The organism is Mycobacterium sp. (assembly GCF_032161845.1).
Classification (GTDB): Bacteria; Actinomycetota; Actinomycetes; order Mycobacteriales; family Mycobacteriaceae; genus Mycobacterium.
On record NZ_JAVRQA010000363.1, the window covers coordinates 1 to 48980 of the forward strand.

At 66.8% G+C, this 48980-nt stretch carries 57 protein-coding genes; 32 read left to right on the top strand and 25 right to left on the bottom strand.

The window, feature by feature from the left end; all coding sequences use genetic code 11:
• Positions 1–131 precede the first annotated feature (131 nt).
• The 3 genes from QOD90_RS19535 to QOD90_RS19545 all read left to right on the top strand — a co-directional run bounded on the left by QOD90_RS19535 (position 132) and on the right by QOD90_RS19545 (position 3273).
• Positions 132–917: a class I SAM-dependent methyltransferase gene (locus QOD90_RS19535; RefSeq protein WP_526352482.1), complete on the top strand. Its 786-nt coding sequence runs from the start codon at positions 132–134 to the stop codon at positions 915–917.
• A gap of 296 nt (positions 918–1213) precedes the next feature.
• Positions 1214–1960, top strand: coding sequence for a class I SAM-dependent methyltransferase (locus QOD90_RS19540; protein WP_526352483.1), 747 nt, complete (start codon positions 1214–1216; stop codon positions 1958–1960).
• Between the two features lie 83 nt (positions 1961–2043).
• Entirely contained in the window at positions 2044–3273 is a 1230-nt protein-coding gene (locus QOD90_RS19545; protein ID WP_526352484.1) for an alanine racemase, read from the top strand.
• Between the two features lie 142 nt (positions 3274–3415).
• Here QOD90_RS19545 and QOD90_RS19550 read toward each other — a convergent pair whose 3' ends face one another.
• The gene (locus QOD90_RS19550; protein WP_526352485.1) at positions 3416–3676 is read right to left on the bottom strand and encodes a hypothetical protein; all 261 of its coding nucleotides are present in this window, start codon (positions 3674–3676) and stop codon (positions 3416–3418) included.
• A gap of 182 nt (positions 3677–3858) precedes the next feature.
• On the opposite strand from QOD90_RS19550, the gene QOD90_RS19555 reads away from it, so the two are divergent.
• From QOD90_RS19555 to QOD90_RS19565, 3 genes are read left to right on the top strand one after another with little or no spacing between them, the layout of a single operon-like run.
• Complete coding sequence (locus tag QOD90_RS19555; RefSeq protein ID WP_526352486.1) at positions 3859–4101, top strand: hypothetical protein; 243 nt, start codon at positions 3859–3861, stop codon at positions 4099–4101.
• Positions 4102–4129: 28 nt separating this feature from the next.
• The gene (locus tag QOD90_RS19560; protein ID WP_526352487.1) at positions 4130–4450 is read left to right on the top strand and encodes an ArsR/SmtB family transcription factor; all 321 of its coding nucleotides are present in this window, start codon (positions 4130–4132) and stop codon (positions 4448–4450) included.
• A gap of 2 nt (positions 4451–4452) precedes the next feature.
• Positions 4453–5166 carry a cation efflux transmembrane domain-containing protein gene (locus QOD90_RS19565; protein ID WP_526352533.1) on the top strand — a complete coding sequence of 238 codons (714 nt, stop codon included), beginning with the start codon at positions 4453–4455 and terminating at the stop codon, positions 5164–5166.
• Here the strand turns inward: QOD90_RS19565 and QOD90_RS19570 are convergent.
• Positions 5087–5344, bottom strand: a complete 258-nt coding sequence (locus QOD90_RS19570; RefSeq protein WP_526352488.1) for a hypothetical protein — start codon at positions 5342–5344, stop codon at positions 5087–5089. The two genes, QOD90_RS19565 and QOD90_RS19570, sit on opposite strands and share 80 nt — an antisense overlap.
• Before the next feature lie 29 nt (positions 5345–5373).
• Positions 5374–6066: a guanylate cyclase gene (locus QOD90_RS19575; RefSeq protein ID WP_526352489.1), complete on the bottom strand. Its 693-nt coding sequence runs from the start codon at positions 6064–6066 to the stop codon at positions 5374–5376.
• 26 nt (positions 6067–6092) lie between these two features.
• Here QOD90_RS19575 and QOD90_RS19580 point away from each other — a divergent pair, with 26 nt between their 5' ends.
• Positions 6093–6254, top strand: coding sequence for a hypothetical protein (locus QOD90_RS19580; protein ID WP_526352490.1), 162 nt, complete (start codon positions 6093–6095; stop codon positions 6252–6254).
• 4 nt (positions 6255–6258) lie between these two features.
• On the opposite strand, the gene QOD90_RS19585 is transcribed toward QOD90_RS19580, so the two are convergent.
• The 3 genes from QOD90_RS19585 to QOD90_RS19595 form a co-directional block, all read right to left on the bottom strand.
• Positions 6259–7023, bottom strand: a complete 765-nt coding sequence (locus QOD90_RS19585) for an adenylate/guanylate cyclase domain-containing protein (protein WP_526352534.1) — start codon at positions 7021–7023, stop codon at positions 6259–6261.
• A 67-nt stretch (positions 7024–7090) separates the two neighbouring features.
• Positions 7091–9991, bottom strand: a complete 2901-nt coding sequence (locus QOD90_RS19590) for an aminotransferase (RefSeq protein ID WP_526352491.1) — start codon at positions 9989–9991, stop codon at positions 7091–7093.
• Positions 9988–10857 (bottom strand): alpha/beta fold hydrolase, encoded by an 870-nt coding sequence (locus QOD90_RS19595; protein ID WP_526352492.1) that lies wholly within the window; start codon positions 10855–10857, stop codon positions 9988–9990. Before QOD90_RS19595 ends, QOD90_RS19590 begins: the two co-directional genes overlap by 4 nt.
• A gap of 117 nt (positions 10858–10974) precedes the next feature.
• Between QOD90_RS19595 and QOD90_RS19600 the strand changes: the two genes are divergently transcribed.
• The 4 genes from QOD90_RS19600 to QOD90_RS19615 all read left to right on the top strand — a co-directional run bounded on the left by QOD90_RS19600 (position 10975) and on the right by QOD90_RS19615 (position 13746).
• Positions 10975–11448 carry a VOC family protein gene (locus tag QOD90_RS19600; RefSeq protein ID WP_526352493.1) on the top strand — a complete coding sequence of 158 codons (474 nt, stop codon included), beginning with the start codon at positions 10975–10977 and terminating at the stop codon, positions 11446–11448.
• A gap of 126 nt (positions 11449–11574) precedes the next feature.
• Positions 11575–12219, top strand: a complete 645-nt coding sequence (locus QOD90_RS19605; RefSeq protein WP_526352494.1) for an Rv1363c family protein — start codon at positions 11575–11577, stop codon at positions 12217–12219.
• A complete protein-coding gene (locus QOD90_RS19610; RefSeq protein WP_526352495.1) occupies positions 12216–12833 on the top strand; it encodes a hypothetical protein in 618 nt (205 codons plus the stop codon). The genes QOD90_RS19605 and QOD90_RS19610 overlap by 4 nt, the downstream gene beginning before the upstream one ends.
• A 10-nt stretch (positions 12834–12843) precedes the next feature.
• Positions 12844–13746, top strand: coding sequence for an alpha/beta fold hydrolase (locus QOD90_RS19615; protein WP_526352496.1), 903 nt, complete (start codon positions 12844–12846; stop codon positions 13744–13746).
• Here QOD90_RS19615 and QOD90_RS19620 read toward each other — a convergent pair.
• Complete coding sequence (locus tag QOD90_RS19620; protein WP_526352497.1) at positions 13743–14546, bottom strand: SDR family NAD(P)-dependent oxidoreductase; 804 nt, start codon at positions 14544–14546, stop codon at positions 13743–13745. The genes QOD90_RS19615 and QOD90_RS19620 overlap by 4 nt on opposite strands.
• 23 nt (positions 14547–14569) lie before the next feature.
• Here QOD90_RS19620 and QOD90_RS19625 point away from each other — a divergent pair, with 23 nt between their 5' ends.
• Positions 14570–15868: a DUF1298 domain-containing protein gene (locus QOD90_RS19625; RefSeq protein ID WP_526352498.1), complete on the top strand. Its 1299-nt coding sequence runs from the start codon at positions 14570–14572 to the stop codon at positions 15866–15868.
• On the opposite strand, the gene QOD90_RS19630 is transcribed toward QOD90_RS19625, so the two are convergent.
• Together QOD90_RS19630 and QOD90_RS19635 are read right to left on the bottom strand one after the other, a co-directional pair.
• Positions 15808–16140 carry an antibiotic biosynthesis monooxygenase family protein gene (locus tag QOD90_RS19630; protein ID WP_526352499.1) on the bottom strand — a complete coding sequence of 111 codons (333 nt, stop codon included), beginning with the start codon at positions 16138–16140 and terminating at the stop codon, positions 15808–15810. The two genes, QOD90_RS19625 and QOD90_RS19630, sit on opposite strands and share 61 nt — an antisense overlap.
• Positions 16137–16787: an NADPH-dependent F420 reductase gene (locus QOD90_RS19635; protein WP_526352500.1), complete on the bottom strand. Its 651-nt coding sequence runs from the start codon at positions 16785–16787 to the stop codon at positions 16137–16139. Before QOD90_RS19635 ends, QOD90_RS19630 begins: the two co-directional genes overlap by 4 nt.
• A 39-nt stretch (positions 16788–16826) precedes the next feature.
• Between QOD90_RS19635 and QOD90_RS19640 the strand changes: the two genes are divergently transcribed.
• Entirely contained in the window at positions 16827–17171 is a 345-nt protein-coding gene (locus QOD90_RS19640) for a winged helix-turn-helix transcriptional regulator (RefSeq protein WP_526352501.1), read from the top strand.
• On the opposite strand, the gene QOD90_RS19645 is transcribed toward QOD90_RS19640, so the two are convergent.
• On the bottom strand, positions 17168–17764 hold the full coding sequence (locus tag QOD90_RS19645; protein WP_526352502.1) for a TetR/AcrR family transcriptional regulator: 597 nt from the start codon (positions 17762–17764) through the stop codon (positions 17168–17170). The two genes, QOD90_RS19640 and QOD90_RS19645, sit on opposite strands and share 4 nt — an antisense overlap.
• A gap of 24 nt (positions 17765–17788) precedes the next feature.
• On the opposite strand from QOD90_RS19645, the gene QOD90_RS19650 reads away from it, so the two are divergent.
• The 3 genes from QOD90_RS19650 (at position 17789) to QOD90_RS19660 (ending at position 20968) form a co-directional block, all read left to right on the top strand.
• Entirely contained in the window at positions 17789–18553 is a 765-nt protein-coding gene (locus QOD90_RS19650; protein ID WP_526352503.1) for an SDR family NAD(P)-dependent oxidoreductase, read from the top strand.
• Between the two features lie 22 nt (positions 18554–18575).
• The gene (locus QOD90_RS19655; RefSeq protein WP_526352504.1) at positions 18576–19097 is read left to right on the top strand and encodes a DoxX family protein; all 522 of its coding nucleotides are present in this window, start codon (positions 18576–18578) and stop codon (positions 19095–19097) included.
• 131 nt (positions 19098–19228) lie between these two features.
• Positions 19229–20968, top strand: coding sequence for a DUF3556 domain-containing protein (locus tag QOD90_RS19660; RefSeq protein WP_526352505.1), 1740 nt, complete (start codon positions 19229–19231; stop codon positions 20966–20968).
• On the opposite strand, the gene QOD90_RS19665 is transcribed toward QOD90_RS19660, so the two are convergent.
• Positions 20958–21755, bottom strand: coding sequence for a FadR/GntR family transcriptional regulator (locus QOD90_RS19665; protein ID WP_526352506.1), 798 nt, complete (start codon positions 21753–21755; stop codon positions 20958–20960). The two genes, QOD90_RS19660 and QOD90_RS19665, sit on opposite strands and share 11 nt — an antisense overlap.
• A gap of 216 nt (positions 21756–21971) precedes the next feature.
• Here QOD90_RS19665 and QOD90_RS19670 point away from each other — a divergent pair, with 216 nt between their 5' ends.
• From QOD90_RS19670 to QOD90_RS19680, 3 genes are read left to right on the top strand one after another with little or no spacing between them, the layout of a single operon-like run.
• Positions 21972–23117, top strand: coding sequence for a thiolase family protein (locus tag QOD90_RS19670; protein ID WP_526352507.1), 1146 nt, complete (start codon positions 21972–21974; stop codon positions 23115–23117).
• Positions 23114–23920 carry an enoyl-CoA hydratase/isomerase family protein gene (locus QOD90_RS19675; RefSeq protein ID WP_526352508.1) on the top strand — a complete coding sequence of 269 codons (807 nt, stop codon included), beginning with the start codon at positions 23114–23116 and terminating at the stop codon, positions 23918–23920. Before QOD90_RS19670 ends, QOD90_RS19675 begins: the two co-directional genes overlap by 4 nt.
• Before the next feature lie 10 nt (positions 23921–23930).
• Positions 23931–25073, top strand: coding sequence for an acyl-CoA dehydrogenase family protein (locus QOD90_RS19680; RefSeq protein WP_526352509.1), 1143 nt, complete (start codon positions 23931–23933; stop codon positions 25071–25073).
• A gap of 58 nt (positions 25074–25131) precedes the next feature.
• Here the strand turns inward: QOD90_RS19680 and QOD90_RS19685 are convergent, their stop codons facing one another.
• Together QOD90_RS19685 and QOD90_RS19690 are read right to left on the bottom strand one after the other, a co-directional pair.
• Positions 25132–25848 carry a fasciclin domain-containing protein gene (locus tag QOD90_RS19685; protein ID WP_526352510.1) on the bottom strand — a complete coding sequence of 239 codons (717 nt, stop codon included), beginning with the start codon at positions 25846–25848 and terminating at the stop codon, positions 25132–25134.
• Between the two features lie 81 nt (positions 25849–25929).
• Positions 25930–27279 (bottom strand): MFS transporter, encoded by a 1350-nt coding sequence (locus QOD90_RS19690; RefSeq protein WP_526352511.1) that lies wholly within the window; start codon positions 27277–27279, stop codon positions 25930–25932.
• 39 nt (positions 27280–27318) lie between these two features.
• Here QOD90_RS19690 and QOD90_RS19695 point away from each other — a divergent pair, with 39 nt between their 5' ends.
• Genes QOD90_RS19695 through QOD90_RS19710 form a run of 4 tightly spaced genes read left to right on the top strand, consistent with a single transcriptional unit; the run spans position 27319 to position 30698 of the window.
• Complete coding sequence (locus QOD90_RS19695; RefSeq protein ID WP_526352512.1) at positions 27319–28284, top strand: GlxA family transcriptional regulator; 966 nt, start codon at positions 27319–27321, stop codon at positions 28282–28284.
• Between the two features lie 24 nt (positions 28285–28308).
• Positions 28309–28833, top strand: coding sequence for a gamma carbonic anhydrase family protein (locus QOD90_RS19700; protein WP_526352513.1), 525 nt, complete (start codon positions 28309–28311; stop codon positions 28831–28833).
• 24 nt (positions 28834–28857) lie between these two features.
• Positions 28858–30003, top strand: coding sequence for an NAD(P)H-binding protein (locus QOD90_RS19705; RefSeq protein WP_526352514.1), 1146 nt, complete (start codon positions 28858–28860; stop codon positions 30001–30003).
• Positions 29946–30698 carry a CPBP family intramembrane glutamic endopeptidase gene (locus tag QOD90_RS19710; protein ID WP_526352515.1) on the top strand — a complete coding sequence of 251 codons (753 nt, stop codon included), beginning with the start codon at positions 29946–29948 and terminating at the stop codon, positions 30696–30698. The genes QOD90_RS19705 and QOD90_RS19710 overlap by 58 nt, the downstream gene beginning before the upstream one ends.
• A 4-nt stretch (positions 30699–30702) precedes the next feature.
• Here QOD90_RS19710 and tet(V) read toward each other — a convergent pair whose 3' ends face one another.
• From tet(V) to QOD90_RS19725, 3 genes are all read right to left on the bottom strand, one after another.
• Entirely contained in the window at positions 30703–31956 is a 1254-nt protein-coding gene (tet(V), locus tag QOD90_RS19715; RefSeq protein ID WP_526352535.1) for a tetracycline efflux MFS transporter Tet(V), read from the bottom strand.
• 80 nt (positions 31957–32036) lie between these two features.
• Positions 32037–32387, bottom strand: coding sequence for a type II toxin-antitoxin system HicB family antitoxin (locus QOD90_RS19720; protein ID WP_526352516.1), 351 nt, complete (start codon positions 32385–32387; stop codon positions 32037–32039).
• 168 nt (positions 32388–32555) lie between these two features.
• The gene (locus tag QOD90_RS19725) at positions 32556–33365 is read right to left on the bottom strand and encodes an enoyl-CoA hydratase/isomerase family protein (protein ID WP_526352517.1); all 810 of its coding nucleotides are present in this window, start codon (positions 33363–33365) and stop codon (positions 32556–32558) included.
• A 107-nt stretch (positions 33366–33472) separates the two neighbouring features.
• On the opposite strand from QOD90_RS19725, the gene QOD90_RS19730 reads away from it, so the two are divergent.
• Genes QOD90_RS19730 through QOD90_RS19740 form a run of 3 tightly spaced genes read left to right on the top strand, consistent with a single transcriptional unit; the run spans position 33473 to position 36374 of the window.
• Positions 33473–34576, top strand: a complete 1104-nt coding sequence (locus tag QOD90_RS19730; protein ID WP_526352518.1) for a CaiB/BaiF CoA transferase family protein — start codon at positions 33473–33475, stop codon at positions 34574–34576.
• A 44-nt stretch (positions 34577–34620) separates the two neighbouring features.
• On the top strand, positions 34621–35373 hold the full coding sequence (locus QOD90_RS19735; RefSeq protein WP_526352519.1) for a 3-hydroxyacyl-CoA dehydrogenase: 753 nt from the start codon (positions 34621–34623) through the stop codon (positions 35371–35373).
• An 11-nt stretch (positions 35374–35384) separates the two neighbouring features.
• A complete protein-coding gene (locus QOD90_RS19740; protein ID WP_526352520.1) occupies positions 35385–36374 on the top strand; it encodes an NAD(P)H-dependent flavin oxidoreductase in 990 nt (329 codons plus the stop codon).
• 104 nt (positions 36375–36478) lie between these two features.
• Here the strand turns inward: QOD90_RS19740 and QOD90_RS19745 are convergent, their stop codons facing one another.
• Positions 36479–36619 (bottom strand): hypothetical protein, encoded by a 141-nt coding sequence (locus tag QOD90_RS19745; RefSeq protein WP_526352538.1) that lies wholly within the window; start codon positions 36617–36619, stop codon positions 36479–36481.
• Positions 36620–36685: 66 nt separating this feature from the next.
• A complete protein-coding gene (locus tag QOD90_RS19750) occupies positions 36686–37234 on the bottom strand; it encodes a DoxX family protein (RefSeq protein ID WP_526352521.1) in 549 nt (182 codons plus the stop codon).
• A gap of 156 nt (positions 37235–37390) precedes the next feature.
• Between QOD90_RS19750 and QOD90_RS19755 the strand changes: the two genes are divergently transcribed.
• The 3 genes from QOD90_RS19755 to QOD90_RS19765 are packed head-to-tail and all read left to right on the top strand — an operon-like array spanning position 37391 to position 41014.
• Entirely contained in the window at positions 37391–39706 is a 2316-nt protein-coding gene (locus tag QOD90_RS19755; protein WP_526352522.1) for an MMPL family transporter, read from the top strand.
• A complete protein-coding gene (locus QOD90_RS19760) occupies positions 39703–40389 on the top strand; it encodes a TetR/AcrR family transcriptional regulator (protein ID WP_526352523.1) in 687 nt (228 codons plus the stop codon). The genes QOD90_RS19755 and QOD90_RS19760 overlap by 4 nt, the downstream gene beginning before the upstream one ends.
• The gene (locus QOD90_RS19765) at positions 40379–41014 is read left to right on the top strand and encodes a class I SAM-dependent methyltransferase (RefSeq protein WP_526352524.1); all 636 of its coding nucleotides are present in this window, start codon (positions 40379–40381) and stop codon (positions 41012–41014) included. Before QOD90_RS19760 ends, QOD90_RS19765 begins: the two co-directional genes overlap by 11 nt.
• Here the strand turns inward: QOD90_RS19765 and QOD90_RS19770 are convergent.
• On the bottom strand, positions 41011–41724 hold the full coding sequence (locus QOD90_RS19770; protein ID WP_526352525.1) for an SIR2 family NAD-dependent protein deacylase: 714 nt from the start codon (positions 41722–41724) through the stop codon (positions 41011–41013). The genes QOD90_RS19765 and QOD90_RS19770 overlap by 4 nt on opposite strands.
• Before the next feature lie 36 nt (positions 41725–41760).
• On the opposite strand from QOD90_RS19770, the gene QOD90_RS19775 reads away from it, so the two are divergent.
• Complete coding sequence (locus QOD90_RS19775) at positions 41761–42126, top strand: Rv1152 family transcriptional regulator (protein WP_526352526.1); 366 nt, start codon at positions 41761–41763, stop codon at positions 42124–42126.
• A gap of 22 nt (positions 42127–42148) precedes the next feature.
• On the opposite strand, the gene QOD90_RS19780 is transcribed toward QOD90_RS19775, so the two are convergent.
• On the bottom strand, positions 42149–42673 hold the full coding sequence (locus tag QOD90_RS19780) for a DUF1697 domain-containing protein (protein ID WP_526352527.1): 525 nt from the start codon (positions 42671–42673) through the stop codon (positions 42149–42151).
• Positions 42670–43521 carry a class I SAM-dependent methyltransferase gene (locus QOD90_RS19785; RefSeq protein ID WP_526352528.1) on the bottom strand — a complete coding sequence of 284 codons (852 nt, stop codon included), beginning with the start codon at positions 43519–43521 and terminating at the stop codon, positions 42670–42672. Before QOD90_RS19785 ends, QOD90_RS19780 begins: the two co-directional genes overlap by 4 nt.
• A gap of 68 nt (positions 43522–43589) precedes the next feature.
• Here QOD90_RS19785 and QOD90_RS19790 point away from each other — a divergent pair, with 68 nt between their 5' ends.
• Both QOD90_RS19790 and QOD90_RS19795 read left to right on the top strand, forming a co-directional pair.
• A complete protein-coding gene (locus QOD90_RS19790) occupies positions 43590–44033 on the top strand; it encodes a PPOX class F420-dependent oxidoreductase (protein WP_526352529.1) in 444 nt (147 codons plus the stop codon).
• 47 nt (positions 44034–44080) lie between these two features.
• Positions 44081–44251 carry a DUF5302 family protein gene (locus QOD90_RS19795; protein WP_526352530.1) on the top strand — a complete coding sequence of 57 codons (171 nt, stop codon included), beginning with the start codon at positions 44081–44083 and terminating at the stop codon, positions 44249–44251.
• Here the strand turns inward: QOD90_RS19795 and QOD90_RS19800 are convergent.
• The 4 genes from QOD90_RS19800 to QOD90_RS19815 form a co-directional block, all read right to left on the bottom strand.
• Complete coding sequence (locus QOD90_RS19800) at positions 44248–45378, bottom strand: MFS transporter (RefSeq protein WP_526352536.1); 1131 nt, start codon at positions 45376–45378, stop codon at positions 44248–44250. The genes QOD90_RS19795 and QOD90_RS19800 overlap by 4 nt on opposite strands.
• A 126-nt stretch (positions 45379–45504) precedes the next feature.
• A complete protein-coding gene (locus QOD90_RS19805; RefSeq protein WP_526352531.1) occupies positions 45505–47133 on the bottom strand; it encodes a monocarboxylic acid transporter in 1629 nt (542 codons plus the stop codon).
• Positions 47130–47420: a DUF485 domain-containing protein gene (locus QOD90_RS19810; RefSeq protein ID WP_526352537.1), complete on the bottom strand. Its 291-nt coding sequence runs from the start codon at positions 47418–47420 to the stop codon at positions 47130–47132. The genes QOD90_RS19805 and QOD90_RS19810 overlap by 4 nt, the downstream gene beginning before the upstream one ends.
• A 193-nt stretch (positions 47421–47613) precedes the next feature.
• The coding region (locus QOD90_RS19815; protein ID WP_526352532.1) for a sodium:solute symporter family transporter at positions 47614–48980 on the bottom strand (1367 nt) is incomplete at its 5' end.

Sequence of the window (48980 nt, forward strand, 5' to 3'; positions counted from 1 at the left end):
CTAGCGTGGTGACGTGGCGCCGACGGGGACGTGGTGGAGTTCCGCTTCAACGTCGTAGCCGACGAAGCAGTAGGGCCACACGTAGCTGCACAACCGCGCCGTCGAGCAGTGTCGTTTTGTAGCCTTCGGCAATGGCGCAACTCGAATTCGATGAGAATCTCGTCCAATCGATGGAGGTGCTCTACAACCGACGCGACGTGTTGCGGCGACGGCGCCTCGTGCATTCAGCGCTCGATGTGCAGCCAGGTGAACGGCTGCTCGACGTCGGATGTGGCCCGGGTTTCTACGTGACCGAGTTACTTGACCGCGTGGGTCCACGGGGACGCGTCACGGGCATAGACACTGCGTCGGCCATGCTCGCGGTCGCAGCGAAGCGGAGTGAAGGCCATCCCAATGCCACCTTTCGCCAGGCCGGTGCTGCTGAGATACCGGCCGAGGATGGTGAGTTCGATGCGGTCTTGTCGGTGCAAGTATTGGAGTACGTGCCCGACGTGACCAGTGCGCTTGCCGAAATCCATCGCGTCTTGCGACCGGGTGGCCGCGTGGTGATTTGGGATGTGGATTGGTCGACTGTGTCGTGGCGATCCAATGATGCCGACCGAATGCGTCGGATGCTCGCCGCCTGGGACAAGCACCTTACTCACGCGGCGCTGCCTCAGGGTCTTTCGAATCTATTGCGAGAGAATGGGTTTGAAAACATCACGATGGACGCCCATGCCTTCGCCTCCATCGAGCTGACTCCAGAGGCGTACGGAGGAGCGCTAGTTGACATCATCGCCGACTATGCGGTCAAACAGGGCGGAGTGGACCTCGCTGAGGCGCGAGCGTGGAAGTCCGAACAACGGGAGCTCAACGCCGCCGGTGAGTTCTACTTCGCCTGCGTTCAATGCTGCTTCGTTGCGCGAAAACCAGATTGAGGTCGCCATGCCGCGGCCGACGGTGACGTAGTGGAGTTCCGCTTCAACGTATAGGTCGGCTACGGGTGCGGTCCGCGTTCGCATGCGTCGAGCGTGGGGTACATGCACACGATTAGCACAGTTTTCGTGCGTAGGGCCCACTCTCGCCGAGAACCCGGCACCGAGTCATGACGTTGTTCGGCAACGGCATCCGGCGGACTTCCGGTTCAACGTGTAGGTGGACTGCGAGCGTTTCATCGAATTCCGACCAACGGCGATGTTCCTCCCTGGCACGGTCTACGACGTAGCATTGTCCGGTGAGTTTTGTCGTCCCGCCGGAGGCCTATGCGCGTTTCATGGGTCGGTATGCCGAGCCGCTTGCCGAGGTCTTCGTGGCATTCGCTGAGGTGGGCGCCGGCGCGAAGGTGCTCGACGTGGGCTGTGGGCCGGGCGCGCTGACGGCGCATTTGCTGTCCGTAGGTGCCGAGGTCGCGGCGATCGATCCTTCGCCGCCGTTCATCGAGGCGATCCGTGTGCGCTTCCCAGACGTCGACGTGCGTCGAGGTACGGCGGAGGAATTGCCTTACGACAGTGCCGCTTTCGATGCGGCTCTTGCGCAGTTGGTAGTGCACTTCATGACGGATCCAGTTCTCGGTCTCAGACAGATGGCCCGCGTGACTCGGCGTGGCGGTGTCGTCGCAGCATGCGTGTGGGACGGGCCGACCGGCGCGCTGGCGCCTTTCTGGGATGCGGTTCACCTGATCGACCCTGGGGCTGAGGATGAAGCGCTACTCTCCGGGGCGCACAGGGGACACCTGACGGAGCTATTCGCAGCTGCTGGCCTGCGCGATGTGGACGAGGATTCCATCGCGGTCGATGTCGTTCATCCGAGCTTTGAGGAGTGGTGGGAGCCGTACACCTACGGCGTCGGTCCGGCCGGCGACTACGTTCAGCGACTCGATGACGATGCGCGCGCACGCCTTGAATCAGTGGCTCGCGAACGCCTGGGTAGTGGGCCGCTCACCGTTACCGCTACCGCGTGGGCCGCCCGCGCGACGGTGTAATCGCAGGCTAGACCACGGGAGACCAGCACCGACAGGGCCGCGGCGTTCGCCACCGCCGTCAACACCGCGTCAGGAGCGTCGACATGACCGAGCCGCTAGGACCGCACCACAAATCCATTCCCCCCAGTGCGTGGGGGGCCACCGTCGAGGAGTTCCTGGCAGGCAAGCCGCGCTTGTCGTCGATGTCGACGCCCGTGCTGACGCTCGACCAACGCCGCCTCGGCCACAACATCGACGCCGTGGCGCAGTGGGTCGCCGACCGCGGAATGCTCTTGGCCCCGCACGGCAAGACCACCATGGCTCCGCAACTGTGGCAACGCCAGCTCGACGCCGGCGCGTGGGCCATCACCTTGGCCACGGGCTGGCAGGTGCAAGTGGCCCGGCGCCTCGGCGTCAAGCGCATCCTGATGGCCAACCCCATGGTCGCCGCGGGTGATCTGCGTTGGCTGGCAGCCGAACTGGCCGACGATCCGCAGTTCGAGTTCTACTGCTGGGTCGACTCGCAGGCCGCCGTCGAACACATCGCGGGACACCTCGACGAGCTCGACGAAACGGCCAGACCGATCAACGTCATGGTCGAACTCGGCGCCCCTGGCGGGCGTACCGGCGCCAGAGACATTGGCGAGGCCTTGCAAGTCGCCCGTGCCATCGTCGCCAGTCCGCACCTCGCGCTGGCAGGCGTCGGCGGCTACGAAGGCGCCCTCGGCCACGACCGGCACCCAGAAGCGCTGGGCCGCGTCAACGACTACCTCGCCTCGCTCGTCGACCTTCACCGGCAGGTGATTCCATTGGCCGAAACCGAGCCACTGCTGACCGCTGGGGGTAGCGCTTACCCCGACCTGGTCGCGAATCAGGTCGCCGGTCTGGTCGCGAACGGAGGTCGGGTGGTGCTGCGCTCGGGCGCCTACATCACCCACGACGATGGGTTCTATGCAGGCATCTCGCCTTTCTCCGACGCCGTGGACCCAGCCAATCCGGTGCACCTCGAATCCGCCATCCACGGGTGGGCCCGGGTCATCTCCACGCCCGAGCCGGACCTGGCGCTTCTGGATGCCGGAAAGCGCGATCTTCCCTACGACGAAGGGCTACCCGTCGTGCAGACTCCGCAGCGCGCGCGATCGACGGCGACCGTCACCGCAATGAACGACCAACACACGTTCGTCCGCGGGGCCGCCTTGAACGTGGGAGAAGTTGTGCGCCTGGGGCTCTCACATCCGTGCACGGCCTTCGACAAATGGCGCCTGATCCCGGTGTGCTCCGACGCCGATGAACCCGACCCGATCGTGGTCGACCTCATTCGCACCTATTTCTGATCAAGCGAAGGCATGGACTACTGATGGTCGACGGTGACCCGCATCGAAGAGCTCGGCCTCCAGCCGGCTCGATGGACCGCCGTGGTTGTGCAGTACGAGTGGTGCGCGGGTCACCCACCTCGAGGCAGGTGACCCCGGCGTATCAGAAGGGCAGATCCACTTGGCCGTTGGTCGTGTTCGCTTCGTCATGGTTGGAGTCGACGTAGCCGAGCACCGCTGGCACCTTTGGCTCGGTGCCGTAGGGCACTAGCGGGTCGGTTCCGGCGCCGCCGACCGGGGAACCGACGGCGCTCGCGACGGGGGCGGGAAGGGTAGCGGCGCTGGCGACGGGGGCGAGAGCGACGGCTCCGCAAATCGCGAGTGCGGCCAATCCCGATGTCACGTACTTGAACGCTGTCTTCATGATCGTCTCCTCGTGCGCCATTGTCCTTCTTGGACACTTCTGATCTTGGTCTTCGAGAACGGAGGTGTCGTCAGCGCTGACACCCATTCCCTTCTTCCTGCTAGCTGGAATCCGGGCATTAGTCGCCGAGGTGTGCCTCTCCCGTGACCCGCACGCAACCGCGACACAGCACGCTCGTCGTCATGGCCGCAGTCGAGGTGATCTATCTCGTGGCGGCGACCTCGTGGATCGGCGTCGTGTTGGCAGCGCTGGGCATTGGTATCCGCCTCGTCGTGAAGTTTCGCGCCAGGCGACGCCGGGTGAACCGGCTCCTCGACATCGTATGGAGACCCGTCCAGCTGTGCACTGGGCAAGGTCAGCGCCGCCGGCCCGCGCGCGGTTCGCGGCCGACCCGTCACCCCAATCATTGGTTCACTATTTTCTGAATCCAGATTCTGATGTACTGTTCTCGTCGTGCAGACATTGGTTGAGCGCGACGCGCTGGCGCGATTCGGGTACGCATTGTCGGATTCGACGCGGGCCCTAATTCTGCTGCGGCTGCGAGACGGCGGGCAGTATCCGTCCGATCTCGCCGATGACATCGGGGTGTCGCGACAGATCGTCTCGAATCACCTTGCCTGCCTTCGCGGTTGTGGCCTCGTCGTCGCCATGCCAGAGGGTCGACGGAGTCGCTACGAACTCGCCGACCCGCGCATCCGCCACGCGCTCGACGACCTCGTCGGACTGGTGCTCGCCGTCGACCCGGCCTGTTGCTCTGAGAATGGCTGCTGCTGATGGTGGCGTTGACGGCCGAACGCCGTCACGTCTTGTCCCGCCGCATCCGGTTGTTCGTCGCTGCGACGATCACCTACAACGTCATCGAAGCCGTCGTTGCCCTTGGCGAGGGAACGCGCGTGTCCTCGACGGCGCTGATCGGGTTCGGGTTGGACTCGGTGATCGAAGTGTCCTCCGCCGCCGCGGTGGCGTGGCAGTTCTCCGCGCGAGATCCGGAGGCGCGCGAGAAGGTTGCGCTTCGGATCATCGCGTTCTCGTTCTTCGGTCTCGCGGCGTTCGTGTCCATCGACTCGATGTGCTCGCTGGTTGGCCTCGGGGAGGCGAGCCACTCGACTGTCGGGATGGCCTTGGCAGCAGTCAGTTTGGCGATCATGCCCCTGCTGTCATGGGCGCAACGCCGAGCGGGCCGCGAACTGGGATCGGTGTCCGCGGTGGCCGACTCCAAGCAGACCCTGTTGTGCACCTACCTGTCGGCCGTGCTCTTGGTGGGACTGCTACTGAACAGTCTGTTCGGGTGGGCGTGGGCAGACTCCGTCGCAGGCTTGGTCATCGCCGCGATCGCCGTGCGAGAGGGGGTCAACGCCTGGCGTGGTGAAACATGCTGCGCCGTACCGGTTCCCACCGAGCGGGGAGGCGCTACTTCGCGTCGCCCACCGTCTTGTCCCGATTGCCGTCCTTCGCGCAGAACTCGACAGTGGCCGCCACCTGCGTCATGACGTCGGAGGTGGACGAGTTGAGCCCGTTGCGTGCCTTCAACATCCGCGCGACGGTCGCGCCCCGCTCGTCGCGGCTCATGCCGTTGAAGTCCTGGCACGTGGTGGATCCGTCACCGTTGGCGGTGCAGCCGGCGAGTGCGACCCCAATGGCGGCCAACACCGCGACGGTTTTGTACATGCCTCGACGCTACTGGAGGTCCCTGTGCCTCAGAGGACGACGGAGATCTCGTCGCTCAGCTGAAATCCGGGCGTTAGCGGGAGGGTGTCGCCGCTCCAGAACTTCCCAGGGTCGAACCAGTTTGCGTCCTTGTCTCCTGCCAGCAGACCCATCTCCTGATAGGTCACGGCGACGGTCTCGGCGCAGTACGCGGTCTCCAGCCCCACCTTGAGGCGTTCCGCGCGCTTGCGTCGTGTGGCCTTCTTGACTTGATCGTCGAGGACCGGGATGCCACGCGTCCAATCGGCGACCGTCGGCACCCGTCCGCGGAACCACCGCGCCGTCAGCTTGGCGGTGGTGGGAAATGCCGTGCCATCCATCCGCGCGATGACGCGCAGCAGGTCGTCCTCCTGCTTGCGGGTGGCGAACGGGGTCATCTGGCGCAACCAGCACCGCTGGCCGTAGGTGAGCATCCAGCGCTCGACCGCCTGGCGTAGGTCGTTGAGTTGGACACCGCGGTGATTGTTGCCGCTCCACATGCATTCCAGTTTGTCGCCGAGCTCGGCGTGCCAGATCAGGGGCGGCAGATCGTCGATCGCCACCGTCATGCCGACGTGGTTGACCGGGGCGTTGGTCATCGTCTGGATCGCCCGGTCCGGCCCCGAGTCGCCACGGAACAGCCAAATGTCGCCGGTCCGCGTTTCGGCCAGAGCGCGTTCGAGCGTCACGGTGTTCGCATTCACCAGGGCAGTTTAGGCAAACTAGGGCGATGCGAGGCATATGGAAGTGGATTGGGCTGGCCGGTGTCGCCGGAGTCGTGGCGGGCGGTGCGCTGGTTGCGCGCGATCAACGCAAGCGAAATGCGTACACCCCGGACGACATCCGGGCGAAGCTGCACGAACGACTCGCGGAGTCCGGCCCGGCCGAGTAGCGGGTCACGGCACCACCGTATACAGCCGGTGAGTCCCGCTGAACCCCTTCAGTTCGACGTCACGGCCGTCGTCGAAGGAGACGGCGTCACCGACGGCGTCGCGCACGGATTCGCTGACCAGAACTTCGCCGCCAGTGGCCGCGGCGGCGACGCGCGCCGCCATCGCGACATTGCGACCGAACAGGTCGTCGCCGCGTCGCACCGACTTGCCAGAGTGAATGCCGATCCGAACCCGAATCCCGTTGGGCCGCTTGGCGAGTTCGCGTTGGACGTCGACACTGCAGCCGACGGCCTGGTCGGGTTGTGCGAAGGCGATCATGAACCCGTCGCCTTGACTCTTGACGACGTAGCCGGAGTGGCGCTTGACGTGCCGACCGACCATCTTGTCGTGCCGGTCGATGAGTCGCACCCAGGCCCGGTCGCCGATGCGCTCGTTGAGCGCGGTCGACCCCTCGATGTCGGAGAACACGATCGTGACCCGTCCGTTGGGGGCCAATCGGGCCAGATCGGGACGCTCGACGGTGGCCCAGTCGGCGAGGTCTTCGATGTTGGATCGGACGGCTGCGCCCAGCCCCTCCTTGCGGAGGATGGTGGCGGTCTGCCAGACGGACTTGACGGCCTCGCGACCGCCCGAGAGCAGGTTGGCCCTGGTGTCGAGCCTGCGCTGGAGTTCATCCAGTTCCTCGTCGCGGCTCGCGACACGCCGCCACAGCACCAAGATGACGACGGCTTCGAGCACGGCGACGGCGATCAGGGCGTAGATCGCCATCGTGGTTACCGACACGGCTCAAGTATCGACGGTGCGACGCCGGGCGATGCGGCGGGAGAGGGGACGGTCACCAGCCCTCGGTGAGAACCCGATCGAGGGTCGCGACGTAGAAATCGGCGCCCGCCACGTCGAGACACAGCGGCGGCTTGGTCTTCAGGATGTTCTGGCGATCGCCGGTCGGCTGGATGACCACGCCAAGCTCGAGCATGCGGTTGCAGATGGCCGCGGTCTCCTCGGTGGCGGGCTCGAGGGTGTCTTGGTCGAGGATCATTTCGACGCCGAGGTACAGCCCCATCCCATGCACGGTGCCGATGATCGGGTGCTTCTCGCGCAGCGCCATCAACTCGGCCTTGAGATGGCTGCCCACCCGCGCCGCGTTGCCCTGCAGGTCCTCGTCCCGAAGCACGTCGAGCACCGTGATGCCGATCGCACACGACAGCGGACTGCCGCCGGTCGACGAGAAGAAGTACCCCTGCGAGCTGAACGCCTCGGCGATCGCACGGCTGGTGATGACGGCGCCGAGTGGGTAGCCGTTGCCCGTCGACTTGGCGATCGACACGATGTCGGGCACCACCTGCTGCTGATCGAATCCCCAGAACCACTCGCCGAGTCGTCCGTAGCCGACCTGCACCTCGTCGGCGATCGCGTAGCCGCCCGCCGCCCGCACGGCGGCGTAGACCTGCGGTAGGTACCCGTCGGGAAGGGCCATGCCGCCGGCGTTTCCATAGACCGACTCGCAGATGAACCCAGCGGGCGGCCGGCCCTCCGCGACGAGCTCGGATACCTTGGCCACCGCGTCGGGTGCGTACCGGTCGGCGTCGATCCCTCGGTAGCTGCCCCGAAAACTGTTGGGCGACTCCACCGTATGGATCCAGTCGGGGCGGGTGCTGAGTGCATTCGGATTGTCGGCCGTCGACGTCGATACCGCGTCGGTCGCATACGTCCACCCGTGATAGGCCTCGCCGACCGCGATTACGTCACGGCGACCCGACACCGCGATCGCCAACCGGAGCGCGAGATCGCTTGCCTCCGAACCAGAATTGACGAGGAACACGGTATCCAACGGGTCGGGCAGCATGGCGGCGAGACGTTCGCTGAACTCGACGACCGCCTCGTAGTTGAAGCGTGAGTTGGTGTTCAACCTGCGCAACTGGCGGGCGGCGGTGTCGGCTATCCGAGGATGCGCGTGCCCGAGAACCGTGACGTTGTTGACCATGTCGAGGTACACCCGACCTGCCGTCGACATCAAGTAGTGGCGCCGGCCGCGCTCGATCTGCGGAGGGTCCGCGTAGTAGTGCTCCTGCACCCTGGCGAAGCTTCCGTCACGGCGGGCCAACAGATCTCGCGCCGTGGTGGCCGGCAACTCGGGTAGGCCGAGCAACGGGCGCGGGTCACGCGTCAGCGCCAGCCAGCCCGGCGCCAGTTCGGCCGTCGTGAACGCGGGCGCCACCGGGGCACCCACCTGGCGAACGGTCACAGTGGCCCACTCGCCCGCGGCGACAGTCGTCAACGGCGCATCCGCCTCGACCCGGCCTTCGTCAGCGGCGCCAGTCACCGTCAACTCGTAATCGGTGCCACGCAAGGTGAATTCGTCGCCCGAGCGGATGACCTGGCCCGGCCACGGAGCCACCAACGTAAGAGGTTCGGCGGGCCACAGCGCGACTCCGGTGGCGACGACGTCGGGCGAGTCCTGGCTCAGCAGCGGTGCGCGGGTCAGGTTCGGCTCCCCGAATCGGGTCACGACGAGCGACGCGCCACCATCGATCGCCGACCGGGCCAACCCGTCCTGAAAGTCCGGCGCGCCAACACCTTCGACAGCGGTGTCGTAGACGTCGGAGACGGCAGATAGGTCGAGCGTTCGGACCGATGCGGGATTCAGGCCCGGGATGAGTACACCGCGCACCGGCTCGGTGGAGGTGGTGAACCCGAGGTGCGCACGGATCACGGCGGTCATCATGTCCAACGGCACCGACGTGGCCCGCTCGAACATGCGGACCTCGTCGTCGGACTGGTTGGTCAGGTACTCGTTGTCGGGGTCGAGGACGACCTGTTGGGCCCCGCTGACGATGAGCACGGCGGTCCGTAGCACCAGTAGCGGCCAGATCGCGTCGACCTCCGCGGTGCTCAACGGACGGATCGCGTGGAATGCCTTGACACCGGGCAGGATCGACGTGGGGTCGGCGCCCGGGTGCCCAAGCACCGACGACAGCGTGATGGCGACTTCGGAGACGGCCCACGTATCCGACAGGTCGCCGAAGTCGATGATCCCGTCCGTCCCGACGACGTTGGCATCCGTCAGGTCGAGATGGGTTGCCTGGCGGGGAAGTTCGTCCACCAGTGGAGAGATCCGTGCCCAGGCGTCCTTCGCCGCGGTGCTCAAACGCTCGCGATCGGTGGGATCGGGGACGTGCGAGACGAGCGCCTCGACGACGTCGTGTCCGAACCGGAGGTCCCACTGCAGCGCCCGGCCCAAACCCGGATGACGGAAGTCGGCGAGGGCCCGGCTGACCCGGCCCGCCAATTCGCCAAGGCCCGCGACCACGGCGGGGGCCAGATATCCCGCACCGACCAGTGTTCCGCCCGACAGGAACCGTAGTAACCGGACCCGAGCGGTGCCAACGAGGAGACCGGTGACCTCCGTGGCGACGTCGCCGGCGAGATTCGGTAGCGGCACCGCGACACGCAACGTCGGTTCCGCCAGGGCAATGGCCTCGGCCGCCGCGTCCTGGGCCGCGAGTTCGATTGCCGTGAACGCCGGATTGGCGATCTTCAGGACGCCGAGCTCCCGGTCTGCGGCGTCGTACACCAGGAAGTTCTTGTCCTGGTTGCTCCCAAGGGATTGCGCCCTTGCGGTGATGCCGTAGTGCGTCGACAACAGCTGCTCGGCCTGCGCTTCGCTCACCTGGGGAGCGGGCAGTTCCGGCTGCTCGAGGAAGTTGAAGCCCACGACGCCGTGCTCGTCGGTCACCGGTTGACGAACTCGACGACGACCTCACTGAACGCATCGTTGTCGTCGCCCGCCGCGGTGTGACCCGCTTCGAGCAGTTCCACGAACTCCGCGTGCGGCACCTTCGTCAGGAAGTCCTGCACGCCCTCGGCGCTCACCACGTCGGACAGCTTGCCGCGAATCAACAGGATCGGCACTTCGAGATTGATCGCGGCCTGCTCGAGCATGTCCATCCGGACGAACGGATCGTCCTCGGGTTTGGTGAGGAACGCCGGATCCCAATGCCAGTACCAACGGCCGTCGCGCAGGCGCAGGTTCTTCTTCAATCCCTCGGGGCTTCGCGGTTTGGCGCGGTGCGGCAGATAGGCCGCGACCGCGTCGGCGGCCTGTTCGAGTGAGTCGAAGCCGTCGATGCCACTGAACATGAAGTCACGGATGCGGGCGCTGCCATCCTTCTCGAACCGCGGCACGACGTCGACCAGCACCAGCTTGGTGACCAGCTCGGCACCTGCCTCGTGCGCGGCGAGGATGCCGGTGAGGCCGCCCATGCTGGCGCCGATTAGCACCGTCGGTCGGCCGATCTGGTACAGCACCTGCAGGGTGTCTGCACACAGCGACTCGACGGAGTAGTTCGCGGTGGGCGAGCGATCGCTGTCACCGTGTCCCCGACTGTCGAGCGCGATCACGTGGAATCCGCCGTCGGCAAGGATTTGGCCGGTGTTCTTCCACGAGTACCGGTTCTGCCCTCCGCCATGCAGCATGAGGATCGCGGGGCGCTCGGCAGCGGTCTCCGCATCGCGGTTCCACTCGTCGGCGACCAGTGCCAGGTCGTCCATGCCACGGAACTCAACGGTGGTCGATGCGCTGCTCGCCTGGCTACTGGACATTCCCGCACGTTACCCAGGCCTGCATCGCCGGCCGACGCGGGCCTCGGGCGAATGATGAGTTTCGCCGGGCCCGTCGGTCTACATCAATGAACACAACCGGACAGGAGGCTTACGCCCATGCCATCGATCACGCCGTCGCTGTGGTTCGACAACGATCTCGAAGAGGCCGCCGAGTTCTACACGGCGGTGTTCCCCAACTCGTCGATCGAAGGTTTCAATCGCTACACCGAGGCTGGCCCGGGAACGCCAGGCGAGGTGGTCTCCGGCACCTTCGTGCTCAATGGCCAACGATTCTTGGGCATCAACGGAGGCCCGCAGTTTCCGTTCAGCGAGGCCGTGTCGTTCGAAGTGCGCTGCGCCGACCAAGACGAGGTCGACTACTACTGGAGCCGGCTTCTGGACGGCGGCCTCGAATCGCAGTGCGGCTGGCTCAAGGACCGCTTCGGGTTGAGCTGGCAGATCGTGCCCGAGCGGCTGTTCGAGCTGATCAACGACAGCGATCCGGCCCGTGCCGCCGCCGCGACCAAGGCGATGCTTGGCATGCGCAAGATCGAGGTCGCCGATCTGGAGGCCGCCGTGCGCGACGCCTGACTTCGAGACGACGAAGGGCTCTGTTGCGGCCGCCGGACCTCTCCCAGCCGGTGGCACGTACCTTGGACCGGACGAGCACGCCCGCGGATGGGCCGACCAAGCTCGCAGTGCCCCAGAGGAGCAAACATGGCAGACGATGACGCTGCCCCCTCCGAGCCGCAGGAACCGGAGTCCACGGCCGTCGAAGTCCAGTCTGTTACCGATGCGGAAGTCGACGACGATGCGGACGACGCCGACGACCTGGACGTTGCCGCAGAACCCGCCGCTCAGGAGCCGGCGGCGGGTCCGTCGCACCTCCGGCTGGCGCTCATCGCCGGAATCGTCGCGGTGCTGGCGCTCGGTGGGCTCACCGGTTGGCTCGGATATCGGGCCCACGAGTCGAAGCAGATGGATCGGCAGCGGCAGACCTTCCTCGCGGTAGGGCGCCAAGGCGCGATCAACCTGACCACCCTGGACTACGAGCACATCGACGACGACGTGCAACGAATCCTCGACCTGGCGACGGGCACCTTCTACGACGACTTCCAGCAGCGCGCCCCGTCGTTCACCGACGTCGTCAGGCAGGTCAAGTCCAAGTCCGTCGGCACGGTGACGGAGGCGGCCATCGAGGCCGGTGACACCGCGACGCAGGCGGAGGTGCTGGTCGCCGTGACCGTCAAGTCGGTGATCGTGAATCAGCCCGAGCAACAACCCCGCGCCTGGCGCATGCGCATCCTGGTCCAGAAGATTCAGGGTGATACCAAGGTTTCGAACGTGGAGTTCGTGTCGTGACGGATTCCGATGAAGTGAAGACGCCAGCGAACATCGACGAACCCGACGAACCCGACGTGGTCGACGAACCCGACGTGGCCGAGGCGTCCGACGAGCCCGGCGTGGTGGACGACTCGCAGCGGCGATCGCGCGTCGACTGGACCAGGATTACGGCCTACGGCGTCCTGCCCGCCCTCGCGCTGATCCTCGCGATGGCCGCAGGCTTCCTGAAGTACGTGGACAATTCGGTGCGCGAGGATGCCCTAGCCCGTAGCCAATCCATGCAGGCGGCGACCGCAGGCACCATCGCGCTGCTCTCGTATACCCCGGACAAGGTCGATCGGCAGCTCAACGATGCGCGCGGTCTGCTCACCGGTGAGTTCCTCGATTCGTACACGTCGCTGATCAACGAGGTCGTGATCCCTGGCGCCAAGCAGCAGCAGATCTCAGCTGTCGCCACGGTTCCCAAGGCGGGTTCGGTATCCGCGGATCCTCGCCACGCCGTCGTCCTGCTGTTCGTGAACCAGGTGGTGGTGGTGGGGTCGGATGCACCGACCAACACGGCGTCGAGTGTCCGGGTCACGGTGGACAAGGTCGGCGGCAAGTGGCTGATCTCCGAGTTCACTCCGGTCTAGGCCGAATCCGGTGACGGATCCGCGCTGGCTCGACGTGCCCACCCCCGACGGGCAGCTGCGGGTGCTGTCGTGGGGACCCGACGATGCTCCGATTGCCCTGTGCCTGCACGGTTTTCCCGATACCGCGCACGGCTGGCGCAAGGTGGCACCCCAGCTCGTCGACGCGGGCTGGCGGGTCGTCGCACCGTTCATGCGGGGTTACGCCCCTTCGGCGACGTCGGCCGACGGTAGCTATCACGTCGGAGCCCTGATGGACGACGCGTTGCGCGTTCTCGAGGCCGCCGGTCCCACCGGTCGCGACGTTCTCATCGGGCATGACTGGGGCGCGATCGCGGGCGACGGTCTGGCGGCGATGCCCGACGGCCCGTTCGCGAAGGCCGTCATCATGTCGGTACCGCCCGCAGGCACCTTTCAGCGGTTGAGGCAGCTTCCCCACGTCGGGAAGCTGGTCGCTCAGTTGCCCCGCCAGCTGCTGCGGAGTTGGTACATCATGTACTTCCAATTGCCGCTGCTGCCAGAGCGTTCCGCAGCGTGGGTGGTGCCGCGACTGTGGCGTCAGTGGTCGCCGTCCTACGATGCCGGGGAGGACGTGGCGCTGGTCCTCGACGCGATCGGTGCGCCCGAGAACTGGCGTGCGGCACTCGGCTACTACCGGGCGACCATTCGGGGCAGCAAGCCGCCGCCGCGCTACGCGGAACTGCACCGGCATTGGCTGTCCGCCCTGGTGGTGCCGACGCTCTACCTGCATGGTGCCGACGACGGCTGTTTCTCAGCGGACTACACGCAGTGGGTCGAGCCTGCGCTACCGTCGGGCAGCCGAGCTGAGATCATCGAGGGCGCAGGACATTTCATGCAATTGGACCGTCCCGACGAGGTGGCGCGACTCATCGTCGAGTTCATCGGAGCGGGTTAGCCCTTCTTCAGGGCTGGATGGCTGCGGGCCAGGATCGGCAGCAACAGCCGACGCGGGAGGATCTTGTACGCGGCGGCGCCGACCTTGTTGAACGCCCCGGGAACGATCACCGACTTGCCCGCCGCAAGACCGTCGACTGCTGTCCTTGCGACGTCGGCGGCGCTGATCCACATTGCCCTTGGCAGGGCCGCCTCGGCGTCCTCATCCGAGATCCCTGCCGTCGCACCGAATCCGGTCTTCACCGGGCCAGGACACAGCGCCGACGCGACCACGCCGGTGCCGTTCAACTCCTGACCGAGCGACTGGGTGTAGGACAGCACGAAGGCCTTGGCCGCGCCGTAGGCGGCTTGTCCCGGCACCGGTCCGAAGGCTCCGACGGATGCGACGTTGAGGATGGCACCGCGACCGCGAGACACCATGCCGGGCACGAAGCGGCTGCACAGGTCGGCCACGGCGGCGACGTCGACCTCGATGAGGTTGAGTTCGGCGGCCGGATCCGACGCGGCCACCGGGCCGGAGGTGCTGAGTCCGGCGTTGTTGACCAGAACGTCGACGACGAGGCCGAGTTCGGCCACCCGACCCGGAAGGGCGGCGCGGTCGTCGGGTTTGGCGAGATCGGCCGCCAACACGTCGGTGGCCGGGCCGAGCGTTGCGGCCAGTGCCTGCAGCTTGTCGGCCCGCCGCGCGACCAGCACCACGTGGCGACCGCGCCTTGCGAACTCCTTCGCGATCTCCTCGCCGATGCCCGAGGACGCACCGGTGACGAGGACGGTTCCGTTGCCACTCGCCGCTGGAAGCATGCCCGCAGCCTAACCTTGGGCCCATGACGACACGGCGACTGACGCCGATCGATGCGCAGACGTTCTGGTTGGCAGACAAGATCCCGAACGACACCTTCCTGCTGTTCGGGTTCGCGGGCGTACCGGTCGACCTGGCAGAGGCGCTCGACGAGATCGAGTCCCGCGCCAGCAGCTGCCCCGACCTCTCGCTACGCGTCGACGATCACGGGGCATGGGGCTACCCGTCCTGGGCGCGCCGCGACGTCGACCGGTCACAGCTCGTGGTGCACGGCCTCGAGAACGGCACCTGGGCGGCGTGCCTGGCCGCGGTCTGCGCACTGATCGCCGAGCAGTTGGACGCCGGGCAAACGGCCTGGCGGTTGCACGTGTTCACCGATGTCGTCGGAATGCCCGGCGTCGACGGACCCGGCAGCGTTGCAGTGCTGCAGATTTCGCACGCATTGGGCGGCGGTGGCCGCACCTCGGCGCATGCGGCGTTGATGTTCGGCAGGGCCGGTGTCGAGGTGCCCGCGATTCATCCGCCGTCGACGAGTCCGATCACCCTGCCGTTGGCCGGCTTTCGCGCCGCCAGGGCCCACCGCAGGCTTCTCGCCGACGAGGCGGCGGGAGTCGTTCCCGCGCAGGCAGAACTTAGGCCGCTGTTGCGCACGAATGACCGACCGTCCGGACCGCCGAGCCTTCGCACCGTCGCTCGGCGACGCACCGACCTGGCGGGCGGGACGGTAACGGTGGCGGTGCTGTCCGCGGTGTCGACGGCACTTGCCGGTCGACTCACTGCGCTCGGCGACGACCCGTCGGCCCTCGGCGCCGAGGTCCCGATGGCCAAGCCGCCACCGCGCCTGGCCTACAACCACTTCGGGAACGTCGGCGTTGGCCTCTACCCCGACCTGGCGGCAGAGGCGCGCGCCGCCCGGATCGCCGACGACCTGGCGGCCAGACGGTTGCGTGCCGAACACCAGGCGATGCGCGCCGCCGACCTCGCCTTCGCCGCGACGCCTGCACGATTGTTGCGTTGGGGGATGGACAAATTCGATCCCGACGTCCGTCCCGCGGCGGTGACCGGCAACACCGTGGTCTCCAGTGTGAACTGTGGCGCAGCGGATTTCAGCTTCGGTGGAGCGCCCGTCGCGATGGCCGCGGCATTCGCCGGACTGTCGCCGATGATGGGCCTGACGCACGTCGTCGTTGGCGTCGGCGACATCGTCACGATCGGCGTGCACGCTGCCGAGTCGGCGCTCGGTGAGCCTGGCGGGATCGACGACTACGTCGACCGGCTCGAGGCGGCGTTGGGGCCCGAATCCAATCCCTCCACCACCTGGTAGTGCTGCATCTCCTCGATGTCGTTGACGTACGCCCGGATTGGCGGAAGAAACCGCCGAAACTGCTCGCTCGGCCGGAACCTATTGAGGTGGTCGCCGGTCGAGGTCCAGCGGATGCGCACAATGAACCGGGCGGGTTCCTCCTCGCACTGGGTGAGCTGGTAGCCGAGGCAGTACTCGCTGTCGTCGAGCGCGGTCGCCGCCTCGCGGTAGGCGGAGATGAAGGCCTCTCGGCGGGGTTCCTCGATCCGGTAGCGGATGTACTCGACCGTCACGCCGGTCCTCTCAGTAGGCCGAAGCCGAAACTCGTTCCCCAGCCGCGGCGGAGCGCCAGATGAATCCACAGCATTCCGAAAGGCTCGAGGAGTCGGGCCAGTGTCAGACCGCCCGCATCGACCGCCTCGAACCCCAACTCCGAGACGAGGGTGGCCACGGTCGCCTTGGCCCCCTCGTCGTCGCCGCAGACGAACATCACCGGCGGGGCAGGCAGATTCGGGTGATTCATCATCGGTGCACCGATCTGGTTCATCGCCTTGCACACGTGCGCACCCGCGCACCATGCGGCAATCTGCTCGGCGCCGGACGTGGTGTGCCCGACCTCCAGCGCGGTGACGTCGGGTGTCAGGGGGTTGGTGCAGTCGATGACGACCTTGCCACTCAGATCGCCGCACGCGCCGACCGCCTGCTGGGTGCCCTGCCATGGCGTGCACAGGACAACGACCTCGGCCGCCGCGGACGCGGCGGCATTCGTCGCGACGGGAGCGCCGAGATCGGCGTACTTGACGTCTTCTGGAGATCGGACGCCGTAGGTGACGTCGTGAGCCGAGGTCCATGCCCCGCCCAACGCCCGTCCGACGTTGCCCGCCCCGATGATTGCGATTCTGATGCGGGCTACGCTACGGCCGAGGTGTCGTAGCAGCAATGACGGACTTCGAAGTGGGTTACGGACCGGGAGGTAAGCGTGCAGGCCACGGACTCGGACCACCGGTGGGACGACCAATGTCCCGTCGAGATCACTCTCGCGGTCATCGGCGGCAAATGGAAGGCCGTGCTCGTCTTCTACATGAAGCGCGGCGGCGCGCACAGGTTCGCCGAGCTAAGGCGCAAGACGCACGGCATCAGTGAACGAGTGCTGACCCGACAGCTGCGGGAACTGGAGGCCGACGGCATCGTTCATCGTGAGGTCTTCGCGGAAGTGCCTGCGCGCGTTGAGTATTCCTTGACGAAGTACGGCGAGACGCTTGGCCCGGTGACCGAGGCGATGTGTCAGTGGGGAAAGGCGCACAGGGCGGGCGGCACCGACTAGAGCCGCAGCGCAGCGATGCCGACGTCGAGCGCGGCCTCCAGGTAGCTGATGTCGCCGGTGCTCATCAGGACCAGGACGCCACCCTGAATGCCTGCCAGCAACGCCGCCGCTGCCTGCGAGGGGTCCACGTTCGCGCCGATCTTCTGCTGCCGCTGCATGGCGAGCACCCCGGCCTCTATCTCGTTGCGCCACTGTTCGATCAACGTCGTCGTCACGGCCTGAGCGCCCGGCGTACGGCCGATCTCGGACATCACCGTCGACAGCGGACAGAGCTGACCCTGCTGGCGATACCGCTCGACGACGACGTCGCGCCACCGCTGCCACGCGGCCCACGACACCAGCTGGCTGAGGTGCGGCTGTTGATCACTGAGCACGCGCGCTGCCTCTTGTTCGGCTACCGCCAAGAGCAGCTGGTCCTTCCCGCGGGGAAAGTAGTGGAACAGCTGACTCTTCGACGTCTCGGTCCGCGCCATGACGTCCTCGAGCGTGGTGGCGACTGCGCCATTGACCCGGATCTCCGCGGCGGCGCCGTCGATGATCCGCTGGCGCGTCGCGGCGCCCTTCGGGGTTAGTTTCTGGACTTGCAGGTCCATTTTCATCTCACTACTAGTGGACTTATGAACCCAAACAGTACGCGGCTGCAGGGCCGCACAGCGCTCGTCACCGGATCGACCGGAGGCCTCGGCGTCGCGATCGCGCGGGCGCTCGCCGCCGATGGCGCGTTCGTCGTCGTCTCTGGCCGCGACGAGCGACGGGGAGACGACGTCGTCGCCGACATTCGGTCCAGCGGGGGAGCGGCTGCCTTCGTCGTCGCTGATCTGGCCGGCGGCGGTGGTGCCGCGCGCGATCTCGCCGAACGAGCCACCCGGGCCGCGGGCGGTCGGCTAGACGTGCTGGTCAACAATGCCGCCACCCTGCTGATGCCCGCACCGACCGCCGAGGTCTCCGAACCCGAGATTCGAGAGACGTTCGGCGTCAACGTCTTCGCCCCCTTCCTACTGACGGGACTGCTCGCCCCGGCGATGGTCGAGCGGGGCGACGGCGTCATCGTCAACATCGGGTCCATCGCCGGCTTGCGCGGCTCCGCCGGCTCCGCACTGTATGCGGCACACAAAGCCGTCATCCACTCGTTCACGAAGTCCTGGGCGGACGAATACGGCCCGTCGGGGGTGCGGGTCAACGCGGTGGCGCCGGGCCCGATCTCCACGGCGCGCCAAGTCGAATTCGCCGAACACGTCGCACCGCTGCTCGCACGGGTTCCGTCGCGCCGCGCGAGCACGCCCGAGGAGGTGGCGGCCACGGTGGTGTTCCTGGCCTCCGACGACGCCGCCAACATCCACGGCGCGATTCTCAATATCGACGGCGGGTGGTCAGCCGTTTAACAGATCATCTACATTTTGTTACGTGACGACTGCCTACGACTTCGCCATCCTTCTGCTGCGCGTGGTGCTCGGCCTGACCATGGCCGCCCACGGCTACAACAAGTTCTTCGGCAAGGGCGGCCTGGCGGGCACGGCCGGCTGGTTCGACGGCATGGGGATGAAGCCGGGGATCTTCCACGCCCGCGTCGCCGCGACCACCGAGATGTCGGCGGGCATCGGGCTCGCGCTCGGGCTGCTTACCCCGGTGCCCGCGGCGGGCTTCGTCGCGCTGATGTTCGTGGCGGCATGGACCGTGCACCGGCACAACGGCTTCTTCATCGTCAAGGAGGGCTGGGAGTACAACCTGATCCTCGCGGTGTCGGCGGTCGCCATCGCAGGTCTCGGTGCAGGCAAGTTCAGCCTGGACTACGTCCTGTTTCATGGCAGCGCACTGTGGTGCTACGTGCAGGGCTGGGGCGGACTTCTGATCGCCGTCGTGCTCGGGCTGGCCGGCGGCATCGGTCAGCTGGCGATCTTCTACCGGCCGCCAGCGCCGAAGGACTAATCCCCTAGCGCAACCACCCTCGGCGAGCAGACGCAAAATGCCCTCATCCGCGCCATTTCAGGGCCCTTTGCGTCTGCTCGTGAAGGGGAAAGCGGCCCAGCGAAACAGGAACACGTTCTAGTCTGGCCCGCATGGGATTCCTCAAGCCCGACCTACCAGTGGTCGACTTCGCCGAATGGAGCAAGGGCAACCGTGCCGAGCGGATCCGACCGCTCGCCCGCCACTGGGCCGAGGTCGGGTTCGGCACACCGGTGGTGCTGCACCTGTTCTACGTCGTCAAGATTCTGCTGTACGTCCTCGGCGGCGCGGCAGTTGCCCTCGCCACCAAGGGCATTGACGGTTTCACCAGCGTGGCGTCCTGGTACGACGAGCCGATCGTGTTCCAGAAGGTCGTGCTGTACACGATGCTCTTCGAGGTCGTCGGCCTCGGGTGTGGCTTCGGGCCGCTCAACAACCGCTTCTTCCCGCCGATGGGGTCGATCCTCTACTGGTTGCGCCCGGGCACCATCCGGCTGCCACCGTGGCCAAGCCGCATCCCGCTGACCCGCGGGACGGCCCGCACGCCCTTGGACGCCCTGCTCTACGCGGCGTTGCTGGTGGTGCTGCTGGTCGCTCTCCTGTCCGATGGCACCGGGCCCATCGCCGCGCTCGGCACGACGGTCGGCATCCTGCCGATGTGGCAGATCTGGACGATTCTGGGACTGCTGGCCGTCGCGGGCCTTCGGGACAAGGTGATCTTCCTGGCCGCCCGCGGTGAGGTGTACGCGTCGTTCACGGTGGCGTTCCTCTTCGGTGGGGTCGACATGATCATCGCCGCGAAGCTGGTGTGTCTGGTCATCTGGATCGGCGCGGCCACCTCGAAGCTCAACAAGCACTTCCCGTTCGTCATCTCGACGATGATGTCGAACAGTCCGTTGGTGCGGACCCGCTCGTTCAAGCGGATGTTCTTCGAGAAGTTCCCCGACGACTTGCGGCCGGGTCGGGTGTCGCGGTTCGTCGCACACTTCAGCACCGCGATCGAGGGGCTGGTGCCGCTCGCGCTGTTCTTCTCGCATGGCGGCTGGCCGACGGCGATCGCCGCGTTCGTGATGCTGTGCTTCCACTTCGGCATCTTGTCGTCGATTCCGATGGGGGTGCCGCTGGAGTGGAACGTCTTCATGATGTTCAGCGTGCTCGCGCTGTTCGTCGGGCACGCGGGCATCGGCCTCGCCGATCTGACCAGCCCGCTGCCGATCCTTCTGTTCGCCGTCGTCGCGGGCACCGTGGTCTTCGGAAACCTGTTCCCGCGCAAGGTTTCCTTCCTCCCGGGCATGCGCTACTACGCGGGTAACTGGGACACCACCCAGTGGTGCATGAAGCCGTCGGCCGAGGCGAAGATCAACGCGGGCCTGGTGGCGATCGCGAGCATGCCGCAGTCGCAGGTCGAGCGCATCTACGGCAGCCCCGAGCAGGCACTCGTCATGCTGCATTCGGGCTACGCGTTCCGGGCGATGAACACCCACGGCCGAGCGCTGTTCACGCTGGTGCACCGCGCCATGGCGGACGGCAACGAAGCCGACTACGTCATCACCGAGGGGGAACGGCTGTGCAGCACCGCGATCGGCTGGAACTTCGGCGACGGCCACATGCACAACGAGCAGCTGATCGCCGCGATGCAGGAGCGGTGCCACTTCGAGCCCGGCGAGGTGCGGGTGGTGCTGCTCGACGCGCAGCCCATTCACAAACAGCAGCAGGAGTACCGGCTGGTCGACGCCGCCACCGGCGAGTTCGAGCGGGGATACGTGCGGGTTGCCGACATGGTCACGCGTCAGCCGTGGGCCGACGACGTTCCCGTCCACGTCACGTGGTCGGCGGACACCGCTACTGCATGACGTCGCGGACCTTGACGTCCTCGAGGCCCTTCAGCAGTAGGTCGCGCGCAGCGTCGAGATGCCTTCGCCAATGGGACTCGGCGGCGGCGCCGTCGCCCGCGCGCAGCAGCGTCAACAGCCGCCGGTAGGACCGCATCAGCTTGTCGTATTCGGCCTTGGACACTTCGCGGTGTTCCTTGATGGCGAATGCCGTGTGCCGCACCGTGATCTCGTGGAGCATGCCGGCAATGATCGTGAGGGTGGCGTTGCCGGAGGACTCCACTATTCGGCGGTGGAACTCGCCCGTCGCCTCGGCGAGGCGACCGGCTTCCCACCCGGCCGGAACGTCGTTGGCGAGGATCTCGTCCAGCTCGTCGAACTGTTCGGGCGTTCCCGACTCCGCCAAGACGCGAACCGCGATCGGTTCGACACCTGAGCGCGCCACCAGGACGTCGGCAATCGTCGCGCCGGACAGTTCGAGTAGCAGGCCTGCGGGCCGTGCGACGATCTCCGGGCCCGGCACCCGGACGCGTGCGCCCGTGCGCGAGCCGCGCCGGACCTCGACAAGCCGCTCGGACTCCAGCACTCGCACCGCTTCGCGCAGCGTCGGCCTGCTGACCCCGAAGTGCGTCATGAGCTCGGCCTCGTTGGGCAGGAAGTCGCCGTCGGTGAGCTGGCCGTCCACCACCATCCGACGAAGCGTTCCTGCGACGAGTTCAGCGGTCTTGGGAGAGCGGATCGCCGTACCGCCGCGTTGTGCGACGGCATCCGGCCCCATCATGGGTGCCAAAGGCGTGTTGCGAGCCAACGGAGTCTCCAGGGATTCGTGCGGCCGGCTGTCGCCGGTTGTGGTTGTACAACTCAGTAAACCATGTGGACGCTGCGGGAAGCGTCGCCGCTGAGGCGTGCCCTACCAACCAGTAAGTTGACCTAGTAAACCTACTCTTCTACGTTCGGGAGTAGCCACCATCGGAGTTGCTGGTTCGATCAGCGCCGATTCAACCCCACTCAGAGGAGATGTCCCATGGCTGAAGCCGTCATCGTAGAAGCGGTCCGATCACCTGTCGGCAAGCGCAACGGCGGTCTTTCCGGCGTTCACCCCGGTGAGTTGTCGGCGCAGGTGCTCAACGGCCTGGTCCAGCGGGCAGGGATCGATCCCGCGCTGGTCGACGACGTCATCTGGGGCTGTGTCATGCAGGCTGGCGAGCAGGCGCTGGACATCGCCCGTACCGCGGTGCTGGCGGCCGGCTGGCCGGAGAGCGTCCCAGGGGTGACCGTGGACCGGCAGTGCGGGTCGAGCCAGCAGTCAGTGCACTTCGCCGCGGCAGGCGTGGTGGCGGGCCACTACGACGTCGTCGTCGCCGGCGGCGTTGAGTCGATGTCACGCACCCCGATGGGCGCCTCGCTGGCCAACGGCGGGCATCCCTATCCAGAGGCCTTCCGTGCCCGCTACACGCAAACCCCCAACCAGGGCACGGGCGCGGAGATGATCGCCGAGCAGTGGGGCTTCGATCGCACCGCACTCGACCAGTTCTCCCTCGGCTCGCACGAGAAAGCCGCTGCCGCACAGGATGCCGGTGCATTCGACGATCAGATCGTCGGGATCAAGGACCAGGACGGCAACCCGGTGCTGAAGGACGAGGGCATCCGCCGCGGCGGAACGGTCGAGAAGATGGCGACCATCAAGCCGGCATTCAAGGAAGACGGCGTCATTCACGCGGGCAACGCGTCGCAGATCTCCGATGGCTCCGCCGCACTGCTGTTCATGTCGGCCGAGAAGGCGAAGTCCTTGGGACTCAAGCCACTTGCGCGCGTCCACTCGGTGGCACTGGCGGGTGCTGATCCCGTCATCATGCTCACCGCGCCGATCCCGGCCACCCAGAAGGTACTCAAGCGCTCGGGCCTGTCGGTCGACGAGATCGGTGTCTTCGAGGTGAACGAGGCGTTCGCGCCCGTACCGCTGGCCTGGCTCAAGGACATCGGTGCCGACGAGAAGAAGCTCAACCCCAACGGTGGCGCGATCGCGCTCGGTCACCCGCTCGGTGGCTCGGGTGCGCGAATCATGACGACGATGCTTTATCACATGCGGGACAAGGGGATTCAGTACGGTCTGCAGACCATGTGCGAAGGCGGCGGGCAGGCCAACGCCACCATCCTCGAGCTGCTGTGACAGCTGATCCCCAGACGGACGCGCCCGCCGTTCTCACCGAGCGGCGGGGCAACGTCCTCGTCATCACGCTGAACCGGCCGGCGGCACGCAACGCCGTCAACGCCGCGGTGAGCACCGGTCTTGGCCGGGCCATGGACCGGGCGCAGCAGGATCCTGACGTCCGCGTCGTCGTCATCACCGGCGCGGGCGACCGATCCTTCTGCGCAGGAGTCGATCTGAAGGCGCTGGCCAGGGGTGAGAACGTGATGGACCCCGAGCATCCCGAATGGGGCTTCGGCGGGTATGTCCAGCACTTCATCGACAAGCCGACCATTGCGGCGGTCAACGGCGCCGCGCTCGGCGGGGGAACCGAGCTGGCCCTCGCCAGCGATCTCGTCGTCGCCGGAGAGAGCGCGAAATTCGGTCTCCCAGAGGTGAAGCGCGGTCTGATCGCCGCCGCGGGCGGAGTGTTCCGCATCGTCGAGCAGCTGCCGCGCAAGGTGGCCCTTGAGCTGATGTTCACCGGTGAACCGATGACATCTGCCGACGCGCTGAGATGGGGCTTGATCAACGACGTCGTGCCTGACGGCACCGAACTCGACGCGGCGCTCGCACTCGCTGGGCGAATCACCGGCAATGCGCCGTTGGCGGTCCAGGCCAGCAAGCGGGTGGCCCACGGTGTCGACGACGGCGTCATCACGGGCGACGAGCCCGGCTGGAGACGGACCATGCGTGAGATCGGCGGAGTGTTGCGCTCCGAGGACGCCAAGGAGGGACCGCTGGCCTTCGCGGAGAAGCGTCAGCCCGTATGGAAGGCACGGTAGGAGAACGAACATGAAGCGACTGGTTTTCGAAGAAGAGCACGAACAGCTGCGGGCGACCGCGCGGCAGTTCCTGGAGAAGGAGTGCGCGCCGCACGCCGAGAAGTGGGAGAGCGAGCGCCTCGTCGACCGTGAATCCTACGTCGCCGCAGGCAAATACGGCCTGATCGGGTTCAACCTGCCGGAGAAGTTCGGTGGTGGCGGTGTCGACGACTTCCGGTTCAACGCCGTCATCGTCGAAGAGTTCTCGAAGTATGGGGCCGCCACGCCGGGGCTGAGCCTGCAGAACGACATCGTCGGCCCCTACTTCGTGAACCTGGCCAACTCCGAGCAGCAGGAGCGGTGGCTGCCCGGCTACATCACCGGCGAGCTGATCGGGGCCGTCGCGATGACCGAGCCCGGCGCAGGCAGCGACCTCGCGGGCATCAAGACCTCGGCCGTCCGTGACGGAGACGACTGGATCCTCAACGGCTCCAAGACCTTCATCTCCGCGGGTATCAACTCCGACCTCGTCGTGGTGGTGGCCCGCACCAACCCGGACGCCGGCCACAAGGGCTTCTCACTGCTCGTCGTCGAGCGCGGCATGGAGGGCTTCACCCGCGGCCGCAAGCTCGACAAGATGGGCCTGCACTCCGCCGATACCGCCGAGCTGCACTTCGAGAACGTTCGGGTGCCAGGGGCGAACCTGCTTGGCGAGGAGGGTAAGGGCTTCTATCACCTGATGACGAACCTGCCGTCCGAGCGCCTGTCCATCGCCGTGGCGGCCATCGCCGGCGCCCGCGCGACGTTCGGCGAAACGCTGCAATACGTCAAGGACCGCAAGGCCTTTGGGCAACCGATCGGCAGTTTCCAGCACAACCGGTTCGTGATGGCCGAGTTGGATACCGAGCTCGAGATCGGCGAGCAGTACATCGACCGGTGCCTGCGGGCCGTCGTCGACGGCGAGCTGACCGCCGTGCAGGCGTCCAAGGCGAAGTGGTGGTGCACCGAGCTGAACAAGCGGGTCGTCGATGCGTGCGTGCAGCTGCACGGCGGCTACGGCTACATGAACGAGTACAAGGTTGCCCGCGACTACGTAGACGTCCGCATCCAGACGATCTTCGGTGGCACGACCGAGATCATGAAGGAGATCATCGGCCGCGACTTGGGCCTATAACCAAGCGATTTCGGCGCGCTGATCTACAGAACCGCGCGCCGAAATCGTGAAGGTGAGATTAGCCGGCGGGGGCTGGCTCGGTCGTGGTGGTGGCGGCGCTGGTCGGGGCCAACGGCTTACCAGTGCCCGCGAACGACGTCGTCGGCGTGATCGGCGCCGGCGGCGAGTTGGGGTCGAGCACCGTGTCGATGATGTAGATCCGGGCGTTGGCAGCCTGGATGGCGCCGCAGATCACCTTGGCGGTGTCGTTGACCTTGATGTCGCCGTCCTTGCCGGACACCTTGATGTCCGCGCCCTGCTGCGTCGGGCGCTGGCCCGCCACGTCGCCGGGGCCCAGCAGGCCGAGGAAGACGTGGTAGTAGTCCAGCTTGCTCAGCGCCGCGGGATCCGACTTCAGCGTCTCCAGCTCGGCGGGATCCAGCTTGGCGAACGCATCGTTGTTCGGTGCGAACACCACGTACGGACCGTTCTCGAGAACGGGCAGGATGTTGACGGCGGGATCGAGACCACCGTTGATCGCGGCGGTGAACGTGCTCAGCGACGGAATCTTGGCGAGCACCTGCCCCACGGGCAGCGTGTTGAAGCTTGCCGTCGTGTTCGGTGCGATCTCGGCGCGCAACGGATCGCAGTTGCCCTGCGGGTCCGGCGGCGGCTTGACCGTGGCGGTCTCCGTCGGTGGTGGGTCTGCCTGGGCGGTGATCGCCAAGGGCAGCGACACGGCGATCGCGGCGATCGCGGCGGAAACTCCTATGGCTCGACTGGTGCGAGTCTTCACTTTCGGCTCCTCAACATGGGTGATCGCGCCGCCCAGAGCCCGACTCTCATGGCGACGCCTGTGGAAGCGTAAAGGCTCAGATCACGAATCGGCAAAGCCAAGGTTCTCCGCGACCGGTTCCTGACCGGCGCTGACCTGGCTTTTCCGCACGTTCAGACAGAGTATTGCCGCGACGGCACACAACCCCGAGGCGAGATAGAACGCCACGTCGTAGTTGCCCTGCAGGTCGCGCAACCAGCCGGCGCCTGCGGCGGCGACGGCGGCTCCGAGCTGATGCGAGGCGAACACCCAACCGAACACCACCGGCGTGCGGGCACCGAAGTAGCGACGGCACAGCACGATCGTCGGCGGCACGGTCGCTACCCAGTCCAGCCCGTAGAAGATGACGAACACCCAGGTGCTCGGTTCCGCCTGCGGAGAAAGCAGGGACGGCAGGAGCAGCAGCGAGATTCCGCGGCCCGTGTAGTAGACGACGAGCAGCAACCGCGGATCGACGCGGTCGGTCAACCACCCGGAGAAGATGGTCCCCGCGACGTCGAGGATGCCGATCGTCGCGAGCAGGCCGGCCGCCACGGTGGTGGGCATGCCGTGATCGTTGGCGGCGGGGATGAAGTGGGTTCCGATGAGTCCGTTGGTCGTCATTCCGCAGATCGCGAAGCTGCCCGCGAGCAGCCAGAACGCCGGCACCCGCGCACCGATCCGCAGGCCGTCGAAGGCCGCGCGGAAGCTGCCTGTAGGCACGACGGCGGGGGTGCTGGTGGTGGCTCCGTAGGCGGTGAGTCCCTTGTCCCGCGGGTCGTTGCGCATGAAGATCAGCACCAGCGGCACGACGCTCAGCGCGGCGGCCGCGACGATCAGCGAGGCCATCCGCCAACCGTGGCGGGTGGTGACCTCGGCGATGACGGGCAGGAAGATCAGCTGGCCCGTCGCGCTGGCCGCGGTAAGGACGCCGGTGACCAAACCGCGCCGCTCCTCGAACCAGCGGGTCGCGATCGTCGCCACGAAGCCCATCGAGATCGAACCCGTGCCGACGCCGACGAGCACGCCCCACAGCAGCACCAGCTGCCAACTGGTCGTCATCGTCACGGATAGGGCCGAGCCGGCCGAGATCAAGGCCAACGCCACCGTCAGCACCGGGCGCACCCCGAAGCGGTCCATGAGGGCGGCGGCGAAGGGTGCGGTGAGCCCGAACAGCGTCATGTTGACCGACATGGCCAGCCCGACCGTGCCGTGCGACCAGCCGAACTCGTGATGCAGCGGGTTCATCATCACGCCCGGGACCGAGCGGAAGCCCGCAGCACCGAGGATGGCGATGAAGCTCACCGCGGCGACCACCCAGGCCCAGTGCAGGCGGGGACGCGTCGTTTCGTCTTTGGCGGTAACCGTCACCGCATCACTGTGCTGGCCAGAGGACGTCGACGCCAGTGGCATGAATGCCACCAATCATCAAGAACGTGCCAAGATGGAACGATGGCTCCCGCACACCGCGTCGCCGTCCTGCTGCTGCCTCCGGTCGTGGGGTTCGACGCATCGATACCGCCGATGTTGTTCGGCGCCGCCGTGGACGACGAAGGTGCACCGCTCTACGACGTCGTGGTCTGCGGCCTCGACGATCAACCGGTGGCCACCACCAACGGTTACGCGATGCTGCCCGCCGCGGGCCCGGACGCGTTGGCCACCGCCGACACCGTCGTCATCCCCGGCACCCGCTACCCGTCGGCGCGCAACGACGGTGTGCTGACGCCACTCGCCCTTGGTGTGTTGGACCGGGTCCGCCCCGGGACGCGACTGGTGTCCATCTGCACCGGCGCGTTCGTCCTCGCCGCGGCGGGCTACCTCGACGGGCGTCGCGCGACCACGCACTGGAAGTTCGCGGACGACCTTCGCCGGCTGCATCCGCAGATCGACGTGGACGAGAACGTCCTCTTCGTCGATGACGGCGACGTGCTGACGTCCGCCGGTCTGGCCGCGGGAATCGACTTGTGTCTGCACGTCATTCGCTCCGACCACGGCTCGCAGGTCGCCAACGCGGTGGCGCGGTACTGCGTCGTGCCGCCGTGGCGGGAGGGCGGACAGGCGCAGTTCATCGACCGTCACCTGCCCGTGCAGGACGATGCCTCCACCGCGGCGACCCGAGCGTGGGCGCTTCGGCACCTCGACGGAGAACTGAGCGTCGGGAAGCTGGCCAGGCACGCCCACATGAGCCAGCGCACCTTCAATCGACGTTTCCGGGAGGAGACCGGTCAGGCCCCCGGCACGTGGATCCGAAACCGGCGAGTCGATCACGCCCGCGAGCTGCTGGAGTCGCGGGATCTCCCCGTCGACGAGGTGGCCCGACTCGCGGGGTTGGGCTCGGGCGCCAATCTGCGCCACCACCTGCGCCGCGGCGTCGGCATGTCACCGTCGAGTTATCGCAAGGTCTATCAAGGTGCTTGACCGGTTCCCGTTAGGATTTCGGCCATGCCAGAGCCGCTGATCCTGTCCATCAACGGTCGCGCGCCGCAGCTGCACGCGGAATCGTGGGTGGCGCCCAACGCCACCGTCATCGGCCCCGTGACGCTGGCCGCCAAGGCGAGCGTCTGGTACGGCGCGATCCTGCGGGCCGAGTTCGAACCGATCGAGATCGGCGAAGGTTCCAACCTCCAAGACAACGTGACGGTGCACGTCGATCCCGGCTTCCCGGCCAGCATCGGGGCGGGCGTCAGCGTCGGTCACAACGCAGTTCTGCATGGCTGCACCGTCGAGGACGGCTGCCTGATCGGGATGGGCGCGGTCATTCTCAACGGGGCCCACATCGGGGCCGGGTCGCTGGTCGCAGCGGGCGCCGTCGTGGCTCAGGGGGCGGTGATTCCGCCGGGCTCCTTGGTGGCGGGGGTGCCAGGCAAGGTCCGGCGCGAGCTGACCGCCGACGAGGTGGCAGGCAATCGCACCAACGCCCAGGTCTACGAGCACCTGAGTGACGTGCACCGCACTGCGATCGAATAGCGCCCGCGCGGGTACCTACCTACGGTGAACCACATGCGCACACTCGTCACCGGCGCGACCGGCTATGTCGGCTCGCGGCTGGTGGCCACCCTGCTCGGGGCGGGGCACCAGGTGACCGTGGCCAGTCGCAGCCCCGAGCGTCTCGGTGACTTCGGCTGGATCGACGACGTTCAACCCGTCATGCTCGACGCCGCCGATCCCGAGTCGGCGGCCAGTGCCTTTGGCGTCGCCGGCCCCATCGACGTCGTCTATTACCTCGTGCACGGCATCGGGCAGCCCGGGTACCGCGACGCCGACAACGCCGCGGCCGCCAACGTGGCGCGCGCCGCGAAGGAGGCAGGCGTCAAGCGCATCGTCTATCTGGGTGGTTTCGTGCCAGACGGTGACGACCTGTCCGAGCACCTGACCAGCCGCGCCGAGGTCGCCGAAGCGCTGACCATCGACGGGGGACCCGACGTGGTGTGGCTGGGCGCCGCCATCATCATCGGCGCGGGGTCGACGTCGTTCGAGATGCTGCGCGCCGTCGGCGATCGCTTCCTGCTGATTCCCATGCCGCCGTGGGCGGACAACCCGTTGGACCCGATCTCGATCAGCGACGTGCTCCACTACCTGTTGGCCGCCGCGGACGCGGAGCGCGTGCCCGCGGGGTCCTACGACATCCGCGGTCCCGAGACGACTACCTACGGCGACCTGCTGCGAACCTATGCGCGCGTGTCGGGCTTGTGGCGCAGTGGAGTGCCGGTGCCCGATCTGAACATGGGCTTGGTGTCGCAGGTGGCCGCGCTGTTCGTTCCGGTGCCGCGCGCTCTGGCAGCGGATCTCGTTGAGTCACTTGACTATCCGATGACTGCCTCCAATGACGGTTTGGAGGGGTTGGTGCCCGATCCGCCCGGCGGCCCGGTAAGTATCGACGATGCGATCAGGTTGTCTCTGTCGGGTCACCGACGGTTGCCCGTCGACCGACTGGCCGACCCGCACCACCTCGCCGACACCGACCCTTACTGGGCGGGTGGTGACGTCAGTCGAATCCGCAACCTGGCGTCGATGGTCACGCCGTCAATCGCCCATCCCGCGCTCGGCCTGCTCTGCGCCATCCCCGGTCCCGTCGCCGGATGGGTGCGGACGGGCCTGGACACGGTGATCGGACTGGCACCGAAGGGAATCTCGTGACGGGATTTCTCGCCGAGATCGGTTCGATCGCCGCAACCCCTGCCGCGCCTCACGACGAGCCGCCGGCACTGGTGCGCAGGCGCCGCATCGTCGTGGTCGTGGTGCTGATCATCGGCGCGACGCTGCTCGGGATCTCCCTGCGGAGCACGCCCGGTCAGACGTCGTTCTACGTCCTGACGCTCGCGCTGGCCGCGGTGTGGGCGATCGGCGCCAGGCTCTCCGGTCCTCTGCACCTCGGGTGCGTGACGTTCCGGGGCAAGCTGCGGAGGCCGGTGCTGACCGGCGCAGGCATCGGCGTGGCGCTGGGTGCGGTGTTCATCGTCGGTGGGCTGGTGTGCCGCGAGATCGGTCCGGTTCGCGACTACATCGTTCAGGTGCTCGAGTACGCCGACTACGGTGCCCTGTGGCTGGTCGTGCTGATCACCGTGATCAACGGTGTCGCGGAGGAGATGTTCTTCCGTGGTGCGCTCTACAGTTCGCTCGGCAGATTCCATCCCGAGGTGGTGTCGACGATCGTGTATGCCCTGGCCGTTTCGGCGGCCGGCAACCCGATGCTGGGGTTCGCCGGCATCATCCTCGGCGCGGTGTGCGCCTATGAGCGCCGAATCACCGGCGGCGTGCTCGCGCCCATGCTGACCCACTTCTTCTGGGGCCTCGTCATGGTGCTCGCACTGCCGCCGATGTTCGGCGTCTGACCGCCTAACGCAGCGGGTTGGCGATCTCGTCGCGGGGCATCCGCGCCGCGATCATCGCGATGGCGGCGAGGACGACCGGTACGACACCGGCCGCGAGGAAGATCGCCTGCATCGATACGACCTTCGACAGCGGCCCGGCGATCGCGAACGACACCGGCATGAACGCCAGCGAGACGAAGAAGTCCAGGCTAGACACGCGGCCCAACATCTCCCTCGGCACCCGCCGCTGCAGAAGCGTTCCCCAGATCACGCTGCCCGCACCGTCGGTGACGCCGACGATGAACGTCGCCAACGCCATCAGCGGGAACGACGACGTCCAGCCGACGATCGCCAGAGGCAGCGAGCCTGCGCCCCACATCACCATCATCACCGTCAGGTAGCGGCGTGGCAGCCGACCCGACGAGACCGTCAGCGCGCCGATCGCACTGCCAACCCCGAACGCCGCCAGGATGAAGCCGTACATCCGCGCGCCGTCGGCGAACCGATTCTGCGCGATGAACGGCAGCAGCACCTCGATCGGGCCGAGGACCACCAGCACGAAGATGCTGGCGAACAGCAGCGTCCACAGCAGCCAGGGTGTCCGCACCATGAAGCGGAATCCGTCGCGCATGTCGCGCAGTACGTGGGGGCGTTCCGGGTCCTGCTGGGCCACAGCGGTTTTCGCAGGCCGGGTGGCGACCAGCAGAGCAAGGCCCACGGCGAACAGCCCGGCCACCGCGAACGCGCCCAGTGCGGGGAACGTCACGCCGACCAGCACGCCCGCGACCGCAGGCCCAACGGCACGCTGGAACACCGGCCGGACGACGCCCTCGACGCCATTGGCGGCCAAGAGTTGGTCGGCGGGCAGAATCCGCGGCAGCATCGCGCTGTACGCGGGGAAGAAGAACGCCGCCGCGATGCCCAACGCCGCCGCCGCCGTGGCCATGTGCCAGATACGAAGCACGCCAAGCGAACTCAGTATCGCCACCGTAAGCACGACGGTGACGTTCACCGATTCCACGGCGATGATGATGGTGCGCTGATTGACCCGGTCCGCGGCGATACCGCCGACGAGGACGAACGCCACCAGGCCGGTGCCGAGACAGGTCGCCACCAGCGACAGCGACGCCGGGTCGTTGTCGAGCGCGATGACCTGCATCGCCATCACGACGGCCCACATGCCCTCGGCGAAGATCGAGATGGACAACGCACCGATCAACAGGCGGTACTCGCGGAAGCGGAAGGGTGCGAGCACGCGCCAGCCACCGGTGGGCTGCACCGGTTGCTTGAGGTCGAATTGCGTACTCACCAACCGATGGTGGCTGATGGACCCCTCTTTCGTCGAACGATTATTCGCGCTCAGAAGAATGGGTCGGTGGTGGCCAGCGGCCCCCGGCCGGCGAGTTTCTGGACCACCCAGTGGTTGAGAGAGACGCCCTGTTCGGCGGATTCGACCATCAGCCGCCCGTGCAGCATCGGCGATGTGCGCACGAGAAAGGTGCCGCTGTAGTGCCGGTCGGTGAGGGACGGGGGAGGGTCGGCGTCGTCCCTCTCGTAGTCCGCGATGATCGTGGCGACGTTCTCCGTCATCTGCGCGACCGCCTCGAGTGCAGTCGGTGCATGAGTGGACTCACACGGAAACTCGAGGCAGATGCCGACATAATCGCCTGACTCCATCGACCACTCGGCTCGGTAGGTGTAGTTCTTCATGACGCCGATCGTGGCGGGGCGCACCGACAAACCACGGCGTCGTCGACGACTCATCCCCAGGAGCAACCACACACCCGGTCTGAAACTTGTTATCACCGGCGATATCACATCGGCAGTGATATCGCCGGCGATATTGACTTTGAGAACGTATCGGTGGTCGGAGTCGCGTCAGGCGTCGGTGAAGGTGGCGGGCCTGCGCTGCTGGAACGCGGTGGTGCCCTCGCGGAAGTCGTCCGACGACAGCAGTGACAGCTGCCCCTCGGTCTCGCGCTCGAGTGCACCCTCGAGTTCGGTCAGCGTGGCGGCGTTGATGGCGTCCTTGGTTCTGCGCAGCGCGATGGCTGGGCCGGACTTGAGCGTCTCGATCACCGCCGTCACTTCGGCCTCCAGGTCGTCGGCCGAATACACCGCGCTCACCAGGCCGGCCGCCAACGCATCGGCCGCGGAGAGCCGTTCGGCAAGCAGGGCCATGCGCATCGCCCTGGTGCGACCGATCGCCGCAGCTACCAGCGCGGAGGCGCCGCCGTCGGGCATGAGCCCAATCTTGGTGAAGGCCAACAAGAAATAGGCCTTCTCGGAGGCCAGGATGACGTCCGCCGCGATCGCCAGCGAGACGCCGACCCCCGCGGCGGGGCCCTGCACCACGGAGACGACCGGTTTGGGCAGCGTCACGATCGAGCGGATGGCACGGTTCGCCGCGGCGAGCGTGTCCGACGGGGAGCCGTTGGCTCCAGGGTTCGCATGGTCTTCTGCGCTGATGCCCGCGCCGGAACTGAAGCCGCGACCCGCGCCGCCCAGCCGGACGACGCGCACTGCGGGGTCGGTGGCCGCGCGCTCCATGGAGTCGGCGATGGTGTCGAGCATCGCGGCCGTCAGTGAATTGAGGCTGTCGGGCCGGTTGAGCGTCACCACGAGCACCCCGTCGCTCAGGGTGACGGTGAGATCGTCGATGCCGGTGTAGGACTCGGTGGTGGTCATGGCCGCCTCTGTTCGAGCGAGCCTGAGGCCCGCAGTCAGTCGACTTGGTTATACAAGTAAGCTATGTCGCGGTCAACTGGAGTCGAACTGCTGGAGGGCGTGCAACGATGGCTGGACCACTGCAGGGATTGAGAGTCGTCGAGCTGGCCGGCATCGGCCCTGGGCCCCACGCGGCAATGATCCTCGGCGATCTCGGCGCCGACGTCGTGCGCATCGAGCGGCCCGGCAAGGGCGGCGGGGTGCCCGTCGGCAACCGAGACTCGATGTTGCGCAACCGTCGTTCGGTCGCCGCCGATCTGAAGAGCGACGAGGGCCGCGAGCTGGTGTTGCGGCTGATCTCGAAGGCCGACGTGCTGATCGAGGGCTATCGGCCCGGCGTGACCGAGCGTCTCGGGCTTGGCCCTGACGACTGCGCAAGGGTCAACGAACGTCTGATCTACGGCCGCATGACGGGCTGGGGTCAGACCGGGCCGCGGTCGCAGCAGGCCGGTCACGACATCAACTACATCTCGCTCAACGGGTTGCTGCACGCGGTCGGCCGCAAGGGTGAGCGGCCGGTGCCGCCGCTGAACCTCGCCGGTGACTTCGGCGGCGGATCGATGTTCTTGATCGTCGGAATCCTGTCCGCACTGTTCGAGCGCCACACCTCGGGCAAGGGTCAGGTCGTCGACGCCGCCATGATCGATGGCTCGAGCGTGCTGATGCAGATGATGTGGGGCTTCCGCGCCATGGGCATGTGGAGCGACGAGCGCGGCGCGAACATGCTCGACACGGGTGCGCCCTATTACGACACGTACGAGACCGCCGATGGAAAGTACGTCGCCGTCGGCGCGATCGAGCCGCAGTTCTACGCGCAACTGCTGGCGGGGCTCGGGCTAGATCCGGCCACGCTCCCCGGTCAGCACGATGCGGCGCGCGCCGAGGAACTGCGCGCGACGTTCACCACGGCCTTCGCCGCCCATGACCGCGACCACTGGGCGAAGGTGTTCAACGGCACCGACGCGTGCGTCACACCCGTCTTGAGCTTCGGCGAGGTCGAGACCGAGCCGCACATCACCGAGCGCGGGACCTTCTTCCACGATCACTCCGCCGACGGCGACAACTTGGAGCCCGCGCCGGCGCCGAGGTTCTCCCGCAGCGTGCCATCGACGCCAACGCCGCCCGGCGAGAAGGGCGCGGACACCGAGGCCGTCCTCCGGGACTGGGTATAGTCCCAACCAACCAGTGGGTTGAACTCCGAGAAGGGAATCGATCAGTGCAGATCAAAGACTCCGTAGCAGTCGTCACGGGAGGTGCGTCCGGACTGGGTCTGGCGACCACCAAACGGCTGCTGGACGCGGGCGGCAGCGTCGTCGTCATCGACCTCAAGGGCGAGGAAGTCGTCGCCGAATTGGGTGACCGCGCCAAGTTCGTCGCCGCGAACGTCACCGACGAGGACGCCGTCTCCAAGGCCCTCGACGTCGCCGAGTCGATGGGCCCGCTTCGCATCAACGTGAACTGCGCGGGCATCGGCAATGCGGTGAAGACGCTCGGCAAGACCGGCCCGTTCCCGCTGGACTGGTTCAACACAGTGATTCAGGTCAACCTGATCGGCACGTTCAACGTGCTGCGGCTCGCGGCCGAGCGGATCGCCAAGACCGAACCGATTGGCGAGGAGCGTGGCGTCATCGTCAACACCGCGTCCGTCGCCGCCTTCGATGGCCAGATCGGTCAGGCCGCGTACTCCGCGTCCAAGGGTGGTGTCGTCGGCATGACCCTGCCGATCGCGCGCGATCTGTCCCGCGAGCTGATCCGCGTCTGCACCATCGCCCCCGGCCTGTTCAAGACCCCGCTGCTGGCGGGACTGCCCGAAGAGGCCCAGCGCTCACTCGGGCAGCAGGTGCCGCATCCGGCCCGGCTCGGTGACCCCGACGAGTACGGGGCCCTGGCCCAGCACATCGTCGAGAACCCGATGCTCAACGGCGAAGTGATCCGTCTGGACGGCGCGATCCGCATGGCGCCCAGGTAGAGGAGACGCAGATGACCATCACGACGAAGTTCACCGAGGTATTCGGGGTCGAGCACCCCATCGCGCAGGGCGGCATGCAGTGGGTCGGCCGTGCGGAACTCGTTGCGGCCGTGGCCAATGCGGGCGGGCTTGGTTTCATCACCGCGCTGACGCAGCCAACGCCCGCCGACCTGGCCCGCGAGATCGCCAAGACCCGCGAGCTGACGGACAAGCCGTTCGGCGTGAACCTGACGATCCTGCCGTCGATCACCCCACCGCCGTATGACGAGTACCGCCAGGTCATCGTCAACGAGGGCATCAAGATCGTCGAGACCGCCGGGTCAAATCCGGCGCCGCACCTGCCGATGTTCCACGACAACGGAATCAAGGTGCTGCACAAGTGCACCTCCGTGCGCCACGGGGTGAAGGCCCAGAGCCTTGGTGTGGACGGCATCAGCATCGACGGGTTCGAGTGCGCAGGCCACCCGGGTGAGGACGACGTTCCCGGGCTCGTCTTGATCCCGGCGGCGGCCAAGCAGATCGAGATCCCGATGATCGCCTCCGGCGGTTTCGGCGATGCGCGTGGTTTGGTCGCGGCGCTGGCATTGGGCGCGGACGGCATCAACATGGGCACGAGATTCATGTGCACCGTCGAGTCCTGCATCCATCAGAACGTCAAGGAAGCGATCGTGGCGGGCGACGAGCGCGGCACCGAGCTGATCTTCCGCAGCCTGCACAACACGGCACGGGTGGCGAGCAACGTGGTGTCACGTGAGGTCGTCGAGATTCTCAAGGGCGGCGGGCAGTTCGAGGACATCAAGGACTTGGTCGCCGGGGTGCGCGGCCGCAAGGTATTCGACGATGGCGACATCGACGCGGGCATCTGGACCGTTGGCACCGTGATGGGCCTGATCGATGACATCCCGACCTGCGACGAACTGATCTCGCGCATCGTGGCTGAGGCCGAGGACCTGATCACCGCGCGATTGGGCGGCATGGTCGCGGAGACCGCGATCGCCTGAGAACATCTCAACGCAGGGCCCGTAGATAGAAGAAGCCGCCGACGGGTAACCGTCGACGGCTCTCTACGCGGGTCAGCGCCCGCGCTCTCGAGATCTAGAAGTTCTTAGACTGCTTGAGCGAGGTCGGGGAACTGCTCGGAGCAGTCACCCTCGACCAGGAAGTCCCCGTGGTACAGGGCTTCGAAATCAACTTTGATGACATCTGCACTGGTGTCGTCGATCCACATGTACTGAACAGTAACCATCACCATTAAGAGTTCTTTGAGTCACGATTCAGAAAACCCTGGCAATTATTACCTCTGAGTAGGGTTCTATGTGGCCGGGTTGCTCGCGTGTAGCGGGTTCGTGCCGTTCAGCAAGACCCAGGTGGCGACGGCCGAACCCACCGCGACCAGGAACAACCCGATCGTCACGGCGCCTGGCCAGTGGGGCCGGCCGAACACCTTCGCGTCCACCGAGTAGCTGCCCGCGCCAGTGAAGAGCAGGGCCGTTGCGGCAAACGCCAGCAGGAACGGGATGTTGAACGGATCCGACCAGAAGGCGGCACCGGAGACGTTGACGGCCCAGGCGTCGATCATCGCCGCGATGATGCCGCAGGCCGCCAGTGGCGTCAGCAAACCCAAGAGCAGCGCGGCACCGCCCGCAATCTCGGTCGCTGTCACCAGGTAGGCGGCGAACGTCGACATCTTCCATCCGTTGCCGATCATGAACTCCGTGGTGGCGTCGAAGCCGAAGGCCTTGATGAGCCCGGCCTGCAGCATCGATGCGGCGACGGCGATCCGGAGAACCAGCAGGCCCAAGTCGTTCAGGGCGGACGAAGAGCCGGTTGTGGTCCGATTGCGCGCGCCGGTAGTCGTCATGGCGACCACCCTAAGGCGTTCTCTGTGAACCTTCTGTTGCCCTCCCGCGAGGGTGAACGATCCGCCACTCGCGGTCGTGCCAGTGAATGGGAACGTATTGACCCGCCTGAGTTACCGTTGATAAGTTAACGCCGATACTGGGCGGAGAGGACTTACGTGCTGCATCGAATCGCGTCGCTGGCGATCGCCGCCCCACGGCGCGTTCTCGCCATTGCAGCGCTGGTCATGGTGGCAGCCGCGGTGTTCGGCATCCCCGTCGCGAAGAGTCTCTCCGCGGGCGGCTTCCAGGACCCCACCTCGGAGTCGTCTGAGGCCGCGCAGCTGCTGAGCGACAAGTTTCACCAAAGCGACATGCAGTTGCTCTTCACCGTCACCTCGCCCGAGGGCGTCAAGAGTCCGAACGCCACCGCGGTGGCAAACGACATCGTCGAGCACCTGAAGCAGTCGCCGCACGTCGCCGACGTCACCTCGGCCTGGACGGTGCCCGCGCAGGCGGCCGCCGAACTCACCAGCAAGGACGGCCAGTCCGGCCTCATCGTCGCGGGCATCACCGGCGGTGAGAACGATGCGCAGAAGTACGCAAAGACCCTGTCGGACGAACTCGGCTACGACCGCTCCGGTGATCAGGGCGCCGTCACGGTGCGAGCGGGCGGAATGGCGATGGTCTACGCGCAGATCAACGAGCAGACCCAAGAGGACCTGCTGATGATGGAGTCGATCGCGATTCCGCTGAGCTTCCTGGTGCTGGTCTGGGTTTTCGGTGGGCTGGTCGCGGCGGCCTTGCCCATGGTCGTCGGTGGCCTTGCGATCGTCGGATCGATGTCGGTGCTGAGGCTCATCACCATGAGCACCGACGTGTCGATCTTCGCGCTGAACCTCTCCACGGCCTTGGGCTTGGCGCTCGCGATCGACTACACCCTGTTGATCATCAGCCGATACCGCGACGAGCTGGCGGACGGTGCGGCGCGCGACGAGGCACTGCGCAGGACCATGGCGACGGCGGGACGCACGGTGCTGTTCTCGGCAACGACGGTCGCGCTGTCGATGCTCGCCATGCTGATCTTCCCCATGTACTTCCTGAAGTCCTTCGCGTACGCGGGCGTCGCCACGGTCGGCTTCGCCGCAGCCGCCGCGGTGATCGTCACGCCGGCGGCCATCTGGCTGCTCGGCGACAGGCTGACGGCCCTGGACGTCCGTACGCCGTTGCGCCGCATCACCCGTCGACCCGAACCGGCTCCCAAGGCCGCCGAGCAGCTGTTCTGGTATCGCTCCACCAAGGCGGTGATGCGCAATGCGGTCCCCGTCGGGCTGGCAGTCGTCGTGCTGCTGCTGGCCCTTGGCGCCCCCTTCCTCGGCGTCAAGTGGGGATTCCCAGACGAACGCGTGCTGCCGGCGTCGGCATCGGCACACCAGGTGGGCGATCAACTGCGCGACGACTACGTGAACAATTCGTCTACCGCGGTGCCGATCGTCGTGCCGGACGCGAACGGATTACCGCAAGCAGACCTCGAGCGGTACGCCGCCGACCTGTCGCGGGTGCCGGACGTCTCGTCGGTCTCTGCCCCGACGGGGACCTTCGTCGCAGGCAAGAAGGTCGGCCCGCCGTCCACCGCGACGGGCGTCGGCGATGGCAGCGCGCTGCTCACCGTCGGTAGCAGCGCTTCGCTGTTCAGCGACGAGTCGGAGACCCAGCTCGACAGACTGCACGACGTGGCGGGTCCTGGCGGTCGGGACGTGCAGTTCGCGGGCATCGCGCAGGTGAACCGCGACAGCGTCGAGGCGATCACCACCCGCCTGCCGTGGGTACTCGGGCTGATCGCCGTCATCACCTTCGGTCTGCTCTTTCTGCTCACCGGCAGCGTCGTGCTACCGCTGAAAGCCGTTGTGCTGAACGTCTTGTCGTTGACCGCGGCGTTCGGAGCGCTGGTGTGGATCTTCCAGGAGGGCCACCTCGGCGCGTTCGGCACCACCTCGACGGGCACGTTGGTCGCCAACATGCCGGTGCTGCTGTTCTGCATCGCGTTCGGGCTCTCGATGGACTACGAGGTCTTCCTCGTCGCCCGAATCCGAGAGTTCTGGCTGAAGCTTCGCCCGCGGGCCGGCGCGACCCACGCGGCGCAACGAGCGGCCAACGACGAGAGCGTTGCCCTCGGCTTGGCCCACACCGGCCGAGTCATCACCGCCGCCGCCCTGGTGATGTCGATTTCGTTCGCCGCGCTGATCGCCGCACAGGTGTCGTTCATGCGCATGTTCGGTGTCGGTTTGACCCTCGCGGTGGTGGTGGATGCGACCCTCGTCCGCATGATGCTGGTTCCTGCCTTCATGCACCTGCTCGGTCGCTGGAACTGGTGGGCGCCAAGGCCGTTGGTCAGATTGCACGAGCGCATCGGCATCAGCGAGTCGGGACCGGAAGGCGACGACGAAACGACCGGACCGCAGGGTGGTCTCGTCGACCGAAGATTGCTGACGTGACGGTCGAGCCGTTGAAGCGTCGTCGGGCCCCGCGGGGCTCCGGTGAACATCTTCGCGACGAGATACTCGACGCCACCACCGATCTGCTGATGGAGACGGGCCACGCCAAGGCGGTGTCCATTCGTTCCGTCGCCCAGCGCGTCGGGGTCACGCCACCATCGATCTATCTGCACTTCGCCGACAAGGACGCTCTGCTGGATGCGGTGTGCGCCAGGTACTTCGAGGCGCTCGACCAGGTGATGCAACAGGTGGTGCTTGATCAGCCGTCGACGATCGATCGACTCCGTGCGCAGGGTCTGGCATACGTCCGGTTCGCCATGCAGAACCCGGAGCTGTACCGGATCGCCACGATGGGCGAGGGCAGGCCGGGCAGCGACGTCGACATGACACTGAACAGTTCCGCGTTCGTACACATGCGCGCGACCATCGAGTCACTGATGGAGGAGGCGGTCTACCCGCCGGGTGATGCGACGATGGCGGCGCTGGAACTCTGGACCGTGGCCCACGGCGTTGCGGCACTAGCCATTTCACGTCCGTACCTACCGTTCGGCGATCTCGAGGCGTTCGCCGACCGGGTGATGCGGTCGGCGTGCTGCGGCCACATCGCGACGGGAATGTTGGGACTCGACGTGCCACCGCAAGAGGCCGTCGCACTGATGAAGGAACTCGCCAATGACGGATAGCACCGTGGACAACCCGTTCTTCGCCCGGCTGTGGTCGAGGATGTCCACCCACGAGCCGGAATCGATCCGCCGACTGCGGCGCGAGAATCTCGCGGGGCTGTCGGGCCGGGTGCTCGAGGTCGGGGCGGGCACCGGCACCAACTTCGCCTTCTACCCCGCGACCGTGACCCAGGTGGTCGCGGTCGAGCCGGAACGGCGACTCGCGGTCATCGCGCGACGGGCCGCCGAGGCGGCATCCGTGCCCGTCACGGTCAGTACCGACACCGTCGAGACGTACCAGGCCGGGGAGCCGTTCGACGCGGTCGTCTGCTCGCTGGTGCTGTGCTCGGTCGACGAGCCGGACGATGTTCTGCGGCAACTGTTCTCGATGCTGCGGCCCGGTGGCGAACTGCGCTACCTCGAGCACGTCGCGAGTGTTGGAGCGCGGGCGCGAATTCAGAGACTCGCCGACGCCACGGTGTGGCCGCGATTGCTCGGCAACTGCCACACCCATCGGGACACCGAACGGTCGATCGTCGACGCCGGCTTCGAGGTCCAGACAGCCAGGCACGACTGGGTGCTGCCGGCCTGGGTGCCGCTACCGGTGTCGGAGACCGCCATCGGCAGGGCCGTCAGACCTGCTTAGCCGAGAAGTACGGGCAGCCGCTGGAGCAGTCCCGGCAATGCCGTCGCGGAGGTCTCCCGCAGCGAGATCGTGACCCGGTCCGACAACGGCGTCTCCTCGGGATTCACCTCGATGACGGGAATGCCCTCGGCCAGCGCCAACTCGGGCAGGCCCGCCGCCGGATAGACGATCGCGGAGGTGCCGACCACGATGGCCACGTCGGCGCGGCGGACGGCCTCCACTGAACGGTCCCATGCCTCCGTCGGCAGCTGTTCGCCGAACCAGACCACGTCGGGCCGGATCAGGCCACCGCATCGGCACCTCGGCGGCTCGACCGTCTCGATCGGCTGTGGCATCGCGGGCAGCGGGCCCTTGTATCCCAATTCGCAACGGTCACAACGGAAACTGAACAGGCTGCCGTGCAGGTGATACACCTGAGCGCTGCCTGCGCGCTCGTGCAGGTCGTCGACGTTCTGGGTGACGACGTGCACCTCGGCGCCGTCCTGCCAGGCGGCTACCGCACGGTGACCGTCGTTGGGTTCGACGGACTTCATCATGTAGTGCCGCCACAGGTACCACGCCCAGACCTTCTCCGGATGGCGTCGCCAGCCGTCGGAACTGGAGATCTCATATGGGTCGACCTTGGCCCAAAGACCCGTCTCGACGTCGCGGAACGTCGGTACGCCGCTCTCGGCGGACATACCCGCCCCGCTGAGCACCGTCACCTGCACGCCACCAAACTAGCCGCTTTTTGTGATACTGGGCACGTGGCCGATTTGGGGGAGTGGGTGCGAGTCGATCCGGACGGTGCCAGGCCGCTGTTCGATCAACTGCGGACGCAGATCATCGGGGGCGTCCGGGACGGCAGGCTGCCACCGGGCACCAGGCTGCCGACCGTCCGCGACCTGGCGCACGAGCTGACCATGGCGGTCAACACGGTGGCGCGTGCCTACCGCGAACTCGAGGCGGCCGGGATGCTGGAAACCCGCGGCAGGTTCGGCACCTTCGTTGCCAGAGTCGATCCCGCCGATGCGGCGATGGCCACGGCCGCGCACACCTACGCGGCCGCGGCCAAGGCGCTGGGAGTCGGCAAGGCCGACGCGCTGCGCTACGTCGAAGCGGCCTTCGGCTAACCGAATTCGTGCGACGAGTTGCTCACTTCGCGAGCACCTTCTCGATGGTCCTCAGGTTGCGGGTGGTGGTGGACGACTTGTACCGCTTCTTGCCCATGGTCTTGCCGATGGTCGAGTCGAGCGTCCCGGATCGCGGCACCTGCCAGTAGACGACGCCCTTGCCGCGTTTCAGCTTCTCGTCGGGTCCGGCGTCCTTCGCCAGGGCCGCAAGCTCGCCGAGCACGTCGGCCCCCGTCACGAAGGTGACGTAGGAGTGGTGACCGTCGACTTCGCGCTCGAAGGGAAAGGCCTCCGACACCGCCCGTACCGCGTCGAAGTCGTAGGCGAGCACCCAGGCGTCGTAGCCGAACGTGTCGCGCAGCGCCTTCTCGGCCTTCTTCCGGACCGCGTCCACACCTGCGCCGCTCGTCAGCAGGACGTTGCCGCTGGCCAGAACGGTCGTGACGTCGGAGAAACCGGCGTCGGTCAAGGCCGCCGCGACATCGGCCATCTTGAGGTTCACCCCGCCGACGTTGACGCCACGGAGGAAGGCCACGTATCGCGTCATCCGAACTCCAGGAGGGTGATGCTTGGCCGATTCCGGCGCAGCGGGCCGATGCGGTCGAGGGCAGGCAGCGCCATCACCTTCCACACTCCCCGACCGGAGGGCAATGCGATGTCTCGCGCCGCTCGGACGCCGGGGACCGTGCCCGCGATCGAGAGTGCCTCGTCGGCCGACTGGCCGAAGGGCATCGGTGGGGCAAGGTAGCGCGGCGAGAGCTTGAAGCCCTTCAGCGTGCGGTTGCTGAACCAGCGCGGGATCGAGTCGAACATCATCTGGCCGCCCGGGAAGCGGGCGGCGCAGTCGGCGATCAGGCCGAGCGCGTCTTCCGGCTCGAGGTACATCAACAGGCCTTCGGCGGTGATGAACACGCCGTCCGTCGCGTCGACCCTGTCCATCCAACTGCGGTCCAGCGCGGACTGGGCGATGTCGACGATGCGGTCCTCCGCCGGGAGGAGCTGGCTTCTCAGCTCCATGACGGGCGGTAGATCGATTGAATACCAGGTGGATTCGGCCAGCGCGCCCGTGCGGTCGAGGCGCCAGAAGCTGGTCTGCAAACCCTCGGCCAATGCCACCACCGACGCGTTCGGATGGGCCGTCAGGTACTGGCGTGCGGCGACGTCGAACGCGACCGCGCGCAGCGCGTGCGACTGGTTGGGCTTGCCGAACTTGAGGTAGTCGTAGGAGATCGTGTCGAGCAGGGTGACCGCCCACGGATCGCGGATCACGCCGTCGGACCGCTTGGCCTCGGTGCCGCGGTTGTGCAGTGTCCACAGCGTCGTGGCAGAGACACCTTCCAACGCGGTTCCGTCGATCCTGGGCGAGCGAAGCGACGGGGGAGGATCCGTGGTCATGACTTCATCGTAGGGATCGAACTGCGGAATCGGGCCGCCCGCCGGTGCGCGGTCGTACGCTGGCGAACATGACACGCGACGTGTTCGACGACAAGCTGTTGGCCTTGATCTGCGGCAACTCGCTGGGTGTTCTCGCCACCATCAAGAAGGACGGCAGACCGCAGCTGTCCAACGTCGCGTATCACTACGAGGCGCGCGAGGTGGCCATCCGAGTCTCGATCACCGAACCGCGCGCCAAGACCCGCAATTTGCGGCGGGACCCGCGTGCGTCGATCCACGTCAGCTCCGACGACGGCTGGGCCTACGCGGTCGCGGAGGGTGACGTCATCCTCACGCCGCCGGCCTCGGCGCCGGACGACGAGACCGTGGAGGGGCTGATTGCGTTGCACCGCAACATCGCCGGGGAACATCCCGACTGGGACGACTACCGCAGGGCCATGGTCGACGACCGGCGCGTGTTGATGACGATGCCCATCACTCACCTCTACGGGATGCCGCCGGGCATGCGCTGAGCGAAAACCCGTCGATCCAATGGTCCGCTGCAGGCTAGTCTTGGGCCATGGCCGAGGAACCCGAGGACGAGAACAAGCGCAAGTTCCGCGAGGCGCTCGAGCGCAAGAAGTCCAACGCCGGTGGCGGCACCGACCACAAGGACGGTGGACGCAAGCACGGACCGCGCAAGACCGGCCCCGCCGAGGCGCACCGGGAGTTCCGCCGCAAGAGCGGCTAACCAGCCTGCCGTCGTTCCTGAAGGATGATCGCCACCAGGCAGATCGCGGCGAGCACCGCGGTCGCGATGGCGAAGCTGACCCCTGCGGTGCGTAGCCCCAGGTGCTGGGACGCGAAACCCTCACCGACCACCGGCACCGCGATGGCGACGTAAGCCACCACGAAGTAGGTCGAGCTGACCTCCGCGCGGCGGTCGGCGGGTGCGAGTTCGGCGACGGCGGCCAGCCCGCGGCTGAAGCTGATGCCCTGCCCGATGCCTGCCACGACGGCGGCGGCGACCAGTGCCGGGAGCGACGAGAAGTGCAGCGCGACGGCGAGAATCAGCATGCCGACGACCAAGATCGCGCAGCCGATCGCGATGGCTCGTCGGGGCGGAATGCGACGCGCCGACAACTGCGCGACCGCCGAGGCGACGAAGATCGAGCTCGCGACGACCCCGGCGATGGCGTGGTTGTCGATGCCGATGACCGACCTGACGAACGTGGGCACCACGGCCATGAACAGCCCCGTCACGGCGAAACCTGCGAACGCCGCCGTCGCGGCGGTGACGAAGACGGGCCGCATCTCGGCGGGCACCGAGAGTCGTTGGAAACCAATGCTTCCGGTGCGCGCCGATGTCTCCGGCGCCAGCAACACCGCGCCGATGACCAGCACCACCAAGACGATGTGGACGATGAAGGGCAGCTTCAGGGGGACGGGAGCGTATTGCACCAACGCCCCGGCAAGCAGCGGCCCTGCGCCCAACCCGCCGATGTTCGCGACGGTGGCGATCGCGGTCGCGCGGTCGCGCTGATCAGCGGGGGCGGCCTCGACGATGGCTGCGGTCGCGGTACCGGTGAAGATGCCTGCCGACAGTCCCGACAGCACGCGGCCCACCAGCAGTAGCGGGACGTCGTCGGCGAACAGGAACACCACGGCGCTGGCCAGTGCGAAACCCGCGCCGGCGAGCAGCATCGGGCGCCTGCCGAGCGCGTCGGACCACCGCCCGAACACCAGCAGCGCGGTCAGCACGCCGACCGCGTAGGTGGAGAAGATGACCGTGGTCGTCAGCACCGCGAAGTGCATGCGGTCCGCATACAGCGCGTAGATCGGCGTCGGCAGTGTGGTGCCAAGCATGATCGCGGCCATCGAGTAGGCCAACAGCGCGAAGCCGAACCGCCTGCGGGTAGACGTGGGCTGCGGTTCGGTCACTCGGACAATCGTAGGCACCTGGCTGTCAACGCCGGGAAGCCGCGTGGGCTTCCCGGCGGGGGACTAATGCGCGATCGCCTTCTCGGCGCCCACCCCCGTGAGCGACCGGACCTCCATCTCGGCGTCGAGCGTGGGATCGCCGGGAACCTTCGACGTCAGCGTGCCGACGATGCCGAGGATGAACGCCAGCGGGATCGACACGATGCCCGGGTTGGCCAGCGGGAACCAGGCGAAGTCCACGCTGGGGATCATTGCGGTCTTCGCACCGGACACGGCGGGGGAGAAGATGATCAGGACCAGTGTCGAGACCAGCCCGCCGTACATGCTCCACAGTGCGCCGCGGGTGTTGAACCGTTTCCAGTACAGCGAGTAGACGATGGTCGGCAGATTGGCAGCGGCGGCGATCGCGAAGGCCAGCGCCACCAGAAAGGCGATGTTCTGGCCGTTGGCCAGAATGCCGAGCCCGATCGCGACGATACCGAGCACCACCGCGGTGATCCGGGAAACCCGCACCTGGTCCTTCTCGTCGACGTTCCCCTTCTTGATGACACTTGCGTAGATGTCGTGCGCGAATGATGCCGATGCGGTGATGGTCAGGCCTGCGACAACGGCCAGGATCGTCGCGAAGGCCACCGCGGAGATCACGCCGAGCAGGATCACCCCGCCCAGTTCGAACGCCAGCAGCGGTGCGGCCGAATTCTGTCCGCCTGCCGCGGCGAGGATGCGGTCCGGCCCCACCAGCGCTGCCGCGCCGTAGCCCAGCACCAGCGTGAAGAGGTAGAAGGCGCCGATCAGGCCGATCGCCCACACCACTGACCTGCGGGCCTCCTTGGCGGTGGGCACGGTGTAGAAGCGCATCAGCACATGCGGCAGACCCGCAGTACCAAGGACCAATGCCAGCGCGAGGGACAAGAAGTTGATCTGCGAGGTCACCGACCCGCCATACTGCGCGCCCGGTGCGAGCACGTTGCGTTCGGCGACACCCTTGGTGGTGGCCTCGGAAACGGCCGACTGCGCCGAGCCGAGGATCTCGGAGAAGTTGAACCCGAACTTGCCGAGCACCATCAGCGTCATCACGGCTGCGCCGAAGATCAGCAGGACGGCCTTGATGATCTGGACCCAGGTGGTGCCCTTCATGCCGCCGACGAGGACGTAGACGATCATCAGGACACCAACCACGGCGATCACGATCGACTGCCCGCTTCGGCTCTTGATGTCGAGCAGCAACGCGACGAGTCCACCAGCGCCCGCCATCTGCGCCAACAGGTAGAACAGCGACACGGTGAGCGTCGACGTCGCCGCCGCCATTCGGACCGGGCGCTGCTTGAGCCGGAAGCTCAGCACGTCGGCCATCGTGAATCTGCCTGTGTTGCGTAGTAATTCGGCGACCAACAGCAGTGCGACGAGCCACGCGACGAGAAAACCGATGGAGTACAGGAAGCCGTCGTACCCGTAGACGGCGATCGCGCCCGCGATGCCGAGGAAGCTGGCCGCCGACAGGTAGTCACCCGCGATGGCGATGCCGTTCTGCGGGCCGGAGAACGCCCTTCCGCCGGTGAAGAATTCGTCGGCGGTCGCGTTCTTCTTGCTGGCCCGGATCACCACGATCATCGTGATGACCACGAACAGCGCGAAGATGCCGATGTTGGCCACCGGGTTGCCGATGGTTTCGCCTGCTGCGAGAAACGTCATTGCTCGGTGCCTTCCATCTCGGAGCGGATCGCCGCGGCCCTCGGGTCCAGTTCCCGGTTGGCGAAGCGCACGTACAGGCCGGTGATGACGAAGGTGGTCACGAACTGGCCGAGACCGATGAGCAGGCCGACGTTGACGTTGCCGAACACGTGGGTGGCCATGAAGTCATGGGCGAACGCCCCGAGCAGAACGTAGGTGGCGTACCAGACGAGAAAGAACGCCGTCATGGGAAAGACGAAGCGGCGCAGGCGTGTCCGGAGTTCCTGAAACTCGGGACTCGCCTGCATGTCCACGAACTGCTGGGCCGTATTGGCCGTCTGCCTATCGGTGGGCGCCACCGTGATGCTCCTGACACTGGAAGTAGAATTCTGCTGCCAGCCTATTGAGACTCACGTCACATACTCAGCACATTCGCAGGATCGAACGCCGAAGCCGGGGTGACCTGCGGTGAGCGGTGCCCCGGTGGCGACGAACGGTCGCCTATTCGTGCGGCAGTCGCTCGACGCCCAATCCGAGTCGTTCCGGGACGTGCATGCGGGCGAAGGTCCTGGCCACGTCGGGGGGCCTGGACGACGCGGTGAAGAGGCTCACCACCACCATCACGATGAAGGCAAGGGGGACGGTGAACGCGGCGGGATATCCCACCACGGCCGCGGGCCATCCACCGAGCAGCGTGTCGTCGATGCCGCCGGCGACGGCCAGCGTCGTCGCCGCGCCGGAGGCCAGCCCGCCGACCACCAGCCCGCAGGCGGCGCCGACGCTCGTCAGGCCGCGCCACCAGATGCCTAGCACCAGCAGCGGACACAGCGTGGATGCGGCGACCGCGAAGACCAGACCCACGCTGCGGGACAGCTCCAGGGACGAGGCCAGCAGCGCCAGCGGAATCGGCACCATGCCACCGACGATCGCGGCGACCCGGAAGTCGCGAACGCGTCCACCCAAGACGTCGGTCGACAACGCGCCGGCGATGCTGACGAGCAGGCCGGACGACGTCGCGAGGAAGGCGGCGATGGCCCCCGCAGCCACCAGGGCGGCGAGCACCGCGCCGACGCCGCCACCGATCGCCGCGCCCGGGAGCAAAAGCACCGCCGCGTCCGCTGTGCCGGTGATGAGGAGCTGCGGAACGAACTGTCTGGCGAACACGCCGAGCAGCGTTGGGAAGAGGTAGAACAGCGACAGCAGGGCGATCACGGCCAGCGCCGTCCGCCTGGCCGCCGTGCCGTCGGGATTGGTGTAGAAGCGCACCAGGACGTGAGGCAGTCCCATGGTGCCGAGGAAGGTGGCGATGATGATCGAGATCACTTGGTACAGAGGATGATTACCGCCGAGACCGCGCCCGGACGCGAGCCATTCATCGCCCGAGCTGGGGGCGCCCGCGACCACCGGCGTCGCCGAGCCCGCCGCGAGCTTCAGCGTCGTCCCATGGGTCAGTGTGTACCGACCGGGTGAGGCGAAGGGGGTGTCGGTCATCCGGAAGCCGTCGACGTCGCCGGTCACCGTGATGCCTGCCGGCTCGGCAACCTGCACGACGACGTCGGTCTCGACGGTGACCGTCGTCTGGTGCTGGACGGTGGGCGGCAGCGGGCCGCCGAGATTCGTGCCACCGCCAGTGAAGAGGACGAGCAGGGCCAACGCGGGCACCGCGATCGCGGTGAGCTTCAACCAGTACTGGAAGGCCTGCACGAACGTGATGGAACGCATGCCGCCACCGACGACATTGATGACGACGATGCCGCCGACGGCCACCGGACCGAGCCATACCGGCAATCCGAGAGTGGTCTTCAATGCGAGACCGGCACCCTGGTACTGGGGGACGAGGTAGAAGATGCAGATGACGACCACGACCA

Coding starts and splice junctions, on each gene's coding strand:
- QOD90_RS19745 (WP_526352538.1), bottom strand. CDS start 36,619: ATGGTTACTGTTCAGTACATGTGGATCGACGACACCAGTGCAGATGTC.
- QOD90_RS19595 (WP_526352492.1), bottom strand. CDS start 10,857: ATGTCCAGTAGCCAGGCGAGCAGCGCATCGACCACCGTTGAGTTCCGT.
- QOD90_RS19620 (WP_526352497.1), bottom strand. CDS start 14,546: ATGCTTCCAGCGGCGAGTGGCAACGGAACCGTCCTCGTCACCGGTGCG.
- QOD90_RS19670 (WP_526352507.1), top strand. CDS start 21,972: ATGGCTGAAGCCGTCATCGTAGAAGCGGTCCGATCACCTGTCGGCAAG.
- QOD90_RS19535 (WP_526352482.1), top strand. CDS start 132: ATGGCGCAACTCGAATTCGATGAGAATCTCGTCCAATCGATGGAGGTG.
- QOD90_RS19680 (WP_526352509.1), top strand. CDS start 23,931: ATGAAGCGACTGGTTTTCGAAGAAGAGCACGAACAGCTGCGGGCGACC.
- QOD90_RS19730 (WP_526352518.1), top strand. CDS start 33,473: ATGGCTGGACCACTGCAGGGATTGAGAGTCGTCGAGCTGGCCGGCATC.
- QOD90_RS19720 (WP_526352516.1), bottom strand. CDS start 32,387: ATGAAGAACTACACCTACCGAGCCGAGTGGTCGATGGAGTCAGGCGAT.
- QOD90_RS19570 (WP_526352488.1), bottom strand. CDS start 5,344: ATGTACAAAACCGTCGCGGTGTTGGCCGCCATTGGGGTCGCACTCGCC.
- QOD90_RS19805 (WP_526352531.1), bottom strand. CDS start 47,133: ATGACGTTTCTCGCAGCAGGCGAAACCATCGGCAACCCGGTGGCCAAC.
- QOD90_RS19765 (WP_526352524.1), top strand. CDS start 40,379: ATGACGGATAGCACCGTGGACAACCCGTTCTTCGCCCGGCTGTGGTCG.
- QOD90_RS19700 (WP_526352513.1), top strand. CDS start 28,309: ATGCCAGAGCCGCTGATCCTGTCCATCAACGGTCGCGCGCCGCAGCTG.
- QOD90_RS19550 (WP_526352485.1), bottom strand. CDS start 3,676: ATGAAGACAGCGTTCAAGTACGTGACATCGGGATTGGCCGCACTCGCG.
- QOD90_RS19710 (WP_526352515.1), top strand. CDS start 29,946: ATGGGTGCGGACGGGCCTGGACACGGTGATCGGACTGGCACCGAAGGG.
- QOD90_RS19650 (WP_526352503.1), top strand. CDS start 17,789: ATGAACCCAAACAGTACGCGGCTGCAGGGCCGCACAGCGCTCGTCACC.
- QOD90_RS19810 (WP_526352537.1), bottom strand. CDS start 47,420: ATGCAGGCGAGTCCCGAGTTTCAGGAACTCCGGACACGCCTGCGCCGC.
- QOD90_RS19695 (WP_526352512.1), top strand. CDS start 27,319: ATGGCTCCCGCACACCGCGTCGCCGTCCTGCTGCTGCCTCCGGTCGTG.
- QOD90_RS19750 (WP_526352521.1), bottom strand. CDS start 37,234: ATGACGACTACCGGCGCGCGCAATCGGACCACAACCGGCTCTTCGTCC.
- QOD90_RS19795 (WP_526352530.1), top strand. CDS start 44,081: ATGGCCGAGGAACCCGAGGACGAGAACAAGCGCAAGTTCCGCGAGGCG.
- QOD90_RS19645 (WP_526352502.1), bottom strand. CDS start 17,764: ATGGACCTGCAAGTCCAGAAACTAACCCCGAAGGGCGCCGCGACGCGC.
- QOD90_RS19785 (WP_526352528.1), bottom strand. CDS start 43,521: ATGACCACGGATCCTCCCCCGTCGCTTCGCTCGCCCAGGATCGACGGA.
- QOD90_RS19555 (WP_526352486.1), top strand. CDS start 3,859: ATGGCCGCAGTCGAGGTGATCTATCTCGTGGCGGCGACCTCGTGGATC.
- QOD90_RS19690 (WP_526352511.1), bottom strand. CDS start 27,279: ATGCCACTGGCGTCGACGTCCTCTGGCCAGCACAGTGATGCGGTGACG.
- QOD90_RS19780 (WP_526352527.1), bottom strand. CDS start 42,673: ATGACGCGATACGTGGCCTTCCTCCGTGGCGTCAACGTCGGCGGGGTG.
- QOD90_RS19790 (WP_526352529.1), top strand. CDS start 43,590: ATGACACGCGACGTGTTCGACGACAAGCTGTTGGCCTTGATCTGCGGC.
- QOD90_RS19585 (WP_526352534.1), bottom strand. CDS start 7,023: ATGGCGATCTACGCCCTGATCGCCGTCGCCGTGCTCGAAGCCGTCGTC.
- QOD90_RS19660 (WP_526352505.1), top strand. CDS start 19,229: ATGGGATTCCTCAAGCCCGACCTACCAGTGGTCGACTTCGCCGAATGG.
- QOD90_RS19800 (WP_526352536.1), bottom strand. CDS start 45,378: ATGGCCGCGATCATGCTTGGCACCACACTGCCGACGCCGATCTACGCG.
- QOD90_RS19605 (WP_526352494.1), top strand. CDS start 11,575: ATGGCAGACGATGACGCTGCCCCCTCCGAGCCGCAGGAACCGGAGTCC.
- QOD90_RS19580 (WP_526352490.1), top strand. CDS start 6,093: ATGCGAGGCATATGGAAGTGGATTGGGCTGGCCGGTGTCGCCGGAGTC.
- QOD90_RS19725 (WP_526352517.1), bottom strand. CDS start 33,365: ATGACCACCACCGAGTCCTACACCGGCATCGACGATCTCACCGTCACC.
- QOD90_RS19545 (WP_526352484.1), top strand. CDS start 2,044: ATGACCGAGCCGCTAGGACCGCACCACAAATCCATTCCCCCCAGTGCG.
- QOD90_RS19740 (WP_526352520.1), top strand. CDS start 35,385: ATGACCATCACGACGAAGTTCACCGAGGTATTCGGGGTCGAGCACCCC.
- QOD90_RS19600 (WP_526352493.1), top strand. CDS start 10,975: ATGCCATCGATCACGCCGTCGCTGTGGTTCGACAACGATCTCGAAGAG.
- QOD90_RS19625 (WP_526352498.1), top strand. CDS start 14,570: ATGACGACACGGCGACTGACGCCGATCGATGCGCAGACGTTCTGGTTG.